49 protein-coding genes (1 of these 49 running past the window's edge) are annotated in these 57,671 nt (G+C 56.3%); 32 read left to right on the forward strand and 17 right to left on the reverse strand.

Going from position 1 to position 57,671, the window contains the following annotated elements; translation table 11 throughout:
• Positions 1 to 87: 87 nt before the first annotated feature.
• The 3 genes from BUC26_RS16455 to BUC26_RS16465 form a co-directional block, all read right to left on the reverse strand.
• Positions 88 to 1,068 carry a dicarboxylate/amino acid:cation symporter gene (locus BUC26_RS16455; protein ID WP_244155877.1) on the reverse strand — a complete coding sequence of 327 codons (981 nt, stop codon included), beginning with the start codon at positions 1,066 to 1,068 and terminating at the stop codon, positions 88 to 90.
• Between the two features lie 101 nt (positions 1,069 to 1,169).
• Positions 1,170 to 2,168: a D-cysteate sulfo-lyase gene (gene cuyA, locus BUC26_RS16460; RefSeq protein WP_073377730.1), complete on the reverse strand. Its 999-nt coding sequence runs from the start codon at positions 2,166 to 2,168 to the stop codon at positions 1,170 to 1,172.
• A 19-nt stretch (positions 2,169 to 2,187) separates the two neighbouring features.
• A complete protein-coding gene (locus tag BUC26_RS16465) occupies positions 2,188 to 2,574 on the reverse strand; it encodes a RidA family protein (protein WP_073377732.1) in 387 nt (128 codons plus the stop codon).
• Positions 2,575 to 3,339: 765 nt separating this feature from the next.
• Here BUC26_RS16465 and BUC26_RS16470 point away from each other — a divergent pair.
• The 7 genes from BUC26_RS16470 (at position 3,340) to BUC26_RS23080 (ending at position 13,116) form a co-directional block, all read left to right on the forward strand.
• Positions 3,340 to 4,344 carry an alpha/beta fold hydrolase gene (locus BUC26_RS16470; protein ID WP_073377734.1) on the forward strand — a complete coding sequence of 335 codons (1,005 nt, stop codon included), beginning with the start codon at positions 3,340 to 3,342 and terminating at the stop codon, positions 4,342 to 4,344.
• 296 nt (positions 4,345 to 4,640) lie between these two features.
• On the forward strand, positions 4,641 to 6,332 hold the full coding sequence (gene ilvB / locus BUC26_RS16475; RefSeq protein WP_073377736.1) for an acetolactate synthase large subunit: 1,692 nt from the start codon (positions 4,641 to 4,643) through the stop codon (positions 6,330 to 6,332).
• Positions 6,319 to 6,633 carry an acetolactate synthase small subunit gene (ilvN, locus tag BUC26_RS16480; protein WP_073377856.1) on the forward strand — a complete coding sequence of 105 codons (315 nt, stop codon included), beginning with the start codon at positions 6,319 to 6,321 and terminating at the stop codon, positions 6,631 to 6,633. Before ilvB ends, ilvN begins: the two co-directional genes overlap by 14 nt.
• Positions 6,634 to 7,184: 551 nt before the next feature.
• Positions 7,185 to 7,619: a hypothetical protein gene (locus tag BUC26_RS16485; RefSeq protein WP_073377737.1), complete on the forward strand. Its 435-nt coding sequence runs from the start codon at positions 7,185 to 7,187 to the stop codon at positions 7,617 to 7,619.
• Between the two features lie 33 nt (positions 7,620 to 7,652).
• Complete coding sequence (locus BUC26_RS16490; RefSeq protein WP_073377739.1) at positions 7,653 to 11,234, forward strand: RHS repeat-associated core domain-containing protein; 3,582 nt, start codon at positions 7,653 to 7,655, stop codon at positions 11,232 to 11,234.
• Between the two features lie 361 nt (positions 11,235 to 11,595).
• On the forward strand, positions 11,596 to 11,985 hold the full coding sequence (locus BUC26_RS16500) for a hypothetical protein (protein ID WP_073377743.1): 390 nt from the start codon (positions 11,596 to 11,598) through the stop codon (positions 11,983 to 11,985).
• Positions 11,986 to 12,561: 576 nt separating this feature from the next.
• Positions 12,562 to 13,116 carry a hypothetical protein gene (locus BUC26_RS23080; RefSeq protein ID WP_143166051.1) on the forward strand — a complete coding sequence of 185 codons (555 nt, stop codon included), beginning with the start codon at positions 12,562 to 12,564 and terminating at the stop codon, positions 13,114 to 13,116.
• A gap of 193 nt (positions 13,117 to 13,309) precedes the next feature.
• Here BUC26_RS23080 and BUC26_RS16510 read toward each other — a convergent pair whose 3' ends face one another.
• From BUC26_RS16510 to BUC26_RS16540, 7 genes are all read right to left on the reverse strand, one after another.
• A complete protein-coding gene (locus BUC26_RS16510) occupies positions 13,310 to 15,394 on the reverse strand; it encodes a TRAP transporter permease (protein ID WP_208609817.1) in 2,085 nt (694 codons plus the stop codon).
• 67 nt (positions 15,395 to 15,461) lie between these two features.
• The gene (locus BUC26_RS16515) at positions 15,462 to 16,484 is read right to left on the reverse strand and encodes a TAXI family TRAP transporter solute-binding subunit (RefSeq protein WP_073377749.1); all 1,023 of its coding nucleotides are present in this window, start codon (positions 16,482 to 16,484) and stop codon (positions 15,462 to 15,464) included.
• 194 nt (positions 16,485 to 16,678) lie between these two features.
• Positions 16,679 to 17,962 carry a lactate racemase domain-containing protein gene (locus BUC26_RS16520; RefSeq protein ID WP_073377751.1) on the reverse strand — a complete coding sequence of 428 codons (1,284 nt, stop codon included), beginning with the start codon at positions 17,960 to 17,962 and terminating at the stop codon, positions 16,679 to 16,681.
• Positions 17,937 to 18,809, reverse strand: a complete 873-nt coding sequence (locus BUC26_RS16525) for an isocitrate lyase/PEP mutase family protein (RefSeq protein WP_073377753.1) — start codon at positions 18,807 to 18,809, stop codon at positions 17,937 to 17,939. The genes BUC26_RS16520 and BUC26_RS16525 overlap by 26 nt, the downstream gene beginning before the upstream one ends.
• A 7-nt stretch (positions 18,810 to 18,816) precedes the next feature.
• On the reverse strand, positions 18,817 to 20,088 hold the full coding sequence (locus BUC26_RS16530) for a TRAP transporter large permease (RefSeq protein ID WP_073377858.1): 1,272 nt from the start codon (positions 20,086 to 20,088) through the stop codon (positions 18,817 to 18,819).
• 10 nt (positions 20,089 to 20,098) lie between these two features.
• On the reverse strand, positions 20,099 to 20,596 hold the full coding sequence (locus BUC26_RS16535; RefSeq protein ID WP_073377755.1) for a TRAP transporter small permease: 498 nt from the start codon (positions 20,594 to 20,596) through the stop codon (positions 20,099 to 20,101).
• A gap of 50 nt (positions 20,597 to 20,646) precedes the next feature.
• On the reverse strand, positions 20,647 to 21,639 hold the full coding sequence (locus tag BUC26_RS16540) for a TRAP transporter substrate-binding protein (protein WP_084540721.1): 993 nt from the start codon (positions 21,637 to 21,639) through the stop codon (positions 20,647 to 20,649).
• A gap of 397 nt (positions 21,640 to 22,036) precedes the next feature.
• Between BUC26_RS16540 and BUC26_RS16545 the strand changes: the two genes are divergently transcribed.
• The 8 genes from BUC26_RS16545 (at position 22,037) to BUC26_RS16580 (ending at position 32,548) form a co-directional block, all read left to right on the forward strand.
• A complete protein-coding gene (locus BUC26_RS16545) occupies positions 22,037 to 23,356 on the forward strand; it encodes an FAD-binding oxidoreductase (RefSeq protein ID WP_073377862.1) in 1,320 nt (439 codons plus the stop codon).
• A 15-nt stretch (positions 23,357 to 23,371) separates the two neighbouring features.
• The gene (locus BUC26_RS16550) at positions 23,372 to 24,661 is read left to right on the forward strand and encodes a (Fe-S)-binding protein (protein ID WP_073377756.1); all 1,290 of its coding nucleotides are present in this window, start codon (positions 23,372 to 23,374) and stop codon (positions 24,659 to 24,661) included.
• A 97-nt stretch (positions 24,662 to 24,758) separates the two neighbouring features.
• On the forward strand, positions 24,759 to 26,882 hold the full coding sequence (pta, locus tag BUC26_RS16555) for a phosphate acetyltransferase (protein ID WP_073377758.1): 2,124 nt from the start codon (positions 24,759 to 24,761) through the stop codon (positions 26,880 to 26,882).
• The gene (locus tag BUC26_RS16560; RefSeq protein WP_073377760.1) at positions 26,879 to 28,114 is read left to right on the forward strand and encodes an acetate kinase; all 1,236 of its coding nucleotides are present in this window, start codon (positions 26,879 to 26,881) and stop codon (positions 28,112 to 28,114) included. Before pta ends, BUC26_RS16560 begins: the two co-directional genes overlap by 4 nt.
• On the forward strand, positions 28,111 to 28,755 hold the full coding sequence (locus tag BUC26_RS16565; RefSeq protein ID WP_073377762.1) for a LutC/YkgG family protein: 645 nt from the start codon (positions 28,111 to 28,113) through the stop codon (positions 28,753 to 28,755). The genes BUC26_RS16560 and BUC26_RS16565 overlap by 4 nt, the downstream gene beginning before the upstream one ends.
• 2 nt (positions 28,756 to 28,757) lie before the next feature.
• Positions 28,758 to 30,917, forward strand: coding sequence for an L-lactate dehydrogenase (quinone) large subunit LdhH (gene ldhH / locus BUC26_RS16570; RefSeq protein ID WP_073377764.1), 2,160 nt, complete (start codon positions 28,758 to 28,760; stop codon positions 30,915 to 30,917).
• Between the two features lie 231 nt (positions 30,918 to 31,148).
• On the forward strand, positions 31,149 to 31,700 hold the full coding sequence (locus BUC26_RS16575) for a nitroreductase family protein (RefSeq protein ID WP_073377766.1): 552 nt from the start codon (positions 31,149 to 31,151) through the stop codon (positions 31,698 to 31,700).
• Positions 31,701 to 31,774: 74 nt separating this feature from the next.
• Positions 31,775 to 32,548 carry an alpha/beta hydrolase gene (locus tag BUC26_RS16580; protein ID WP_073377768.1) on the forward strand — a complete coding sequence of 258 codons (774 nt, stop codon included), beginning with the start codon at positions 31,775 to 31,777 and terminating at the stop codon, positions 32,546 to 32,548.
• A gap of 256 nt (positions 32,549 to 32,804) precedes the next feature.
• Here BUC26_RS16580 and BUC26_RS16585 read toward each other — a convergent pair whose 3' ends face one another.
• A complete protein-coding gene (locus tag BUC26_RS16585) occupies positions 32,805 to 34,238 on the reverse strand; it encodes a B12-binding domain-containing radical SAM protein (protein WP_073377770.1) in 1,434 nt (477 codons plus the stop codon).
• A 292-nt stretch (positions 34,239 to 34,530) separates the two neighbouring features.
• On the opposite strand from BUC26_RS16585, the gene BUC26_RS16590 reads away from it, so the two are divergent.
• Together BUC26_RS16590 and BUC26_RS16595 are read left to right on the forward strand one after the other, a co-directional pair.
• Positions 34,531 to 35,304: a glycosyltransferase family 25 protein gene (locus tag BUC26_RS16590; protein WP_084540722.1), complete on the forward strand. Its 774-nt coding sequence runs from the start codon at positions 34,531 to 34,533 to the stop codon at positions 35,302 to 35,304.
• A complete protein-coding gene (locus BUC26_RS16595; protein ID WP_073377772.1) occupies positions 35,301 to 36,164 on the forward strand; it encodes a polysaccharide deacetylase family protein in 864 nt (287 codons plus the stop codon). The genes BUC26_RS16590 and BUC26_RS16595 overlap by 4 nt, the downstream gene beginning before the upstream one ends.
• Before the next feature lie 18 nt (positions 36,165 to 36,182).
• On the opposite strand, the gene BUC26_RS16600 is transcribed toward BUC26_RS16595, so the two are convergent.
• On the reverse strand, positions 36,183 to 38,315 hold the full coding sequence (locus BUC26_RS16600) for a Tex family protein (protein WP_073377774.1): 2,133 nt from the start codon (positions 38,313 to 38,315) through the stop codon (positions 36,183 to 36,185).
• A 133-nt stretch (positions 38,316 to 38,448) separates the two neighbouring features.
• Here BUC26_RS16600 and BUC26_RS16605 point away from each other — a divergent pair, with 133 nt between their 5' ends.
• From BUC26_RS16605 to BUC26_RS16615, 3 genes are all read left to right on the forward strand, one after another.
• The gene (locus tag BUC26_RS16605; protein ID WP_073377776.1) at positions 38,449 to 38,643 is read left to right on the forward strand and encodes a hypothetical protein; all 195 of its coding nucleotides are present in this window, start codon (positions 38,449 to 38,451) and stop codon (positions 38,641 to 38,643) included.
• On the forward strand, positions 38,640 to 39,077 hold the full coding sequence (locus BUC26_RS16610; RefSeq protein WP_073377778.1) for a DUF3465 domain-containing protein: 438 nt from the start codon (positions 38,640 to 38,642) through the stop codon (positions 39,075 to 39,077). The genes BUC26_RS16605 and BUC26_RS16610 overlap by 4 nt, the downstream gene beginning before the upstream one ends.
• 135 nt (positions 39,078 to 39,212) lie before the next feature.
• Positions 39,213 to 40,037, forward strand: a complete 825-nt coding sequence (locus tag BUC26_RS16615; RefSeq protein ID WP_073377780.1) for a DUF169 domain-containing protein — start codon at positions 39,213 to 39,215, stop codon at positions 40,035 to 40,037.
• A gap of 17 nt (positions 40,038 to 40,054) precedes the next feature.
• Here BUC26_RS16615 and BUC26_RS16620 read toward each other — a convergent pair whose 3' ends face one another.
• Both BUC26_RS16620 and BUC26_RS16625 read right to left on the reverse strand, forming a co-directional pair.
• Positions 40,055 to 40,486 (reverse strand): gamma-glutamylcyclotransferase family protein, encoded by a 432-nt coding sequence (locus BUC26_RS16620; RefSeq protein ID WP_073377782.1) that lies wholly within the window; start codon positions 40,484 to 40,486, stop codon positions 40,055 to 40,057.
• Positions 40,487 to 40,555: 69 nt separating this feature from the next.
• Positions 40,556 to 40,957: a hypothetical protein gene (locus BUC26_RS16625; RefSeq protein WP_073377784.1), complete on the reverse strand. Its 402-nt coding sequence runs from the start codon at positions 40,955 to 40,957 to the stop codon at positions 40,556 to 40,558.
• 497 nt (positions 40,958 to 41,454) lie between these two features.
• Between BUC26_RS16625 and BUC26_RS16630 the strand changes: the two genes are divergently transcribed.
• The 4 genes from BUC26_RS16630 to BUC26_RS16645 all read left to right on the forward strand — a co-directional run bounded on the left by BUC26_RS16630 (position 41,455) and on the right by BUC26_RS16645 (position 45,581).
• Entirely contained in the window at positions 41,455 to 42,567 is a 1,113-nt protein-coding gene (locus tag BUC26_RS16630) for a homocitrate synthase/isopropylmalate synthase family protein (protein WP_073377786.1), read from the forward strand.
• Between the two features lie 335 nt (positions 42,568 to 42,902).
• Positions 42,903 to 43,745: an ABC transporter substrate-binding protein gene (locus tag BUC26_RS16635; RefSeq protein WP_073377788.1), complete on the forward strand. Its 843-nt coding sequence runs from the start codon at positions 42,903 to 42,905 to the stop codon at positions 43,743 to 43,745.
• Positions 43,746 to 43,857: 112 nt separating this feature from the next.
• Entirely contained in the window at positions 43,858 to 44,559 is a 702-nt protein-coding gene (locus BUC26_RS16640; protein WP_073377790.1) for an ABC transporter permease, read from the forward strand.
• Positions 44,556 to 45,581 carry an ABC transporter ATP-binding protein gene (locus BUC26_RS16645; protein WP_073377792.1) on the forward strand — a complete coding sequence of 342 codons (1,026 nt, stop codon included), beginning with the start codon at positions 44,556 to 44,558 and terminating at the stop codon, positions 45,579 to 45,581. The genes BUC26_RS16640 and BUC26_RS16645 overlap by 4 nt, the downstream gene beginning before the upstream one ends.
• Positions 45,582 to 45,660: 79 nt before the next feature.
• Here BUC26_RS16645 and BUC26_RS16650 read toward each other — a convergent pair whose 3' ends face one another.
• From BUC26_RS16650 to nifA, 3 genes are all read right to left on the reverse strand, one after another.
• Positions 45,661 to 45,999, reverse strand: a complete 339-nt coding sequence (locus BUC26_RS16650; protein ID WP_073377794.1) for a P-II family nitrogen regulator — start codon at positions 45,997 to 45,999, stop codon at positions 45,661 to 45,663.
• A gap of 26 nt (positions 46,000 to 46,025) precedes the next feature.
• Positions 46,026 to 47,369, reverse strand: a complete 1,344-nt coding sequence (locus tag BUC26_RS16655) for an ammonium transporter (RefSeq protein ID WP_244155878.1) — start codon at positions 47,367 to 47,369, stop codon at positions 46,026 to 46,028.
• Between the two features lie 326 nt (positions 47,370 to 47,695).
• Entirely contained in the window at positions 47,696 to 49,297 is a 1,602-nt protein-coding gene (gene nifA / locus BUC26_RS16660) for a nif-specific transcriptional activator NifA (RefSeq protein ID WP_073377796.1), read from the reverse strand.
• Positions 49,298 to 49,824: 527 nt separating this feature from the next.
• Here nifA and nifH point away from each other — a divergent pair.
• From nifH to nifE, 8 genes are all read left to right on the forward strand, one after another.
• A complete protein-coding gene (gene nifH, locus BUC26_RS16665; RefSeq protein ID WP_073377798.1) occupies positions 49,825 to 50,652 on the forward strand; it encodes a nitrogenase iron protein in 828 nt (275 codons plus the stop codon).
• 256 nt (positions 50,653 to 50,908) lie between these two features.
• A complete protein-coding gene (locus BUC26_RS16670) occupies positions 50,909 to 51,262 on the forward strand; it encodes a P-II family nitrogen regulator (protein ID WP_073377800.1) in 354 nt (117 codons plus the stop codon).
• Complete coding sequence (locus tag BUC26_RS16675; protein WP_073377802.1) at positions 51,259 to 51,633, forward strand: P-II family nitrogen regulator; 375 nt, start codon at positions 51,259 to 51,261, stop codon at positions 51,631 to 51,633. Before BUC26_RS16670 ends, BUC26_RS16675 begins: the two co-directional genes overlap by 4 nt.
• Before the next feature lie 22 nt (positions 51,634 to 51,655).
• Complete coding sequence (nifD, locus tag BUC26_RS16680; RefSeq protein ID WP_073377804.1) at positions 51,656 to 53,293, forward strand: nitrogenase molybdenum-iron protein alpha chain; 1,638 nt, start codon at positions 51,656 to 51,658, stop codon at positions 53,291 to 53,293.
• Positions 53,294 to 53,314: 21 nt separating this feature from the next.
• Entirely contained in the window at positions 53,315 to 54,688 is a 1,374-nt protein-coding gene (nifK, locus tag BUC26_RS16685; RefSeq protein WP_073377806.1) for a nitrogenase molybdenum-iron protein subunit beta, read from the forward strand.
• Positions 54,688 to 55,857 carry a NifB/NifX family molybdenum-iron cluster-binding protein gene (locus BUC26_RS16690; RefSeq protein ID WP_084540724.1) on the forward strand — a complete coding sequence of 390 codons (1,170 nt, stop codon included), beginning with the start codon at positions 54,688 to 54,690 and terminating at the stop codon, positions 55,855 to 55,857. The genes nifK and BUC26_RS16690 overlap by 1 nt, the downstream gene beginning before the upstream one ends.
• A gap of 87 nt (positions 55,858 to 55,944) precedes the next feature.
• The gene (locus tag BUC26_RS16695) at positions 55,945 to 56,250 is read left to right on the forward strand and encodes a (2Fe-2S) ferredoxin domain-containing protein (protein ID WP_073377808.1); all 306 of its coding nucleotides are present in this window, start codon (positions 55,945 to 55,947) and stop codon (positions 56,248 to 56,250) included.
• 259 nt (positions 56,251 to 56,509) lie between these two features.
• Positions 56,510 to 57,671: the 5' portion of a nitrogenase iron-molybdenum cofactor biosynthesis protein NifE gene (gene nifE / locus BUC26_RS16700; RefSeq protein WP_073377810.1), read on the forward strand. The gene runs 197 nt beyond the window's last position; only the first 1,162 of its 1,359 coding nucleotides appear in the window; it begins with the start codon at positions 56,510 to 56,512; the stop codon falls past the right edge of the window.

Raw genomic sequence — 57,671 nt, forward strand, 5'->3', positions numbered from 1 at the left:
GGAACTTTCTCTTCTTTCCTTCACTCATCTTTTCCTGTTCCTCGGGATTGCGTCTAGCTTAAACTACTGTCTTAAAACTGGGGTCCACTATACTAAAACAGCAGTTGCAACGATTGTTCCCTGCTGAGTAAGTGATAGATCAATGCCATAGGCATTGGCGACAAACATGGCAGCAACTGCCTGGTACAGGGCGGTTCCATCCATATTTATGGTCAGTGCCATAGGAAGGGTGAAACCTGAAACTTTGGGTGAGACGCCGAGGTGTTTTTGCGCCCGCATAGAAAAAGGGAATGCGGCAGCGGCGCTGCAGGTGGATAATCCAACCAATGCCGGTTCCAAGGTTTTCTTCAAGAAAACGAGCGGAGAAATGCGAGCGATAAATGTAACTATCAATGTGTAGGAAACGAAAATGTGAATCAGACTGGCGATCAGTGCGGCCACAATAAGTTTTGCCATTGGCATCAGGATATCCAATCCAAATTTTCCTGTTGTCCAAGCGATAAGAGCAAACACTCCATAAGGTGCGAAACTGATAACGATATCGGAAACCTTGAACATCACTTCCGCGAGACTCTGGAAGAAATTCGCTACCGGTTTGCCCTGATCTCCGGCCATGGACAGGCCTGCCCCGAAAAACAGTGCGAAAATGATGATCTGCAATACATTTCCATTTGCGAGTGCTTCCATTGGGTTCATCGGAAACATGCTGACAATCATCTCCGCTGGACCAACTGATTCTGGCGCCTGGAAGGTATTGAGTTCGCCCAATGAAAGTGACGTTCCGGGTTGGAGGATATTGGCAACGAGTAACCCTACGCACACTGCCAAGGTGGTTGTCACCATAAAATAGACAAGCGTACTTATACCTGTCATTCCCAGATTCTTGATATTCCCTGTGCTGACTACGCCTGTTATTAGTGTTGAGAGAATGAGAGGGACTACAATTAATCTGAGACAGCGAATGAAAATGTCACCAACAGGCTTCAAATACGCTGCTTTTTCCCCAAGGATTAGACCGGCTAGTACGCCAAGGACCAGACCTATCAGTATCTTGTGATAAAGCTTCACCGTGTATTACCTCCATTTTTGCAATGTGGTGATGAACGTGATTTCACTTTTTGCACTAATAAAACGATGGCACCGTAGTATGAACAACAGTGCCATCGTTGCTACCTAAACGTGTCGAGATATGCGTACAGAGCCGGAGAACCGCCTGTATGCAAAAACATTACGTTTGTTCCTGGCGAAAAATAATCATTGCGAACCAGGTCAATCATTCCTGCCATAGCTTTGCCTGAGTAAACAGGATCAAGCAGAATGGATTCGGTCCGGGCCAGCAATTTCACTGCCTCAATCATGCTGTCAGTAGGCAGCGAATAGCCGGCACCGACATAATTGTCGAAGCAGGTAATCTGATCCGCAGGTATCTTTTCCCTGACGCCGAGTCGCTTTGCTGTCTCTACAGCCAGATTGTGAACGATTTCCTCTTGTACTTGTTTCTTTCTGCTGACGTTGATGCCTGCAATTGGTATGTTCGCGTTGGATCCGTACATGCCTACCACCATACCTGCGTGTGTCCCAGCGCTGCCGCTTGGAACAACCAGGTGGTCGATGGAGAGATTTTGAGAAAAAAGCTGGTGTTGAATCTCCAGAGCACAGGCGGCATAACCGGTTGCTCCTATTGCATTTGATGCACCGCCAGGAATGATATACGGTTTTTTACCAGTAGATTTTACTTTTTCAGAGACCTGCTCCATTTCACCAAGCATATCTGAGCCACCTGGTACAACGGTAATGCTCTTGACTCCCATCAACTGAAACAGAAAATGGTTTCCGGAACCGTTTTCCTTGTAGCTGCCGGGGACACGTTCTTCCAGGACAAGGTGGCAATCCATCCCCTCTTTAACCGCCCATGCAAGGGTGAGGCGACAATGGTTTGACTGTACGGCACCGCAGGTGATTATGGTATCTGCCCCTTTTTCCAGGGCATCGGCGATGCAATAGTCGAGTTTCCTTGTCTTGTTGCCACCGGCACAGCCCGGGAGCAAGTCGTCACGTTTGATGAAGAGGTTTATTTTGCCTCCGAGAGCTTTTGAAAAAGTTGGTACGGCCTCGATTGGTGTGGGGTCCTGCACATAGTTTCTTCTGGGGAATTGGGTGAGATTCATTGTCAGTCCTCGCGTGGATTTAGTTGATAAATACGATCGCCTCAATTTCAATGTCTGCTGCCAAGGGCAAAGCCGCTACTTGAAACGCGCTTCGTGCCGGGAAGGGTCTTGCGAAATATTGCTCGTAAACTTTGTTGATTTCCTGGAAGTCACTAATATCGGTAAGGAATACTGTCGTTTTAACTACGTCTTCAAGTCCTGCCCCCGCTGCTTCTATAACCGCTGCAAGGTTCTTGATAGTTTGGTGGGCACGAACTGAAATGGTTCCTTGAGGTATTTGTCCTGTTGATGGATCGATAGGCAATTGCCCCGATGTGAAAAGCAGGTTGCCTACCTTGATTGCTTGAGAATATGGGCCGACCGCGTCCGGAGCACTGTCTGTTTTAATCGCTTTTTTATTCGTCATTTTACCTCCATGTCACTTGTAATAGCTTAATTTGCTGCAGCTATCTTCTGATTAAAAATCTGACGACTGTCGAATGTCGACATTTATTCCATTGTATGCCAGAAGGTGTTAGGGCTGTCAAGAAGAAAAGATATTTTATGCGGTATCGTAGAATATTAATGAATTATACTGGATATATAGATAGAAAAAATGTTGGGAACGGGATACTGTGCTTTGAAGAACTCTGATACTTCGGTAAGATAAACCTCGTTGCAGTTAAGAAACATTCTTCTCCAGAATTTCATTACGCGGGAAAGTGAGTTAAGCTGAGTAATTATGCCTTGTGACACCCAGCTACTGCCATGTGCTACGTTGGTTTGACCTATTTGGTTCATCAAGCTGGACCGATAGGCGGCGAACGTCCTGTCTGCCAACTGCGGGGTGACGGTGATCAGACCGAAAAGCAGCGTTTGCAAGCGATGCCCTTAGCCAGATCTTTGGCCTGAAACTCAAAAAAAGTACGCGCAATCCGGATAAGCCATATAAATCGAGCCATTAGCAAAACAATCTTTTCGCCCAAACTCTGCGTTATGCTCAAAATTTTATCCTCGGAATATCATGTATATGCCTGCGGTAAAATTTTTCGCATGCCTTGATTTTGAACGAAAATCTAAGTTTTGCAAAAGGCTCAAATCGTTTGATATTTCATGCGATACTTGAAAATCATTCTTTCAAAAGTAGCAATAACACTGCAATTGATGCTGGTTACCACAGAGAGGCGCATGCATGATAGATTTGCGGATGCAGGAGTTGTCTGAATGGTTTCAGGCAGCGTTTACCGTCGACTTTTTTTCCGGCGCCGCCGGGGGACGGGTCCGTTATGCGCTGCAGAACAGAGAAGTGGCTCTGGGAGTCGTTGTAGTCGTCACCGGTCGATCGGAATGGCTTGAAAAATATCTGGAAGTGGCGCGTGACCTGCAAAAAAGCGAGTTTGCCGTCTGTCTCTATGACCATTTCGGCCAGGGTGGTTCCGATCGGCCGCTGCCCGACCCGCAGAAGGGGCATATCGACGACTTTTCTTTCTATGTTTCTGATCTGATTACGCTCATTGAGCAGATGACTGCCCGTTATCCGGAGCGACCGGTTGTTGTGCTCGCCCACTCCATGGGCGGTGCCATTGCCATGCTTGCACTGGCCGAGCGGCCGGGGCTGGCCGACGGCCTGATCCTTGTCTCACCGATGCTGCAGATCAATACCGGCTGTCTGTTGCCGCCGCTGCTCGGTGAGGCGCTCGCGGCTCTTATCTGTCGGTTCGGTGGTGGGGGCAGCTACGTCTGGGGCGGCGGTTCGTTTCGGGCGGACCTGCCGTTTGCCGGCAACGATTTAACCGGTGATGCCGAGCGATTTGCCCGAAACCAACAGATGATCGTCGACAGGAGCGAGCTGGCCCTGGGCAGCCCGACGTTTGGCTGGCTGCGTCAGGCGTATCGAGGTATGCGCCGGGCCAGGAGCAGCCATGATAAATTGAATTGTCCGGTTCTGCTGCTTGCTGGTTTGGACGATACGGTGGTCAGAGTGCCGGCGATGTTGTCGTTTTCCCGCCGGCTGCCACGGTGCACAGTAAAACGTTTCGCAGGTGCCCGGCACGAGGTGCTTATGGAGCATGATGAAGTGCGCGGCACGGCGATAGCCGAGATCCTCGGATTTATCGACTCGTTTGGGCAGCCGGCAGACACCGCCAGTTCAGAAGGGACAGACGGGCGACTGAGCAAGAATGGAAAATCGTCTTGACACGTCCCGTGTCGTCTGTTAAGAGCTTGATTCAGCAACAACGATTTTTTTTACCCTTGACGGACTGTACTGCATGAACCACATCCCGACGACAGCCTTGCAGTTTACGATATCCGATGCCGGCACGAAGTGTGCTGTGCTCGTACTCGTGGTCGTGGTGATTGTGATGGTGTGCGGGGCGCCGTAACGGGTAAACGATCACGAGTATCGACCCCCGTCGGCGCCGGCCGGCGGGGGTTTTTTGTTTCTCCCGCCCCGTCTTCGACGAATTATTCAGCCAAGACAGGAGGAGAACCATGGCACATCTCACCGGCGCCCAGTTGACCATCAGACTGCTGGCCAAGCAGGGCATCACCACGATAACCGGCATCCCCGGCGGCTCGATCCTGCCGCTCTACGACGCGCTTTACCGCGAAGGATCAATCCGCCACATCCTCGCCCGCCACGAGCAGGGGGCCGGTTTTATCGCCCAGGGAATGGCTCGTTCCACCGGGCGTCCGGCGGTCTGTTTCGCCACGTCCGGGCCGGGTGCGACCAATATCATCACGGCCATGGCCGATGCCTATCTCGATTCGATACCGGTCGTCTTTATCACCGGTCAGGTGCCGTTGTCGATGATCGGTACGGACGCCTTCCAGGAAGTCGATGTCTACGGTTTGAGCATCCCGATCACCAAGCATAATTACCTGGTGCGCTCTGCAGCCGAACTGCTTGAAGTGATCCCCGAGGCTTTTCACCTGGCCGTCAGCGGCCGGCCGGGACCGATTTTGATCGATATTCCCAAGGATGTGCAGAATGAGTTGATCGAATGTGCTGAACCGTTGCCCGGGGTGTTACCGAAACCGGCTGTCGCACCGTTTGAGCAATGCACACTGGAACAGGCCGTCAGTATGATCGATGCGGCGCAGCGACCGATTCTCTATCTCGGCGGCGGGGTCACCCACGGCAACGCCGGCCAGGTGGCCAGGGAATTTGCCGAAAAAGGGGGACTGCCAACGACGATGACCCTGCTCGGTCTCGGTGTGATTCCGCCGGAGCACGACCTTTATCTCGGGATGCTCGGGATGCATGCGTCGCGCTCCACAAACCTGGCGATGAACGAGTGTGATCTGCTGATCGGCGTCGGTGTTCGCTTCGATGACCGGGCCACCGGCAAGATTGCCGAATTTTGCCCCAAGGCAAAGATCATCCACATCGATATCGATCCCTGCGAGATCAGTAAACTCCGTTCCACCAATCTTGGTTTTGTCGGCGATGTGAAAGATTCCCTGGAGGCACTGCTGCCCTTGATCAGCCACAACGAGCGGCGTGAGTGGGTGCGGCGGATCGGTCGGTTGCGAGCCCAATACCCGTATTTCTGTTCGGAGCAACTTGATTTCACGAGACCGTACGGGATCGTCATGCGCGTTGCCGAAATCATCGGCGATGAAGCGATCGTCACCACTGATGTCGGCAAGCACCAGATGTGGGCGGCCCAGGTCTACCCGCTCAGTCGTACCCGGCAATTGCTGACGTCCGGTGGCCTCGGGACCATGGGATTCGGCCTGCCGGCAGCGATCGGCGCCTCGCTTGCGCATCCGGAGCGGCCGGTGGTCTGTTTTACCGGTGATGGCTCCATCCTGATGAACATTCAGGAGCTGGCGACCGTCGTTGAGCAGCGGGCCACGGTCAAGATCATCCTGCTCAACAACAAATCCCTTGGTCTGGTGCGGCAACAGCAGGGGTTGTTTTACGGCGGTAATCTGATGGCTTCGGTGTTCGAACATAACGTCGACTATCCGGCCATTGCCCGCGGTTTCGGTCTTTCCGCCTATGACGTCACTGACCCTGCGGCCTTGGATGCTACCCTGGTCAGAGCCCTGCAGTCGCCGGGTTCCTGTCTGGTCAATATACCGATTGCCATGGATGAAGACGTTTACCCGATGGTTCCGCCCGGTGCCGCCAACTCAACGATGATAGGAGATCCCCATGTACATGAATGCGCCTAGCCAGGAGGCCTCTCCGGCGTTGACCGGTATCACGGTTCTCGAAATATTGGTCAAGAACCATCCCGGCGTCATGACCCATGTCTGCAGTCTGTTCTCCCGCCGGGCTTACAATCTGGAAGGCATTGCCGTCCTGCCGATCGGCGACGGCACGCTCAGCCGCATCTGGTTGAAGGTGGCGGCGGAAAATCGTCTCGATCAGGTTGTCAAACAACTGGAAAAGCTTCAAGACGTCAGACGGGTCGAGCGGCACGGTAGCTCGCACCCGGTCTTTACCGGCATGGCGGAGCACTTCGATGTTTAACAAAAGCGGGGTCTGGCGAGGCAAATACGCTGTTTAAAGCGAACTTTCCGCCGACATTTGGCCATTCAGGGGTACAGTACGAACAGCATCGCCTGGGAAAACATAAGCCGGCCTGGTCGTTCATTGAAGCCTCCTTCTCGTGACCTTGATAGGTTTCCGAGACAGGAGGCTTCTCTGTATCAGGAACCCGTAAATTTTCGCTCCCTCTCACAAAACCGCAAGGTTCTGCCAAAAATGAGTTTCCGTAGCCAATGATTTGTTCCTGCGCGCGGTCGACAAACCAAAGACAATTGCCCCATCATTGATCAAGCCTGCCGTTAGCAGGAGCATCTCTGTTGCCCATGACCTCGTGATTCCTCGCGAGTGCGCAACGGGCATCCTTTTTCATAAAAAAATCCACCTGTCAGAAAATTGTCAGAAAGTCCGGGTATGCTGTTGGACCGAATCATCAGTGGATTGATAATTTCTTTTGCCATTGATGATTGTTTTGAGCGTCGAACCGATCATGGTTCGCTGCTCGGTTATGTGAAGGGAAAAAAGGGCCTTTCAGAATGAAAAGATACCTGACGATAGTAATCTCGCTAACCCTGTTGTTTTATTCATCCCAATTTCTGTATGCCGGCCACGAGGGACAACTGTATTGGCTGGTCGGAGACGATCAGGAGAACTTCTTTCTCTACAACACGTTCGATCTTTATCAAGGTGCAGAAAATGCAATCGACCAGGCGTGTTTGCAGGCACCGGGCATCGGTACCTTTTCAGGGGAGATAAGAGTCCCATCCTCTCTCAATTTTCCCGCTGAAAAAGCAGGATATTGCCAGAATAACAGACCGCTTGTTCCGGGAACGTTTGACGGCAACCTCTACTACGCCTTCCTTTATTGCAACGGAGATAAAAGAGAGATGATGGACGATAGCAGTTGTGAGGTCCCTTCTGCAGTTTTGGATCTTGAATCAAATCAGGGGCCTCCTTGCCTGGTTGATTAACGGATGTCTTCCCCTGTTAACAGGAAGCCGATAATGAGAAAGTCGTGTCTGCTCCTTGGTTTTCGTGTACTGAAACGGTGTGTACCGGTTCTTGCCGTTCTCACCGTGACAGCCCTTTTCCCAGGACAGACCAAGGCCTCGAGTCAGCCGTATTTGCCCGATCATGGGGTGAATTTTGCTATCGGGAATAAATACGTCGTCGAGACATACCTTGTCATTCAAGGACCCACCGCTCTCTTTGATTTTCAGCGGACCTACAACAGCACCAGCACCGAGAACGGTATTCTTGGGTACGGCTGGTCCTGCTCGCTTACGGATCGACTGAAGATCGATGGCAGCACGATAACACGGGTGCTCTCGACAGGACGGCACATCGCTTATGAGAGCGATGGCGCCGGCGGCTGGGTCAACCAACTCGGAGAAACCAGTAGGATTGTCGGTATCTCGGGCGGCTATGAACTGCAGAAAGCGAACAGATCGCTGCATACCTATGACCAGCAAGGCCGTCTTCTGCAGGTACGGCAGAGAAACGGCCATACGCAGGAATTTCATTACTCCGGTATGCAACTGACGGCAATAACCGATACGTTCGGGAAATCTCTGGGGTTTGCCTACAATGCCGACGGCAAGCTGCACACCCTGACTGGCCCCACAGGCAGTTTTACCTACTCATACCTCGATGATAATCTGGTTGCCGTTGTCCGGCCGGATGGAACTACCAGACACTACCGCTACACCGATGCTAACGATCCGCACAACCTGACCACCATTGATGACGAAGCCGGTATACGCATTACCTCCGTCGGCTATGATAGCCAAGATCGGGTGATTTCTTCCTCGTTGGCCGGTCATCGACACGTTACCATCGGGTATCCGTCGGAACTGTCGCGCACCGTCACGGACGATGGCGGCAATCTGACGACCTACCAGCTGGAGATTATCAACGGTGTTGCCCGCGTTGCCTCCTCAAGTGGTCCCGGCTGTTCGTCCTGCGGCTCGTCGGGAGCCGACAGCAGCTACACCTACACCGGCCGCCAGCAGGTGGCAAGTGTCACCAACGGCAGAGGCTACACAACCACCTACTCCTATGACGGCAACGGCAACAAAGAGGTGGTGAGTGAAGCGGTCGGTACCCCGGAGCAGCGACTTACCACCACTACCTACGATCAAACGACCAACCTGCCGACAACGATAACCCGGGATTCCGTCGGCAACCCAGGTCAGCAGTACCGTATATCAATGACCTATGATACGGATGGTAATCTTCTCACCAGGAGTGAATCCGGTTATGACGGTCTCTCGCCAAGCACCAGGACAACCACTTTTACCTATACCAGTTACGGCCGGGTGGAGACCATAGACGGCCCTCGCACCGATGTTGTCGATGTCACCACGTTTGGCTACTATCCCAATACGGAAGCGTCCGGGCTGAACCGGGGACACCTGCAGACGGTGACAAACGCCCTCGGCCAGACGGTTACCTACGGTGATTACAACGCGTTGGGAAAACCGGAAAGCATTAGGGATGCAAACCAGGTGTCGACCACCCTCACGTACGATGCGTTCGGCCGGGTCACCAGCCGAACCATCGGGGCACGGACCACTGTCTACCACTATGACGCTGCCGGTCGTCTCGATCTTGTCAGCTTGCCGGGTGGCCGTGCCCTTGAGTATCACTACACGCCTGACGGCCTGCTGGACCGCATTGTCGATAGTGGTGGCAACTACCTGAAGTATGAATACGACCCGGTCAGCGGAAACATCGCCAAACGGACCATCCGTGCCGCGGACCATACACTGACCGCCGAGATCAGCTACCAGTACGACGAGTTCGGGCGTTTGCAAAAAGAGATCCATCCGGATGGTGATGGTTCGTTCACCGAGCGAAGCTATGATGAGGCCGGCAACCTCGTCAGTCTGATCAATGAGTTGGGCAGGGAAACGACCTCCGTCTATGACGGGCTGGATCGGCTGACCGCCCTGATCCGACCGGGAGCGGTAACCACCGGGTTTGCCTATGACGTCCATGATAATGAGCGGGAAGTGGTTGACGACAACGGTATCACAACCGTTTTCAGCTACAACGATTTCGGCCGGAAAGTCGAGGAGCAGAGCCCGGATCGGGGCACCATCCTCTTCAGCTACGACGAGGCCGACAATCTCATTGCCAGGACCGACGGCAATCAGGTCACCACCGTCTACGACTACGATGCTCTCAACCGGCTGGTAGCGAAAAGCTATCCCCATCCTCAAAACAATGTCACCTACCATTATGATCAGGGGGTAAACGGTATCGGCAAACTGACCGGCATGACCGACGGCACCGGAACGTCTTCCTATACCTACAACCACCATGGCGAACTGACCGAGGAGATCAGAACCACGCAGGGGTATTCGGCAGTCGTCGGCTACGGATACAACGACCATGGCGAGCTGACCTCACTGACCTACCCGGGAGGCCGGGTTGTGTCCTATATCCGGGATAACGACGGCGCCATCACCAGCGTTGTCGCAACCGATCGGGGAGACAGCGTAACCATTGCCGAAGCCATTGACCACACCCCCTTCGGGCCGTTGACCTCGATGGAGCTGGGAAACAGTTTGCACGTTTCCCGGGCCTATGATCTGCATTATCGGCTGAGCAGCGCTGCCGCCGGAGCAGTGATGCAGCGTAACTATTCCTATCTGGTGACCGGTGAAATCGAGACCATCACCGACACCATTTCCCCGGTCAGTTCTCAGACATTTGCCTACAACGACCTCGGCATGTTGGTGGCGGCCTCCGGCGGATATGGTGAACTTTCCTATACCCTTGACGGGATGGGCAACCGATTGACCAAAACATCCGATAGCGGTGCAGAGACATATAGCTACCGTGCCGGCAGCAATCAGCTTGAACAGATAGGTGGTATCGACCCCGTCCCGCTTTCCTACGACGATGCGGGCAACACGCTGACCAAAGGGAATCTGAACTTTACCTGGGATGACGAGAATCGGCTTGTTGCGGTTACCGATGGCGCTCTGCAGCTCGGTTCCTATGGTTTTGACGGTAACAATCTACGCACCGTGAAAAGCACTGCCAGCGGAACTGAACTCTTTATCTATGACATCGCCGGCAATGTGCTGGCAAAGTTGTCCTCTTCAGGCGCGATACGCGAGGAATACATCTACCTGAACGGTGAACGCTTGGCGGTCTTTGACCATTCGCCTGGCGAAGCAGATCTCCAGCAGGTGATTGCTGCATTGCAGATTGTAAGCGGAAAACCGAACTCGCTGGCGGTAGATGTTACTGGAAACACGATCATAGGTCTGGAAGATGCGATTCAACCGCTTGCCGAAAGTGTCGCCAATAGCGACGTTCAGCTGTACTATTACCTGACGGACCATCTGGGAACAGTGCAGCATGTCGTTGATGAGAATGGTCAGATCGTGTGGGCCGGCGAGTATCTTCCCTTTGGAGAAGTGGTGATCACTGCATCAACAAAGCATAACGATTTTCGGTTTCCCGGCCAGTCTTTTGATGTTGAAACCGGGTTGCATTATAACTGGCACAGATATTACGATCCCGAAACAGGCAGGTATATCTCTGCTGATCCTATTGGGCTTACTGGGTGAATTAATGTGTATGCTTATGTTGGGGGGGATCCGATTAACTGGGTGGATCTTGAGGGGCTTCTTGGATACGCAGACCCAAATTGGGATTATACAAAAGGTGAGAAACATAATTCTGGGCCGATTCTCGACTTCAAAATTCCCGAGAGAGGTCCGTTTGGTAACAGATGTGGAGCAGAAGGATCATATGGAGCGACATGGATTCCAGATATTACTCCCCGGGCGTGCCAAAAACACGATGACTGCTATGATCAATGTGCTAGAAATTGCTCCGGAATGTGGTGCAAGTCAGTGTGCGATTTAAAATTAGGAGTAAGCAATTCTCCATACGGAGGAGCAACCTTGTACTTTGGAAAAGATGCATATGAAAGCGCAAAAGAAAAATATGGTTGTAATGAATGCAAAAAATAAGCTGGATATCAATCTACTGAGAGCATTGTTGATCACCTTTGGTTTTGTGAGCGTTATCGGACTGATATGGTATTCTAACACGTTGAGCAAGGTAACATATATTTGCGGCATTACTTCGTGTATAGCTGCATTTTCTCTCGGTTTCATTAAATTCAGTACGAAAGGCTCTGCTATTCGCACGTTGATCATTATCGTTCTGTCCGCGATAGGAATTTTAGCATCTATGATCAGGATCTATCATGACTCAAACATGCTAAGAGACATTTGGGGTGCTATTCCCCATTTCTTATCACTTTTTCTTTTTGTAGCCGTTTTGGTAATTGTCTTAAGATCAAATAATTAGGTTTTACCTAGGAGACTTTGTTTTATTGTTGAAGGGAAAAGCACTAATCCATTGGCATTCTCTTGTTTTTATCTAACTAGCATCGCGCAGACTAAGGGCCATACTCGCCAGACCGAGAAGGCTGGAGTGTGTCAAGTGGAATATCGCATAAGGAATTTTGCGTTATAATTCCTCAGAAATGTAATCTTGACGTGATTTCTTATCAAAGGAAAACAAATTCTTAGGGAAAGATTGGGCATCGTGATATCTTGGCCTATTTTTTGTGATCTGGAGACTGGGTGGCATATTGCTGCTGATCCTATTGTTTTGGCAGTTGGAATAAACCTATATGCTGATATGGATAACGAACCGATCAACCAGTATGATCTATAAAGACTAAAAAAGTTCTGTGTTCCAATGATTCATTCTCCTACACAAGAAATAGCTTCTTTTTGATCCAAAGAAATTCATCAAATGTTCCTCAACTGGTTAAAGAATATGTGAATGACTATTTATGATCAAATGTTCCCAATGGCATGCATGGAACATCCATCGTTTCAGAAATGTCGGATCCGGTGACAGCAATAAAGATCAATCATGTATAAATACCTTTTATTAGTATCTTTATCGATTACTTTGATTTTCTCCTTTTTCCCTACAACGTGTTTCAGCAGGGGACATATTGGGGCGAGTGGAGCATGCTATGGGGATCATTATTTTTTTGAAACAATTGAGCCGGTTGCTAACCCAAGGATGTGCTACAATCTCACGATTGGAGGTTTTGTATCGGCAGAGTATTATTTTCTTAATCCGTTAAGCACGAAAAAAGGCTTATATCAGATCGTAGAGCTTGATGTCTATGAATGGATAGACGGTACGTGGGTTCATGAAAATTGGTGGCGTGCGTACACAGAGCAACCCTATATTGATGAGATGGTCGCTACGCTGGCACAATACGGTTTTTCACCCAACTCCCACCCCAATCAGGTTTTACCGGATGGTTGTCCTTGTATGGGACCTGATGAGGACAGATTGGAAGAGGCCATTGCCAAATGTGCTCCTGGTGAACTTGCATTTTATAGTGAAGAAGAATGCAAGGGAGTTTGCGCGGCCCAAAATCTGGGTCCGCCTGATGATTGCAGCGAAAAATGAAACCGGCAAAGGCGGCTTGATTTGGCGTTTGCCTAACATAAAAATTGCCTCTGTTATGTAAAGGAGCAGCGATAATTTGTATTGGCAAAGGCGATTTTTCGAGCAGGGCACGTTCGTATCTGCACTCGTAGCGTGCGCCAAACCGCGTACGGGTCAGCTAGACATGATCAGGGAACGATGATAATTGATCGTGTCAGCGCTCTCTTTCCCCCCGCCTTATATTGAAAACCAGGATGAGCAGCAGGCAGGCGGTGGCGCTGAGTTCAACGACGAGAGGTGCCGGAATGATCAGCAGGAAGGCAAGGATCAGCAGTATCGGGCGAAGCAGCCAGGAGATCCGGTTTTCCATGCATCCTTGCAGCGCGCAGGTAAAGGCGTACATGCCGAACAGCGCAAACAGCGATATCTTCAAAATTTCCGGCCAACTGCCGCCGATAATCGGGGTATAGGCAAAGAGCAGTGGGATGATGTAGAGTCCCTTGGCGATCTTCCAAGACTGCATACCCGTGGCCATTGGCGGAGTACCGGCGATGGCCGCCCCGGTAAAGGCGGCCAGGCAGACCGGCGGTGTAACGTTTGAGTCCTGGCTGAGCCAGAAAATGATCATGTGCGCGGACAGCAATGCAAACATTGCCGATTGCGGTGACAGGGCCATTTCCCTGACGGTGCCGAGCAGATCCAGCGGTACCAGGTCGAGCAGATGACGGGCCTGTTCCGCTGACATCGGCTGGCTGAGCAACGCGAGTTGGTCGGGAATGGCGATCATCAGCACGGCCTTGACTTCTTCGGACAGTGCGCCGGCGGCGATGATCTCGACAATCTTGGCATCGGCGATCAGGTTGAACAGGGCCGGTGCTGATAGGGTACCGAGTACGATATAGGCCGCCGTTACCGGCAGTCCCATGCCGAGGACCAGTGAGGCCAGGGCAATCAAGGCTATGGCGATGATCAGGCTGTTGCCCGACCAATTGGTGATCATCAGTGAGAAGGTGTTGCCGATGCCGGTAGTGGCGATCACGTTGACGACCAGCCCGACGCTGCAGAGCAGGATGGCCGTCATCACCATGTTGCGGGCGCCGAGGGCGAGTGCTTCGCAGATGCCGCGCGGTCCCATCCGATTCGGCGTGATCCACGAAGAGGCGATTACGGCGACGATGCTGATGCCAGCGGCATAGGTCGGCGTGAACCCGTAAATAAGCAGGCCGATCAAGACCGAGATCGGTACCAGGAACGGCAGGCCGCCGGTCTTGATGACCTCGAGCACCTTCAGGTCCTCATCCTGGGAAGCCTGAAGACCAATCCGTTTCGCTTCGACCCGGACGAAGAAGCCGACCGTGGCGAAATACAAGATAGCTGGCAGCGCGGCATAGAGCACGATGGTGGTGTAGGGAATCTGGGTATAGCTGGCCATAACAAACGCGCCGGCGCCCATGATCGGCGGCATCAGCTGGCCGCCGGTTGAGGCCGCTGCTTCGATGCCGGCGGCGAATTTGCCGTTGAACCCGGCCCGTTTCATGAGCGGGATGGTAATGACCCCCGTGGAGGCGGTATTGGCCACCGCCGAGCCGGAGATGGTTCCGGTCAGTCCCGAGGCGAAGACGGCCACCAGACCTGGTCCGCCAATCAATCGTCCGGCCGCAGCCCGCGCCAAGTTGATGACAAACTCACCGGCGCCGGAGCGCAGCAGGAAGGCGCCGAAGAGAATGAACATGAAGACGAACGATGAGGAAATACGCGCAATCCCGCCGAAGAGCCCGTCATCGCCGTAAACGGAGCGAAACAGGATGGTCTCCGGGGACAGACCGCTGAACTTGAAGACCCCGCCGATCATGCTGCCCCACCAGCCGACATAGGTCAGAGCGAGGACAATCAGGACCGGGATGATCCAGCCGGTGGTCCGCCGGGTGAACTCGATGGCCGTAAGGATCAATAACGTGCCGGCAATCCACTCAGCCCTACTCAGGTGGACTCCCCGGGCATAGATGGCATCTTCCATAGCGATCATGTAGACGGCACAGACGGCGGCCACGATACCGATCGTTACGTCGAGAATCAAGAACGGGATCCGTTTCGGTGCTGAGGCCGAGTCGGGACGGGCTGGATAGACCAGGGCACAGAGCAGGGCAAAGCCGGCGAAATGCAGGGCGTTCTGCCAGAGAGTCGGCAACAGCGCGAAGATGTTGAAATAGATATGGAGCAGCGAAACGAGGACGCCAAGGTAAAAGATGACCTGCTCCTTGTTTGTCACTGACCGCTGCAGTTCCTGCTCGCTCTGCACGTGCAACTCCACTCTCAAAGAAAAGAGGGTGCCCGCCGTCTAAGCAGGCGGGCACCGATTTTGAATATTACTGAGGTAACAAGCGCGGCGGGATAGTCAGCCCCGCTTCCTGGAAATAGCGGGCGGCGCCGGGGTGCAGGGGCATCGGCAGGCCGGCCAGTGCGCTTTCCAGCGACATTGCCTCGGTCGCCTTGTGAATGGCATTGAGAAAGGGCAGGTTTTCGTAAATGGTTTTGGTGATCTGGTAGACGGCATCTTCGTCTAAATCGGCCCGCACGGCAAGGAAGTTCGGCTGGGCGATGGTCTGCAGATCTTTCTCCTGGCCGGGGTAGGAGCCGGCTTTGATGATGTACGGCGTCCAGAGCTCCAGGCCACCGTCGGCTTTAAGCACCTGTTCGTCGGTGAACTCGAGTTGCTTGATATCGGTTCCCATGGCGGCGAAGGCCTGGGTCACGGCACCTGCCGGAACCCCGGCGGGAGTGCTCATGCCGGCGATCTGGCCATTCTGCAGTGCTTCGGCACTCGGGCTGTAGCCGACATAGACCAGCTCATAGTCCTTGTCGATATCAACGCCGAGATTCTGCAGCAACAACTTGTTGGAGCCGATGGTTCCGGAGTTCTTGGTGCCGAGGGCCATGCGCTCACCTTTCAGCGATACCATATCTTCGATGGTGCCGGTGGCCGCTTTGTCCGCTCGAACGACGAAGTGCTCGACGTTTTGCCAGAGCATGGTGACCGAGCGCAGCTCTTTCTGCGGGCCTTCTTTTTCGAAATCGCCTTTGCCGTTCCAGGCATAGTAGCCGTAAAGTCCCTGCAGGATGGCGAATTGGACTTCGTTGTCACGGAGCAGCTTGATGTTTTCTCCGGAGCCGGCTGAAGTAATGGCGGAAATGCCGATATTCTGCTTCGGTTGCAGTTTGACTTTGGTCAGTGTGGCGATAGCAACGCCTACCGGATAATAGGTCCCGCCGGTGCTGGCGGTAGCCATTAAGTAGCTACGTTCGTCGGCCGCCTGAACAGCGATTGCCGAGAAGACGCCGAGCGTCAGAGCGGCGACGGCAAGTCGACACAAGGATTTTTTCAGGTTCATGGCACGCTCCTTTGCAGAAGTAGTTTCGAGGAAGCGGGGTCAGGCGTGACTTGTAGACAAACGGCAGATTGTTCGTCTACAAGTCAGGACCTCGCTTTTCTCAAGAGGGTGAACGCCGCGAAGAAGCTGCGGCTTGGCTGTTTACTATGCTGCAATACGGACAGAATTTCAACAGGATTGTGAGGGGAGCGGCTTCAGGCGGCAGCCGGTCGAGCGTTGACCAGTAGGCTGGCATTCTCCAGCCAGGCAATATGATCATTCGGTTGGTGGAGGAGCTTTTCGATGTCGGTGATGTCCAACTTTTCCACACCGATCAGGCGGCAGGTCTGCTCGTCAAGCGCGGTGACCAGCGCGATGCGAATACGCCGAGTCTTGCTCTGCATGGCCAGTGCCGTACCGCCATTACCTTCGTAATGGGCAGATAACCGGTCAAAAGCGCCGGCGAAGCCGTCGGTGGTGAACCACGGCAGAAAGGTCTGCGAGCCGATACCGTCCCGACATTGGGCAAAGGCAACCAGGAGACCGCCGTCACGAACAAAGGCGGCACTGTTATGCAGGGCCTTGTGAGCCTGGATAAAGTTGATGTCCTTCGGAAACCCGCCGCAGGAGGCGATGACGATATCCTGTGGCGGGATGTCGACTTCAAAGGCACGGGCATGATGGCTGCAGGCTTGGTGGTAGAGATCTCTGCCCGGACCGATGAGAAAGTCACAGATGTTGCCGTGGCTGTCCTGCAGGCCATGGATGGCAAGTGCGGCCGGCAGATGGTCTTCGATGTTAAAGAGGTCGTCTGCGATCGGATTGCCCTCTATGATTCCGGGGTGACAGCGGGATGCGAGTTGTCGCTGCCGGTGATCGAGAAAGAGGCCGTGGTTGCGGTAAATGGCCGCTCGCTCGCCGCAACCGGGGAAGATCAGTTTCCGGCCGCCGCCGTAACCGGCGAAATAGTGGTGGCAGATCGGCCCCATGGTAATCACCGCCGATGCCTGCAGCAGATCGCTGCGCAACCGGATCGGCGTGCCCCGGCCGGTCGTGCCGCATTCGGTGAATAGGTCGATATCGTCGCAATCGTGATGGGTGAACTGCCAGTCTCGAAACAGGCTGCCGTAGCACTGCAGGCTTTCCTCGTCGTTTTGCCGGGAATGGGTGCCGTAGGCGATGACAATCGGAAAGGGCTTATTGAGGCCGCGGATCTCATTGATCACCGCGACGGTGATCGGTAGATAATTGGGATAGGCGCAGAGCCTTGTCCTATCGGTTACCACCAGTATCGGCTGGGACAGATCAAGGCCGGCCTGGTTAATGCCGTCGGTTAGTAGTCGGCGATAGCGGTCCGGAGTCATCAGCGGCTGCGGGTCGTCAGGCCGCAAGAGCATGGTGCCTGTCGGCAGGGTCAGCGTGAGACCGTCGCCGCCATAGGGTACTCGGACGGGAGTCGGTGCGGACAGGTGCTCAGTCGGTTTCGCATCGCTTGGCATACCGTGCTTCCTCCCGGTAGTATTCGGGGAAACCGAGAACGTCTTTGACATGTTCGAAATCGGCCAGGCCCGACGGATGACTGCCGCCGGCGAGATCGACCAGGGCCGCTTCAACCGCGCTGACCATGGCCTGAAGCAGCGTCAGAGGGTAGGCGGCGATGGCAAAGCCGAGTCGCTGCAATTCACCTTTAGGCAGCAGCGGGGTGAGACCGTGCTCGATCTGATTGGCCATTTTCAAGCCCGGAACGGTGTCGCAGAACAGCTGCATCTCCTCGATTGACTGCGGGGCCTCGAGAAAGAGCAGATCGGCCCCGAGATCGTGAAAGGTTCGCATCCGACGCAAGGCCTCGTCGAGGCCGGCCGGGCCGCGGGCATCGGTGCGGGCCATAATCAGGATGTCGGCCCCTTCATTGCGGGCATCGACCGCTGCCCGGATGCGCAGACAAGCTTCGTCGAAGGAGACGATCTGTTTGCCTTTCGTGTGACCGCATCGTTTCGGTGAAAGCTGATCTTCGATCATGATACAGGCCAGGCCGGCGGCTGCGTAGTCGCGGACCGTCCGCTTGATATTCAGCGCATTGCCGTACCCGGTGTCCCCATCGCCAAGTACCGGAATGGTCACCGCGTGGCAGATGGTTCGTGCCTGGTCGAGCATTTCGCCAAAGGAGATCAGACCGGTATCCGGCATCGCCAGACGGGCGGCGGACACCGCAAAACCGCTCATGAAGGTGGCCGGAAAGGCGGCACGTTCGATGAGCCGTGCGGACAGTGCGTCATGACAGCAGGGCATGACGAGCAATTCTCGGTTGGCGAGCAGGGTGCGTAGCGCGGCGGCAGGAGATGTCATGGTCGCCTCAGAGCTTGAACGGGATATAGAGAACGATATCGGGGATCAGGTAAAGCGCGACGACCGTACCGAACATGATCAGCATGAACGGCCAGACTCCTCTGAGCACTTCGGCCAGCGGAACCTGGGCGACCGCCTGGATAATGAAGAGATTCATGCCGACCGGCGGGGTAATCAGCGCACATTCGATCATCACTACAAAGAGGATGCCGAACCAGATCGGATCGATCATCATCGCGTTCAGGGCCGGAAAGAGGACCGGAACCATGATCAGCAGCATGGAAATCGACTCGAGAAAGAAACCGATGACCAACAGCACCAGGCAGACCACCAGGATGAACAGGGCAGGTTCATTGATATTGGTGGTGATCGCCGTCGAGATCTCCTGCGGAATGCGGTAGAGGGTGATGGCCTTGCCGAAAAGCTTGGCCCCGGCGATGATCAAAAAGATGGTAACCGTGGTGACCATCGATTCCGAGACGGCCAGCTTTAGTTTCTGCCAGGTCATGGTGCGCAGCGCGAAGACGATGACCAATGCCAGCGCAAAGCCGACGCCGGCGGATTCGGTCGGAGTAAAAACACCGAGGTAGATGCCGCCGATGACGACGACTGCCAGCAGCAGCGTCGGCAGCGCGCGAAAACTGGTTTGCCAGCGCTGCGACCAGGTAGCCTTGGGACTCGGCTGATAGTTTTTGTCAAACAGCGAGTAGCCGATGCTGAACAGAATGAACAGTGCGGTTAGCAGCAGGCCGGGCCCGACTCCGGCCATGAACAATTTAACGATCGATTCCTCGGTGATGACTCCATAGAGGATCAGCGGTATGGACGGTGGGATGAGAATGCCGAGGGTGCCGCCGGCAGCGAGCAGACCGAGGACGAACGGCCGGCTGTAGCCGCGTTGAATCATTTCCGGAATGGCCACCGTGGCAATCGTTGCCGCCGTGGCCACCGATGAGCCGGAGATGGCGGAGAACAGCGCGCAGCTGAGAATCGTCGCAATACCGAGTCCGCCCGGTAAATGACCGACCCAGGACTGGACGGCGTTGAACAGGTCTTTGCCGACACCCCCCTTGAGCAGGATATTTGACATCAGCAGGAAGAGCGGTACGGCCAGCAGCACGAAACTGTCGGCCGCACTGTACAGGGCCTGCGGTACCATGACGACGCTGATGTCTTTGAGCCAGAGCAGCAGCAGACCGAGACCGCCGAGGGCAAAGGCCACCGGCACCCGGATAAACAGGAGCAGCAGCAGGGAAAGAAGAATCAGTGCGGCAGTCATGTGCGGGTAATCAGTGATGAGAAGCAGAAATATCGGTGCTGCCACCGAGCGTCCTGATCAATTCGGTCACGGCCTGCAGGAGCAGGAGGCCGAATCCGATCGGGATGGCAAGTTCGGTCAGCCAGGACGGCACGGCCAGCATGGACGAACTGGCCCGACCGATGCGGATCGAATCGATGGCGATCCCGGCGCCGAAATAGACGGCAACCAGGCAGAAGATAATGATCACCAGCAGGGCCAGTGATTCGCACCAGCGCCGCAGCCTCGGCCCGCTGGCGCGAACGATGATATCAATGGCGATCAGCTGTCGTCTTCTCAGGACATGGGCGGCGGCCAGATAGGTCGCCCAGATCTGAAGGAAACGTGACAGTTCCTCGCTCCAGACGGTCGGCGAGAGAAAGACATAGCGGGCGACCACTTCATATACGATGAAGATGCCGATCACAAAAAACATCCAGCCAGCTAATCGGCCGGCTGCATCACTGATCTTATCGATTGGTGCGAGCATTGATCTGCGAGGCGGGACAGGAGACGATCGGTCCCCCGTCCCGGTGGCGATTAAAGCTGACGGGCCGCGTCAACGAGTTGCCGGCCAAGCGGTCCGGCGTTCTTGATATAGTCGGCAATTACCGGTTCGGCTAGTTTCTGCCATTCCTGCAATTCCTCGTCGGTCAGCTCGACGATATTCATTTTATCGCTGACAAAGGCAAAGGCATCGGCTTCCAGTTGGTTCATCTGGTCGCGCAACTGTTGTTCCACTTTGGCTGCCGCGGTTTCCACGACCTGACGATGCTCGTCGGACAGTCCCTGCCAGGTCTTTTCGTTGATCAACACGACGAATTCGATGTCGACCATGCTTTTGGTAGCGGTCAGGGAACTCATGACTTCGAACATCTTGCGCTCTTTGACCGCGGTAACGCCGGTCAGGCCGACATCGACAGTACCGCGCTGGTAGGCGAGGAATTGTTCGGAGCCGGAAATGGCGGTCGGGGCACCACCGGCAGCCTCGACCAGAGAGCCGAGAGTCTTGCTGAAGATCCGGACTTTTTTGCCGGTCAGGTCGGAAGGCAGGCGGATCGGGTCGTCATTGTTGATGATGACCGCCCCGCCGTAGGCTTGCCACCAGAGGATCCGGGCGCCGGTCTGCAGGACTGCGTCGTCGATCGGCTGTCGCACCGGGCTGCCTTTCTGCACCGCCTTCTGCAGCGCTTTCTCGCTGGCGAAGAGAAACGGCACATAAAACAGTTCAACGGCAGGGATCGTGCCGGCAAACTGGGTCAGCGGCACGACGCCCATTTCGACGGCGCCGGAAGCTACCGCCTGCGGTACTTCTTTATCTTTGTACAGTTGGGCGGACGGGTAGATCTCCACTTTGATCTCGCCGTCGGTCGCCTGCGCTACTTCGTCGGCGAAGGCGGCAACGTTTTTGCCGAGGTGGTGACTTTCCGGCAACTGCAAGGTCAAGCGCAGAACTTTTTCGGCTGAACAGGGCTGCGTGCCGAACATGAGCAGCAGCGCGGCGCAGCAGAAGGTGAAGGTGATCCTATGCATGTCTCTCTCCTTTTCCGATACGATTGTTGTTTAAGCCAGAGAAGCGGTAGCACGATTGAGATATAAGCATCTCAGGCAACGTGCAGTCAAGAGTATTCGACGCTCTTGCCAGACACCGGCGGGACAAGATCAGGCCAGGTTCTGATTCCGGTTGAATCCCCGTGACATTTATCTATTCGATTCGGCTAATTGTCTGCAAACGGCAGAAAATATCGCGGCAGATAGTGAATTTTCGACATAATGATCGGTCTCAAAATTGATATTTTGTGGTACAATGTCAGATTGATGTTTTCGGTTGCTCAACCACCATCTGCGAGAAAAGGAGCATCACGTGGCGCACGAAACGAAACAAAATTTGGCCCGGGAGTTTGCTGCAATCGTCGGTGATGACGAAGTGATGACCGGTGAAACCGACCTGCACGCCTACTCCTATGATGCGGCGGTGCTCGATCCGGTGGTTCCCTCCTACGTCGTGCGGCCGCAGACCACGGAGGCTCTCGGCCAGATCGTGCGACTGTGCAACGAGAACGGGTTGCCGCTGACGGTACGCGGTGCCGGCACCAACCTGTCCGGCGGCACCATTCCCCATCCCGGCGGTGTGGTGGTTCTTACTAACAGACTCAATCGCATCCTGGAGATCAATGAAGAGGATCTCTACGCCGTCGTGGAACCGGGCGTGATCACGTCCCGATTGGCTGCCGAGGTGGCATCTCGCGGGCTGTTCTATCCCCCCGATCCCGGCAGTCAGACCGTCTCTACCCTCGGCGGCAACGTCGCCGAGAATGCCGGCGGTCTGCGCGGTCTCAAGTATGGTGTTACCAAAGACTATGTGATGGGAATCGAGTTTTTCGATGTGGACGGCACCCTGGTCAAAGGCGGATCGAGAACGGTCAAGTGCGTGACCGGTCTCAATCTGCCCGGTCTTATGGTCGGCTCCGAGGGGACGCTTGGGGTGTTCAGCAAGATTATCCTGAAGCTGATCCCGCCGCCTCGGGCAGCCCGCTCGATGATGGCCGTTTTCGGGACGATCAAGGCCGCCTCGGAGACGGTGGCGGCGATTATCGCCGCCAAGATCGTACCGGCCACATTGGAGCTGATGGATAATTTTACGATTCGCACCGTCGAGAGTTTCCGCAAGGCCGGCCTGCCCACCGAAGCAGCCGCCCTGTTGCTCATCGAGGTGGACGGTCACCCCGCCCAGGTTGAAGATGAAGCCGTCCAGGTCGAACGGATTTGCCGGGAAAACGGGGCGGAAGATCTGACCGTGGCGCGCGACAGCGCCGAGCGGGACATCATCTGGCAGGCCCGACGTGATGCGCTGCCGGCTCTGGCCAAGCTCAAGCCGTCCTGTGTTCTTGAGGATGCCACCGTGCCGCGGTCCAAGATTCCGGCGATGATCGAGGCGCTGACCGAGATCAGTAAAGAGTATAACCTGCCGATCGGCACCTTCGGGCATGCCGGTGACGGCAACCTGCACCCGACCATTCTGACGGACCGCCGTGACAAGGTGGAATGGCAGCGGGTCGAGCAGGCCATCACCGCCATTTTCGAACGAGCCGTGCAATTGGACGGCACCCTGTCCGGCGAACACGGCATCGGCATTGCCAAGGCCCGCTTCATGGAACGGGAAGTCGGTGCTGGCACGCTGGCCTACAGCCGCCGGTTGAAGATGGCTGTCGATCCGAAGAATATTCTTAATCCCGGTAAAATGGTCTAAGGCGAGGACCAGGCGATGGCCGATATTCACCAATTAGCTCAGCAATTCAAGGAACTCGACGACCAATTGGTCAACTGCATGCGTTGCGGCATGTGCCAGGCGGTCTGCCCAGTGTTCAGCGAAACCGGCCGGGAGGTCGATGTAACCCGGGGCAAGCTGGCCCTGCTCGACTGTCTGGCCGATGAGTTGCTCCGCGATGCCGACGGAGTCAACGCCACGCTCAGCCGTTGCCTGCTCTGCGGCACTTGTGAGGCCAATTGCCCGAGCGGGGTCAAGGTGCTCGATATTTTTCTGAAGGCCCGCGCGATTATGACCGGCTATTATGGCCTGCACCCGGCCAAGCGGGCGATTTTTCGCGGCATGCTGGCCAATCCGCGACTGTTCAATGCACTGACCGCGATTGGTTCGCGTTTTCAGGGGCTGTTCACGAAAAAGGTTGACGACCTGCTCGGCTCTTCCTGTGCCCGATTCAATGCACCGTTGATTGCTGACCGGCACTTCAATTCACTGGCCACGACGCCGTTTCGTAAACATGTTGCCAGCCTGGACACGGCAGCGGGATCGAGCGGCCTGCGCGTTGCCTTTTTTCCGGGCTGCGTGGTCGACAAGATGTATCCTGCCATCGGTGATGCCACCCTGAAAGTGCTCAAGCATCACGGCGTCGGCGTTTTTCTGCCGGAAAACCAGGCCTGCTGCGGCATCCCGGTGTTGTCAAGCGGCGATCGTCAGGGCTTCAACCGACTTGTTGAGATCAATATCGACCGGTTTGCCGGGGCCGCCTTTGATGCACTCGTTACTCCATGCGCCTCCTGTACCTCAACCATCAAAGAACTCTGGCCGCGGCTCTACGACGGTGGGAAGGTCAACACTGAGGCTATCCGGCTAATTGGTGACAAGACGATGGATATCAGCCAGTTTCTCGTCGATCACTGCGGCGTTGCAGCAAGCGGCGAACAGCCGGACAGGGGAACGGCCGCAGTTACCTACCATGATCCCTGTCACCTGAAGAACAGCCTCGGTATTACCGCTCAGCCGAGAACGGTTATCAAAGCCTCGAACGTGCCGCTAATCGAGATGCAGGAGGCTGGTGTCTGCTGCGGCTGCGGTGGAACCTTCAACCTTTTTCACTACGAAATGTCCAGGAAGATCGGTGGCCGTAAAGCCGATCATATCGAATCCTCGACAGCCAAAACCGTGGCCACCAGCTGCCCGGCCTGCATGATGCAGATCACCGATCTGCTGTCCCATCGAAAGAGCGGCATCAAAGTCCGGCATGTCATCGAACTATACGCTGACAGTTTATGAATTTATGACTATCCTCTTACGTTGGAACTGCTTTTGCCGGTGGACCGCTGCTCCAGACCGGCCGTTTTCAGATAGCCAATTATAGGAAACAACTGCCATGCCAAATAATCTGTATATCACCGCCACCGAAGAGCGTAGCGGTAAATCGGTCGTCGTGCTCGGCATCATGCAGATGCTCAAAAAAGAGGTGCATCGGGTCGCTTTCTTTCGGCCGATTATCAGCGATCCGACCGGGAAACAGGATGATCCGGATATCTCGCTGGTGAGCGGGTACTTCAAGCTGCAGATCAACTACGAAGACAGTTTCGGCTGTACACTTCGCGATGCCTACCATTTGATCAATACCGGCCGGGAAGACGACCTTCACGACCTGATCCTGAAAAAATACAAAAAACTCGAAGATAACTATGATTTCGTGCTCATCGAGGGGACTGACTATCGGGGGAACGATACCACATTCGAGCTTGAGATCAACGCTGACATCGCCGCTAACCTCGGGGCGCCGGTAATCCTGATCTCGTCGGGCCGTAAGAAAACCGCGGATGAAATGATCCGCCAGGTGCAGGCCTCGATCGATGCCCATAAGGAAAAGGGGCTGACCCTGGTCGCCTCGATCATCAACCGGGCTCCGGAAGGCGTTACCGCCGAGACCATCAGTGAAATCAGAAAGCAGGTCCACCCGGATGAAGGGTTGCCGTTCTATGTGATGCCGGAGAACAGCGACCTGGCCAACCCGACCATCGGCGACGTCAAGCGTTGGCTCAATGCCAGCATCATGTATGGGGCGTCCGGCATGAATGCGAAGATCGGCGACTATATCGTGGCGGCGATGCGGGTCGAGCATTTTCTGGAGTACATGAAGCCCGGCTGCCTGGTGATAACGCCCGGAGATCGGTCCGATATCATTCTTGCCTGCCTGTCGGCACGTTCTTCCACGTCTTATCCAGAGGTGTCCGGGCTCGTGCTCACCGGCGGGTTGGTGCCGTACGAGAGCGTCAGGAAACTGATTGAAGGCTGGTCCGGGGCGCCAATCCCTATCCTCTGCGTGCAGGGGCATACGTATCTGGTCGTCCAGCAGTTGAATGAACTCTACGCCCATATCGAGCCGAACGATTCGCAACGGATCGCGACAGCACTCGGTTTTTTCTCCAAGTATGTCAAAATTCAGGAGCTCAGTGAGCACGTGATCTCGTCCAAGCCGAACCGGATTACTCCGAAAATGTTCGAGTATGCGATGATGGAACGGGCCGCCGAAGACCGACAGCGTATCGTATTGCCGGAAGGGACATGTGAGAGAATCCTGCGGGCAGCCGATATTTTGCTGCGCCGCGGTGTTGCCGATCTGACCATACTCGGTCGCGAACAGCAGGTGCGAGCTCTGGCGGCGGCCAACGGCCTGGATCTGACCTTTGTCGAAGTTATCGATCCGCAGGTCAGCCCGATGCTCGAACCGTTTGTCAAGGAGTACCTGCACTTGCGCCAGCATAAAGGTGTGATCGAGGATATGGCACGGGACCGGATGTCGGACCCGACCTATTTCGGCACGATGATGGTCTACAAAGGGTATGCCGACGGCATGGTGTCCGGGGCATTAAACACCACGGCCCACACGGTGCGGCCGGCCTTCGAATTCATCAAGGCGAAACCCGGGTTCACTATCGTTTCCTCGGTTTTTTTGATGTGTCTGCGCGATCGCATCCTGGTTTACGGGGATTGCGCGGTCAATCCCAACCCAAATGCTTCCCAGCTGGCCGAGATCGCACTCAGCTCGGCGGAGACGGCCAAGATTTTCGGTATCGAACCGCGGGTGGCCATGCTCAGCTATTCCACCGGACGATCAGGCAAGGGCGAGGATGTCGACAAGGTTGCCGAAGCGACGGAAATTGCGCAGAGGCTGATTGAGGAGCGCAATCTTGACTTCATTCTCGAGGGGCCGCTGCAATACGATGCGGCCATCGACCCGGAGGTGGCCCGGGCCAAGCTGCCCGGCTCGAAGGTGGCCGGCCGGGCGACTGTCTTTATTTTCCCTGACCTGAATACCGGCAACAATACCTATAAGGCGGTACAACGCTCCGCCAGCGCGGTGGCCATCGGTCCGGTCCTGCAGGGGCTGAACAAGCCGGTCAACGATCTGTCGCGCGGTTGTACCGTCGACGATATCGTCAACACCGTGGCGATTACCGCAGTGCAGGCACAAGCTGAAAAACGGATGCGCCAATGAAGGTACTGGTTATCAACTCCGGCAGCTCGTCGATAAAATTTCAGCTGCTCGACATGGCCGACGAGACGGTACTCGCGTCCGGTCTGGTCGAGCGGATCGGCGAGCCGGTCTCCCTGGTGAAATGTGCGATGCACCCCGGTCGAGACGGCGAGGTGCTGCTCAAACGTGAGATGCAAATTGAGGATCATCAGTCCGGCATGCACCAGGCCGTTGAACTGCTTACCGATGAGCAACGCGGCGTTGTCCGCTCGCGCATCGATATCGGAGCGATTGGCCACCGGGTCGTACATGGCGGCGAAGATTTTCACCAGCCGACGATGATCGATGCAGCGGTGGTGGCGGCGATCGAAAAAAATATTCCGCTAGCTCCGTTGCACAATCCGGCAAACCTCGACGGTATCCATGTGGCCTTGGGGCTGTTTCCGGGAATTGCCCAGGTGGCGGTATTCGATACGGCGTTTCACCAGACCATTCCGCCGCGAGCCCATATCTACGCCTTGCCGTATGAACTCTATGAACGGTATCGGATCCGGCGCTACGGATTCCATGGCACGTCGCATAAATACGTTGCCGGCGAATGTGCGCGCCTGCTCGACAAACCACTGAGCGCCTGCAATCTGATTACCATCCATCTCGGCAACGGCTGCTCGATGACCGCGATCGAAAACGGCCGGAGTATTGACACGACCCTCGGCATGACACCGCTTGAAGGCTTGGTGATGGGCACCCGCAGCGGTGACATCGATCCGGCCCTGCTTGTCTTCCTGCATCGCAACGCCGGTCTGGGCATTGAAGAGATTGACAGATTGCTGAACACGGAGTCCGGTCTGAAAGGAATCTGCGGGCATAACGACATGCGCGACATTCATGCCGCAATCGCAGACGGTGATCGCCGAGCCGCTTTGGCCCTGGACATACAGACCTATCGTAATCGAAAATATATCGGGGCGTTCATGGCGGTGCTTGGCCGGGTGGACAGCCTTGTCTTTACCGCCGGTATCGGCGAAAACGACGCCGTCGTCCGCAGCCGCTCCGTCGAGGGGCTTGAGTGCTTCGGGATACAAATCGATCCGCAGCGCAATCAGCAGCGTATTGACGGGCCGCTGCGTATCAGCAGCCAATTAAGCAGCATAGCGGTCTGGGTGATTCCAACCAATGAAGAACTGGCCATTGCCCGTGAGACGATCGGCGTGGTGGAAGCAGGAAACAACAAGGAGATGAAACGTCGATGAGCAGCAGTCAAGTACCCCAACAACAACAGAGTGTCCTGGAGCGTTTCGTCGATAAGGCGCGACTCGCCGCCGCTCAGGTCAGCAACGTCGCCGATATTGAGGCGGCCATCGAATATACCCTCGACCTCTGCGGCAGTCGCGGGGCCTGCCGGATCAAAGTCTCCGGCTGCGATGAGCCGTTGTCCGATTCGGCCGAAGGGCTCTGTCTGGCCAAGGAAGAAAAGATCATTGCCGCTCCGACGCTGCCGGCCGAGACATACGACCTGCTTAGCAGCCGCAGTCGGGAGAGCGGTTTTTCCTGTATCGACTCGGGGCTGCGCTCGCAACTGGCCGGAGTCGATATCGGCTTCACCTTTGCCGATCTCGGTATCGCCGAAACCGGTACGATCGTGTTGAATTGCCCTAACGAGGAGCTGCGGCTGGCGACGATGATCTGCGAGTATCATGTCTGTGTGGTGCCGACATCGAGAATCGTTGCCGATGCGTTTGTCGCCGAAGAGCAGTTGCTGCGTTATATGGGGCATGGCCCGAATTATACGGCCTTTATTACCGGGCCGAGCAGGACCGCCGATATCGAACGGGTATTGGCCATCGGCGTGCATGGTCCGCTTGAGCTTCACCTTTTGCTGTTGGAGGACTGATCATGCAGGATGCCAAAAACCTAGCCGGCTACCGGAAACAATGCCGTGAATCACTCGATAACGACTTTCTCAGAACCGCTCTCGATACCTTTGCCGTCGCTTACCGGACCAGCCGGGCCAATGCCTTCGCCGAGTTTGATATTCAGGCATTGATCGACGAAGTTGCCGTGATGAAAGACGATGTGCTGACGCGTCTCGACGAGCTCTACGAACAGTTCAAGGCGGTGTCAGAAGCGGCCGGAGTGAAAGTGCATCTGGCCAGGGACGCCGCCGAGGCGAACGAGATCATCGTCCGTATCGCCCAGGAGACCGGGTCAAGAAAACTGCTTAAGACCAAATCGATGACCGCCGAGGAGACGCTGCTCAGCCATGCGCTGGAAGAACATGGCCTGGAAGTGGTTGAATCGGATCTCGGTGAGTGGATTATTCAGCTCCGCCACGAGGGCCCGTCCCACATGGTCATGCCGGCTATCCATCTGTCGCGCTACCAGGTGCGGGACCTGTTTACCGAGGTGACCGGCGCCCAGCAAGAGGGCGATATCGAAAAGCTGGTCAAGGTGGCCCGACGTGAATTGCGCCAGAAATTCGTCGAGGCCGACATGGCCGTTACCGGAGCCAATTTTGCGGTGGCTCAGACCGGCACCATCGGTACCGTCACCAACGAGGGCAACGCGCGCCTCTGCACGACACTGCCGCGGGTACACGTGGCGCTCTTCGGGATCGACAAACTGGTACCGACCATCGGCGATGCTCTGAAGATCCTGCGGGTGCTACCGAGGAACGCCACCGGCCAACAGATCACCTCCTATATCACCTGGGTGACCGGGGCCAACGAGTGCGCCGCCAGTCCGGACGGCAAAAAGGAAATCCACTTCGTCGTGCTCGACAACGGGCGACGCGAATTGGCCAAAGACCCGCTTTTCTCTCAAGTCTTCCGTTGCGTACGCTGCGGCGCCTGCGCCAATGTCTGTCCGGTTTACCGGCTGGTCGGCGGACACAAGATGGGGCATATCTATATCGGCGCCATCGGCCTGATTCTCACCTATTTCTTCCATGGTCGGGACAAGGCCCGAAATCTGGTGCAGAACTGTATCAATTGTGAAGCCTGCAAGGATATTTGCGCCGGCGGCATCGACCTACCCCGCCTGATCAAGGCGGTGCATGCCCGGATCCAGGACGAGGAGGGACACCCGCTGCCCAGTCTGCTGCTCGGTCAGGTCTTGAAAAACCGTAAGCTGTTCCACACGTTATTGCGCACCGCCAAGTGGGCTCAGAAACCGGTGGCCGGCGGCGACGGCTTCATGCGCCACCTGCCGATGGTCTTTTTTAAATCCCATGATTTCAAATCGTTACCAACCATTGCCGAGAAGCCGTTTCGCGATTTGTGGCCGAAGATCAAACCGGAGGTGGCCAATCCGCGCCATCGGGTCGGTCTGTTTTCCGGTTGTGTGCAGGATTTCGTCTACCCTGAGCAAATGGTTGCCGCCGTCGAGTTGTTTGCTGATCATGGTGTCGCTATGAGTTTTCCGATGCAGCAATCCTGTTGTGGATTGCCGGTGCAGATGATGGGCGAGATGAAGGCGTCTCGTGAAGTGGCGTTGCAGAATATCAGCGCTTTTGCCGGTACCGATGTCGACTATATTGTCACCCTCTGCGCCTCCTGCGCTTCTCACTTGAAGCATAACTATCCGGAACTGCTCAAGGACGATCCGTCCCTGAACGAGAAAGTGCAGGCCTTTACCGCCAAGGTGATCGATCTGTCCTCCTTCGTGCATGACGTCCTCCAGGTGACGCCCGATGACTTTGACGGCGACGGTCGCATTACCACCTATCACGCCCCGTGCCATCTCTGCCGCGGGCTTGGCGTCCATGAGGCGCCACGCAACCTGATGCGCAGCGCCGGGCTCGATTATCGTGAGGCGTTCGAGGAAGAGGTCTGTTGCGGCTTTGGCGGTACGTATTCCGCCAAATTTCCGGAGCTTTCCGAACAGCTGCTGAAGCGAAAACTCGATCATGTCGAGGCGACCGGGGCCGATTTGTTGCTGACCGATTGTCCCGGCTGCGTCATGCAGCTGCGCGGCGGCCTGCGTAAACGCGGCTCGTCCGTCGAGGTGCAGCATACGGTGGAGGCCTTGACAGCGCGCCGGATCAAAAAAAGCTGACGTGGTGATCGGCAACTGTTGCGCAGCGCCAATACGGCGGTGCTCGATTTCTATCACCATCTTGGGTTTAGCCCGGACGAGGTGCTCAGACTTGGTAAACGGTTGATTGTCGACTGAAGGGGTAATGCGGCAGTAGCAGCTGCAGCAAATTCAGTGAAACAGTGTCGGCGGTCGAGCCGGTAGTATGGTTCGGCTGGGCGATACGTCCACAGAGACCGGAAGGGAGGCGTTATGGAAGCAGTTCTCGAACTCGTCAAAGCAAGAAGAAGCATCAGGCGTTTTACGACCCAGTCAGTGGAGCAGGAAACCCTGGAGACGATTCTGGAAGCGGCTCGCTGGACGCCGTCTTGGGCCAACACCCAGTGCTGGGAAATCATCGTCGTCAAGGATCCGGAACTGCAAATCGGTCTGTCGAAGCTCTTGTCCCCGAAGAACCCGGCGACCCTGGCCGTGGCCAATGCCCCGGTAACGTTGGCGCTCTGTGCCGAGGAGAAGAAATCCGGATTCTATAAAGGGGAGCAGTCCACCCGACTAGGCGATTGGCTGATGTACGACCTTGGGCTGCTGACGCAGACCATCTGTCTGACGGCACATAGCCTTGGTTTGGGGACGGTTGTCGTCGGTCTGTTCGATCATCTTCAGGTCAAGGCTATGCTGCAGCTACCGGATGGTTTCGAAGTCGTCTCGTTGCTGCCTATGGGGTATCCCGATCACGCCCCGTCGCCGCCAAAACGGCGGGAAATCAGGGAGTTCGTCCATTACGACAGATTCGGCAATCGCTAGCCGATATCCGTTGGTGACGGACGTCCTTTCGTGTCTGTCGCTGTCGTGCAAATCTTGCGATCCACAGCAAAGAGATGAAACTGATCGGTTCCGTCTTCCTGATCGCGGCGATCGGCTATGGCCTTGTTTGCCTGCTGCTCTTCCTGCGTCAACGCGATATGCTCTTTTACCCGACGCCGGCCCGTTCCCCTGCCTCGGTAGATGCGCACCTGCTGCGCTTGCAGAGCGATGGTGAGACTTTGCGAGTCTGGCGGGTCGGTGAAAGCGGTGAACGGGCCCTGATCTATTTCGGCGGTAACGCCGAGGACGTGGCCCTCAACTGCGCGTCGTTCAAGCAGCTGTTTCCCGGTTGGACCGTCTATTTGCCGAATTACCGCGGCTACGGCGGCAGCAGCGGTACCCCGGGCGAACGGGGGCTCTTTGCCGACGCCCTGGCGCTCTACGATCATGTACGGCAACACCATGCTGCCGTTGCCGTCATGGGCAGGAGCCTGGGCAGCGGCGTCGCCGTTTTCCTGGCTGCACAAAGAGAGGTGGACCGGCTGGTTCTGGTGACTCCGTTTGACAGCATGGCCCACCTCGCCGCCACCTACTATCCGTGGGTGCCGGTGAAGCTCCTGCTCCGGGATCGGTTCGACTCCCGGTCCCGAGCCGGGACTCTGACGATGCCGACCCTGGTGCTGATTGCCGAGCAGGACGAAGTGGTTCCCGCTGCGGTCAGCGCGTCGCTCGTTACGGCATTGCCCGCGGAGAAGACGAGCGTTGAAACCATCGAAGGAGCGGGCCACAACACCATCGGTTCTTCGCCGCACTATGAACGTGCGCTGGCGCGCTTTCTGGTTCCGTGAAAATGGCTTGAACTGAGAACGGAGGACAATCGCCTTGTTTGAACGTCAATCTCACTGGGCTGGCCGGTCCTGCCTCCGGCTGCTGCGCTGCGGCCTGATCGGCTGGCCTTCGAGGCCGGCAGACAGGCCATCCATGGCCTGGCCGCCGGCGGCGGATGTCCTGTCCGCCGCCCTACGGGCCTGATTCTCCGGCCCGCCGGGCCTTCGCGATGCAGCCTCCGGCAGGACCGGCCAGCCCTTCCGGCCACGACGCCAATCAGTGGCCTTGCCCCGGCTCAAAGGTTCGCATCGCCGACAGGAAATCGGGCAGGTCGCGGACCAGGCGGTACAGGCTGTGACGGTGCTGCCACAAGCGGGAGCGAAACCGCTTGCGCCAGCCGGGATCTGAATAAAAACGTTTGACGTGGGTGTTGTAGAGATAGTCGAGCCGCTCCCAGGATTCGATATCCCGCGGCAGGAAAACGAAGTTGAGGCAGTTCATTTTCCGCCAGTCCTCAGCGACCTGTCCCTGCCCGGATATGGTCTGCCAGACGGGAGCGCCGTGAAACGGTGTGAATTTAGCCATATTCATGTCATCAAGGTCGAGGGAGACGACGAAGTCGCTGGTCGTCTTGATCGATTCCTCGGTTTCGCCGGGTAGCCCCATCATGAACAACCCCTTGACTCGCAGGCCGACATCGTGGATTCGCCTGACGGTCGTCCGCACTTCCTCCAGGTAGACACCCGGCTTATGCGTCTCCAGCAGATCTGGGTCACCACTTTCAATACCGACGGAAACCATCAGACAGCCGGCCCTCTTGAGTAGCTTGAGCAGCTCCTCATCGGCATGACCGACCCGCACTGCGCAGTTGAAGTGTAGTCCCAACGGTTTGTCGATCAGCAGTCGGCACAGCGATTCGACACGCTGGCGCTGCAGTGTGAACAGATCGTCGTAAATGTTGATGTGCCGTATACCGAAGCGACGGCGCAGGTAGCTCATGTGCTCGTAGATATACGGTGCCGAGTTGTAACGGTAACCGCGCTTGAATACCGATCGATCGCAATAGGAGCATTGATACGGACACCCCCGGCTGGTGACCATTGTCGCGCCGGGTGGCTCGATGTAGCTGAACAGCGGCAGATGATACTGTTTTGGAAAACCGGCCAGCTTTTCGTAGGCCGGGAAGGGCAGGCTGTCCAGATCTCCGATCGGCTCCCGTTTCTCATTGACCCGTACCGCGCCGTTGTCCCGCCAGGCCAGGCCGGTAATTTCGGCAGGCGCCACGCCGGCCGCCAGCTCTGCGAGGGTCTGTTCTCCTTCACCGAGACAGAGATAATCGATCGGTGCGAATCTCTCGAGCAGCACGCCCCCCAGGGCCGAGACGTGTACCCCGCCGAATACGGTGCTGATGTCCGGATGGTCTTGCTTGATCAGTGCGGCGAGGTCGCAGGCGTCGAGAAAACCCGAGGTGGTGGTGGAGAACCCGACCAGATCGGGCCGGTGGGCAAGGATCCGTCGTACCGTTTCTTCCGGGGTGGCGGCCGGCCGCGGGCCGAGGCAGTCTTCGATAGCCACCGCATATCCCTGCCGTTCCAGATAGGCGGCGATGCAGAGCAGACCGAGCGGAGCCATGCGATTGGCGGTGGCGCTGACGTCCTTTTTCCCCGGCACCCAGTTTGAGCCGGCGGGGTGAACGAGAACGATTCGCATGCTGGCACTCCTTGTCTAACGTATTAATCCGCTTGAATTTTGCGCTGTGGGAAGGTAAATAACAAGGCTGTTTGCCAGGTTAGTGTTCCGGTCTGTCGCTGTTTCCGCCGCTTTAGGGGAGCTTGAAAAATTCGGAATTTCGTTCAAGATCGAGGCGCGCAAGAAAATTTTACCGCAGGCATATACAACACGATATTCCGAGGATAAATTTGCTTGCGCAACGATGAGATTGGGCGAAATGACAATTTTTCAGGGTTCCCTTAAGGTTTTTCCGCCCGTGCATACTAGCAAAATGGATTGGAACTCCGCAACAACCAAAGGTGAAGATCATAGTGTCACGGCCGCCACCACCGGGGCGTGGTCCTTTTTTGACCGTATCTATTGCATCTCATTGAAAAACAGAACGGACCGAAGAGCGACCGCCCAGGCCCATTTTTCCCGCGTCGGTCTGGCCGATGCAGTTCAATTCGTGCTGGTTGACAAAGATCTCGGCGATAGTGAACGGGGAATTTATGAATCGCACCGGTTGTGCATGAAAATGGGTCTGGCCGCGGGTGCGCGACGAATGCTTATCTTCGAGGACGATGCCGTCTTTCACCGCGTTTCGCCGGCCCTCATCGAGGACATGATCAGCTTCTTGGAGGCCAACGACGACTGGCAATTCTTTTTTCTCGGCTGTCTGGTGAATCGGAGCGAAAAGACCGCGTTCCAGTCAGTGGTCAGAATCGAGTATCGCAGCCTTGCTCATGCCTATGCCGTAACCGCCGCATGTGCCCGCGAACTGGTCGAGCATCACCCGTGGAGCGGCATTGCCTTCGATGCGATGCTGCGGGATATGCAGAGCAAGCAGATGTATGCGCTCTACCCGTCCGTTGCCTTCCAAAGCAACGCCGCTTCCGACAATGACCGCTATCTGCCGCTCGATCGGTTTCGCCGGTTCTGCGGCGGACTGAAACAGATCCAGCGCGCCAATGAATTTTATCAGCGGCACAAACGAACGATCATCGCCGCTCATCTGCTCGCCCTGCTGGTGATCGGTCTGGCTTGCTTCCAGGCGATTCTATGATACGTCGACAGCCACCTGGAGAATCGGGGTCCGGACTGCGATACTGGTCGCCGGCCGAGCGGCTCGGTATCGCCGTGTTTGCACTGAGCGTTCCGCTGGCCTTCATTTCATCCCAACTTGTCATTGGTGTTCTGGCTATTTTTGTGCTGGTATGTGCCATAATTCCGTTTTTCCCCGGGGTCTCCTTTTTTTTTCCGGTAATCGGCCGGGGACCGGACGCCTCGGCCGGTATCTGCCTGAGCTTTGACGACGGCCCCGATCCCGTCGCGACGCCTGCCGTCTTGGCACTGCTTCGGCAGCACCGGTTGCAGGCTGTTTTTTTTGTTACCGGCGAGCGGGCTGAGCGTTATCCGCACCTGATCGATGCGTTGTTGGCCGATGGGCACAGCATCGGCAATCACTCTTACAGCCATGACAACTTCATCATGTTTCGCAGCGAAGCCAGGCTGAGCGCCGAGATCGAGTTGACACAGCGGGTGCTTGGCGCACACGGTATTCGCCCGCATTTTTTTCGGCCACCGGTGGGCATCAATACACCCCGGTATGTCGAACCGTTGCGGCAAAGCGGGTTGACGGCCGTGACCTTCAGTCGGCGAGCCGGTGACAGGGGAAATCGAAAGATTCATGGTCTGTCCGGACGGATTTTGCGGCGACTCCGGCCGGGAGATATCGTGCTGCTCCACGATACGGCTCCAAGACGGGTCGTCGATCTGTCGCTCCTGCTGGCCGAGATTGAACGACTTATCAGCGGGATCGAACAGCGAGGACTGGCTATTATACCCGTGGCGACACTGCTCGGTCGGCCGGCGATGTCCGTCTTGACCAAAACCGCCGAGCAGGCTGATCGCAATTGCAGCTGATCAAGCCCGCCGTTTTGATCAGGCCAGTCCTTTCATAGACAGGCTGATGCGTTGTCTGTCGAGGTCCACTTCCAGGACCCGCACCTGTACCTGCTGACGAACCCTGACCACGGCGGCCGGGTCCGACACGAAGGTATCGGCGAGTTGGCTGATATGGATCAGGCCGTCGCGATGCACGCCGATATCGGCAAAGGCCCCGAACGTGGTGACGTTGGTGATGATCGCCGGTACGATCATGCCCGGTTGCAGGTCGGCAGGCTGGTTGATACCCTCGGCAAAGCGAAAGGACTGAAATTGTTGGCGCGGATCGCGTCCCGGTCGAGCCAACTCTTCCATGATATCGGTCAGCGTCGGCAGGCCGATCGATTCGCTGCAATAGGCGGAGACATCGATTGATTCGCGGAGGGATGGTGAGGCGAGTACGTCCGCAACCGTGGCGCCGAGGTCGGCGGCCATCTGCTCCACGAGTCCGTATCGTTCCGGGTGAACCGCACTGGCGTCGAGCGGGTGGCTGCCGTCGGAGATCCTGAGAAAGCCGGCGGCCTGTTCAAAGACCTTGGCCCCGAGTCGTGGCACCTTGAGGAGTTCCCGGCGCGAGCGAAACGGTCCGTGTTGATCGCGATAGTGGACGATCGCTACGGCCAGCGCCTCGCCGATGCCCGACACATGGGTGAGCAGTTCACCGCTGGCGGAATTCACCTCGACGCCGACGCTGTTCACGCAACTGGCAACGACCTCCGCCAGGCTCGCTTTCAACAGCGCCTGGTTGACATCGTGCTGGTATTGTCCGACCCCGATCGATTTCGGGTCGATCTTGACGAGTTCTGCGAGTGGGTCCTGCAACCGTCTGCCGATGGACACCGCGCCACGAACGGTAAGATCCAGGTCGGGGAATTCGCGTCGGGCGATCTCCGAAGCGGAATATATGGAAGCACCGTCCTCGTTGACCATGGTGATCATGATTCGCTGGTCGAGCCCCACTTCTCTGATGAAGGTTTCAGTCTCCCGGCCGGCCGTGCCGCTGCCGACGGCGATGGCTTCGATTCGGTAGGTGTCGGCCAGTTCTTTGACCGTCTGTGCTGCCGCCGACCGCTGTTTCTCCCCTTGGGTCGGGTAAATGGTGGTGGTATGCAAGAGGCGTCCCTGGCCGTCGAGACAGACCAGCTTGGCGCCGGTGCGAAAGCCCGGGTCAAGTGCCATGACACGTTTCTGGCCGAGCGGCGGGGCGAGCAGCAGGTGGCGCAGGTTGTCGGCAAAAACGGTGATGGCCTCGCGGTCGGCCTTGTCCTTGAACTCCTGCCTGATCTCATTTTCCAGCGATGGAGCGAGCAGTCGTTTGTAACCGTCTTCGATGGCGGCGAGCACCTGATCGCGGTGTGGGGAAGGTTTGAGCCAGCGCTTGGTCAACTCGGCGAGGGCCGCCTGTTCATCGGGCCTGATCGATACAGACAGCATTTTTTCCGTCTCGCCGCGTAGCAGGGCCAGCAGCCGATGTCCGGCGATCCGGGTGATCGGTTCCTGCCACTGGAAATAGTCGCGGTACTTCGCAGCGGCCTCGCGGTTTTTCTCGACCACTCGCGAGACGACGCTCGCCCGGCGGCGAAAAAACTCTCGCATGGCGCTTCTCGTGGCCGGATCTTCGGTAACCCGTTCGGCGATGATGTCTCGCGCTCCGGCAAGGGCCGCCGCCGCGTCCGGTACCTGTTGGTCGGGATTGATGAACCTGGAGAGTACCAGTTCCTCCTGACCCTGCTCCAGTAACAGCTTGGCCAGCGGTTCCAGCCCTCGTTCCCGGGCGATGGCGGCTCGGGTCCTGCGTTTTGGGCGAAACGGCAGGTAGATATCCTCGAGTTCGGTCAGGGTGGTGGCCCCGTTCAGATTGGCAGCCAGCTGCTCGGTGAGCAATTGGCGCTCTTGCAGGGAAGAAATGACGGCGGCCCGGCGCTTGACCAGCTCATGATGCCGACTGAGTTGATCCTTGATGGTGGTCAAGGCGACTTCGTCAAGGCATCCGGTAACCTCCTTGCGGTAGCGAGCGATAAACGGGACGGTGGCGCCACCGTCAAACAGTTCGGCGGCGGCCGCAACCTGTCGGCCGGTTATGCCGAGCCATGCAGCGATAGTCAGATGATGGGTTGCCGGGACGGTCATTTTCAAACGTGAAAGCAGGCATGTTTATGGTATGGTTCGCAGGTCATTCCGGTGAACCGGGATGGCGCCATCATAGTAACGAAGTGATGGCAACGCAAGAGAGATTGGCGGGGATATCCGCGGGAGGAGATCAATGGCCCGGCACCGTTGTGACAGTTGTTCGTTCCGGAAAAAAAATGAAACCAACCCGAGCTCATTGCTCGGCCGGCTCTGGTTGTTTCATACCAGATTTTGTCCCGGTTGGCGCCGCTATCTAGCCGAATTGCCGGAAAACGAGCGGCGCGAGGTGATCCGGCGCAGCACGAATAAGCGGGAAAAACGGGCATGAGACAGCGGATTGTCCTGGTTCTGCTGCTGCTGCTCGGGCTGGTCGTGCTGCAGCAGCGTTATCACTGGTTTTTCGACGAGCCGTCCGGCGAGATCGTCTCCTCCGCAGAGCAACTGCAGCAGGCCTTTCGTGATCGGCGCAGTTCGATTCAGGTCGAAGGGCGGGGAACCATTATCAAGGTTCTCAAAGACGATCGTCAGGGGAGTCGGCATCAGCGTTTTATTCTCGAGTTGCCGACCGGACAGACACTGCTCGTCAGCCACAATATCGATCTGGCGCCACGGATCGATACGCTGCGTATCGGTGACCAGGTCGAGTTCTTCGGGATCTATGAATATAACGATCAGGGCGGTGTGATCCACTGGACCCATCATGATCCGGCGGGCAGACATGTGGATGGTTGGATCAGGCATAACGGACGTCTGTATCGCTAGGGGCGACCACCGGACCTTCGCGATAAAGCATCCGGTAGAACCGACCAGCCCTGGGATTGATTTCATCGCATGGCAACAAGGACAGTTGCCGGTAATAACCGGATAGGGAAACGATTATCGAATGGGAGGTGAGCCATGTACAGCAGTGTTGCCGATGCCATCGGTCTGAAATACGAGCCGCTGGTCGTGCTGTTTGCCGACAGCAAACCCGAACAGGCCAGGCAGTTTAAAGAAGGCAAGTGGGGCTGCGTGATGTTCATGGTGGCGGCGGTCTTGAAAGGGGAGACCGCGGTGTTTGATCGTTCCAGCTTTGGCTGCTTTGGCGGCGGGACCGGTCTCGGTTTCGGCGATCAGTACGAAAATTTTCCCGGCGGCAAGGGCTGCTTTCAGTATTTCTTGTCGGTCGGCAACGACCAGTGGTCCCATGGCCGGGAGGCGGCCGAGCAGGTCAAGCCGTTCATGCGGCCGGCGGCGTTCAAACATTTCACCCATGGAGAGCGGTACTTCAAGTCGCCGGAGCTGGTCGGCCAATTTATCCAGAGCCTGCCGATCACCACGGTACCCGCTCCCTATGTGGTATTCAAACCGCTCGTCGAGGTGATCGAGGAAGAGGAACAACCGGAGGTCATCGTCTTCTTCGGGAACATGGACCAGATTGCCGCGCTGACCGTGTTGGTCAATTATGGTCGCGGCCATAATGAAAATGTGATTTTTCCGTATGCCGCCGGCTGTCAGTCGATCGGCATTTATCCGCTGGCCGAGGCGCGGCGTGATCTGCCGCGGGCAGTGCTGGGTCTTAACGATCTGTCCGCCCGGGTATACCTGAAGCGGCTGCTTCGCGACGACGTCCTCAGTTTTGCGGTACCGCTGAAACTGTTTCGGGAAATGGAGAACAATCTCGAAGAGAGTTTTCTCTCGGGTGACACCTGGCGGGAACTGCGCACGATGGGGTCGTTTTGAGCACCATGTAGCGACGGTTATTGCTCACCGATTGACGCCCCCCTGTGAAAACCGAGATACGAGCTGAGAAAATACGGCAAGCTGCTCCGCCGAAACAGCTCTGCATCCCAATCCTCTTCTGCGACGATGGAGCGATGGTCCGGGTTGAGTACGTAGACGCCGGCCTTGGTCGTTGTGTCGGCAGAGATTGACACCACTTCGATCCGGCGACGGTAATAGTCCCCTTCAAAGGTATCGAGTCTGTCGATATCGTCAGCTGCGATATCGAGATAGACCATACCGTCTATCCGATCTTCCGGAAGAGCGTTCAGCGCCACCGGATACACTTCTCCCTTGACGGCCTTGCGTCGATAGCCGGGCAGCGTCGCCGGTCGGCAGCGGTAATTACCGTGGACAACGCGGGACCAGACCTCCCGGAACATCAGTGAACCGTACGTGAAGATGTGCATGGTGATTGAAGCCAGGGTAGAATCAGAGAAACGGACCGCAGAAACGTATCGTTTCAGGAGCCCCTTCTATCATCCTTTAGGTTCTCTTTCGGGAAGAGAAATATCCAGCCACCCCAGGGCATCAGCTTTGCTCTTGAAGCTGCTCATCGCCACTGGCGAGCCCTCGATTTCCAGCTGTGCGTCGATCATCCGGCCGAGACCGAAGTCAAGATCCTTGGCGAATACCAGGGCGGATTTGCCGCCGCGGCGATTGGCGATTTGTGGCCTTATATAGTGGGCCAGCGAGGAGATATCGTCGCTTGAGATGGAGGTCACGTCTGCTGTGGAAAAGTCCCAGAGAGAATGCAGGGTTGGTTGACCACCGTAGTAATCGTGCAATTCCTCGAGGATGGTGTCGGCGCTGATCACTCCATGGGCGGTGAAGATCGTCAGCTCACTGTCGGGGTAGCTCTGTCTGTCTATGGATTTCATCGGGAAACCTTTGCCGCGGTGGCGGCCATTGCTGACAAAGCAAGCGTTAGGCGGGATCTGGTGGACCGTATTTCACTTTTTCGTCGGCAGAAGATCTTCGCCGTTATCAGGTAATCATTATAGACGATCAGACAGCCTTTACCAAAGTTCCATACACATCGTGATTTTTTTTATATGAAAATCGGCGGGACAGGTTTTAACCTGTCCACCGCTCAATTTCAAAAACCAACCAGCAATTCCGACCACGGCGCTGATTTTCATCGTTCGTTGTGACGTCCCGTCATGGGGGTTATACGAAAATCATTTCCCCGGGCTGGCCGGGAAAATGATTGGCGCCTCGATATTGAACGAAATTCCGAATTTTCAAGATCCCCAGAGCTATAAAGCTATCCCCTGCTGTGTGGCTATGCGATTGATTTTTGCAGCCCGGCAGGACACCGTTGTTTAGTGGCACGGTTCTTGCTCAATTAAGGAAAACCATCATTAACGGAGCAGCCATGAATACACGTTATCAGATTATCGACACTACCCTGCGAGAAGGCGAACAGGCTCCCGGTGTGGTCTTTACCTCCGAACAGAAACGTCTCATTATCGGATGGTTGTCCGGGATCGGAATCAGTGAGGTTGAGCTTGGCTTTGCCGCCCCGCTGGCGCCATGTCAAGCATCGCTGGTACGTTTTTGTCGTGAGCGCTATCCTTCCTTGCAACTTTCGTTGTGGAGCCGATGCCTTGCCGAAGACATCGAGCAGGCTGCCGTAGCCGGAGTCGATACGGTTTCGTTGTCCATTCCGGTCTCCGATCTATTGCTGGCAACCAAGCTCGGCAGAAATCGCCGGTGGGCGGAACGAACGGCCTGTGACGCGATCCATCGGGTTCGAGAACTGGGCTTGTCCGCCGCCATCGGTTTTGAGGACGCTACCCGCGCCGATCGGACTTTTCTGTTGGAATTGTCGTCCCGGGTTGAGGAGGCAGGTGCCTGGCGGATACGTCTGGCTGATACGGTTGGCATTGTCTCGCCCCTGGCGATGGCCGGCTTGGTCGGTGAATTAGGACGAGCGTTGCATAGCGCGCAAATTGCCGTTCACACCCATAACGATTTCGGGATGGCGACCGCTAATGCCCTGGCGGCACTCGATGCCGGCGCCACCTGGGTGGATGCAACGGTGCTTGGGCTCGGGGAGCGATGCGGCTGCGCACGACTCGAAGAAGTAGTCGGTTATCTGACGCTGGTACGCGATGTCCCCGAACTGTCTATCTCCTGTCTGGTCGAGTTGGCACATGAAGTCGCTGCAATGACGCGCCGACCGGTCTCTCCATGGGCCCCGGTGACCGGAGCGTCAATTTTCACCTGTGAAAGCGGGCTGCATTTACAGGGATTGCTCGTTGATTCCCGCACCTACGAACCGTATCCTCCGGAGCTGGTTGGCGCTCGTCGCATGCTGCAGGTCGGCGCAAAGAGCGGCAGGGCGGCGATGCGGCAGATGCTGGCCGGAGAGGGAGGAGATGAGCGTTGTCTTTCGGCAGAACAGGCCGGCAGAGTCCGTGATCGAGCACGCTCCCTGGGACGGGGGATGACCAGGGAAGAGCTGACCGCCTTGCTTGCAAAGTAAAATTGTCGAGGGAAGGATATGGTAGATGCCGTTGTTCTGGGTTGCTCCTGGTCATTATGGGTTAGAAAATCGAATTTGTTTGAAGAAGGCCCCTTGTCTACTTAATAATAATTCATCTTTGCTGAGTAATCTTTACTCAGGATTGGAGAGCTTGAAAAATTCGGAATTTCGTTCAAGATTGAGGCGTGCATGAAAATTTTACCGCAGGCATATATATGATATTCCGAGGATAAACTTTGATTGCGCAACGATGAGATTGAGCGAAATGACAATTTTTCAAGGTTTCCTATTGTTTTCGGCACGATCCCCCAACCTCAATAAAAGGAATGATCATTATGAAGAAAACGTTTTTATGTACTATCGCCTTACTTCTCTCCTGCTTTGTCGCTATGGCTGTAGCCGAAGACAAAGTTATCACCATGAGCACGACAACCAGTACCGAGGCCTCCGGGTTGCTCGATTATCTGCTGCCCGAATTCCAAAAGGATACCGGTATAACCGTACGAGTGATGGCTAAGGGGACCGGGGCGGCATTGAAAGACGGCATGGACGGTAATGCCGATGTGGTCTTTGTGCACGACCAGAAACGAGAGAAGACGTTCGTTGCCGAGGGGTACGGCACGAAACGCTACTACGTGATGTACAACGATTTCATCCTTGTCGGCCCGCCGGCGGATCCGGCCAAACTGAAGTCTGCTCCGGGCGTTGTCGATGCGATGAAGCAGATTGCCGCAGCCGAGGCACCGTTTGTCTCGCGCGGAGACAACAGTGGCACCCATTCCCGGGAAAAGCAGCTCTGGGCTGCCACCGGGTTGCCGGTCACCGATGCCGGCGCGCCGCAGGATAGTGACGGATGGTATTTCTCCATTGGCCAAGGGATGGGCGAAGCGCTCATTTTCGCCCAGGAAAAAATGGGATATGTCCTTGCCGATCGGGGCACCTACCTGAATTACAAGTTTGGCCGTGAGGAACCGCTCGAACTGGAAATCGTCTACGAGGGTGACGACCTGTTGAAAAACCCGTATGGCGTGATCCCGGTCAATCCGGACAAGCATCCCCATGTAAAATTCGAATTGGCCGATCAGTTTGCCAAATGGCTTGTTTCCCCGCGCGGTCAAGAAGTCATCGGCAGCTACAAATTGCTCGGCAAACCACTGTTTTACCCGGACGCCAACTAGCAGAAGGAGTCGATATAAGCAGGAAGCCCCTGCATCAGAACGGGAGATACCCTGGTTCCGGGAGGTTGCCTCGTGCGCCTTCCGGAATTTTATATAGTGAGCGCACCATGTTATGGATTTCCTGAGCCAAAGTCTCGCTGCCGCTCTAGAGATGATCTGGTCTCTGGACGACGAGATGTATTTCATCGTTTATATCTCGCTTTCCGTCAGCTTCTTTTCGACGCTGATTGCCTCACTATTCGGGGTTCCGCTCGGTTTTTTGATAGCTGTCAACCACTTTTCCGGTAAGCGAGTTCTGATAACCATCCTCAATACGCTGCTGGCCCTGCCGACCGTGGTTATCGGTTTGTTCGTCTATGCTTTCCTGTCCCGCCGGGGCGTGCTTGGTTTCCTGGGTATGCTGTATACTCCGGAGGCCATTGTCGTTGGCCAGGTAATTCTGATCCTACCCTGGGTGGCTGTGTTTACTATGGCCGCGGTCAGTCGTATTGACGAACGGTATCGTTATACCGCTTTGACGCTGGGAGCCACCCGCCTGCATGCGGCGCTGGTTGTTGCAAGGGAGGCGAGATTCGGTATCATCGCCGCCATTATTGCCGCATTTGGCAGGGTTATCGCGGAAATCGGCATAGCTATGATGCTTGGCGGCAATATCAAAGGGTTCACTAGGACGATGACCACCGCCATGGCGCTGGAACATAACAAGGGCGAGTTCGTGCTGGCCGTCGCTCTGGGCATCGTCCTCTTGTCGGTCAGTCTTGTGATGAATATCGTTTTCCAGTTGATTCAAGGACGATACGGAGTCCAGCGATGACGCTTTTCTCGCTGACCGGCGTACGCCAGGTATTCGAAGGTAGGACTGTTCTCGATATCGAGCATCTGGAATTGTCCGCCGCAAGCAGTTATTCGTTGCAGGGGCCAAACGGCAGCGGTAAATCGACGCTGCTAAACATCCTCGCCTTCCTCGAGCCACCGACTGCCGGCGAGATTCGTTTCCAAGGGCGGGTTGTCGACTGGCGGGAAAAAACGCTGCACCTGTTGCGGAGAAAGGTTGTGCTGGTCGACCAGCATCCGATCATGTTCTCGACGACGGTCATCAAAAATGTCGAATATGGGCTGCGTATGCGAGGGATTCCGTCCCGCAAACGCCGGGCGGCGGCCGAAGCAGCGCTCGAGCGTGTCGGTCTGCACGCCTTCGCCGATCGGCAGGCCCATCGGTTGTCGGGAGGCGAGACGCAGCGAGTGGCTATCGCCCGGGCGCTTGCCTGTGAACCGGACGTCATGCTCTTCGACGAACCAACGGCCAGTGTTGACGTGGAGAACCAGGCGCTGATCGAAGCGGTTATTCAGGATATTCGCCGGCAGCAGCGGGTCTCGGTAATTTTCGCCACACACAAGCGCCTCGAAGCCGCCCGGCTGGCAGAACGACGGATTTTTCTGTTTGCCGGCAAGGTGACCGGGCCCGGCGGAGAAAACGTGCTGTCGGGCATTATCGCACATCGGCCGGATCGTTCGGTCTGCACCCTTGGCCCGACCGTTGAACTGGAAGTGAGACAACGGTTACCGTCGGGACCTGTAAGGATCGCGGTGAAACCGGAAGGGATTCGCGTCTACTCTGCCGCCGAACGCCAAAACGTCGCTTTTACTTCTGTCCTGCACAGCGGTAGAGTGCTGCAGATGACATTGGAAGGAGATGCCGTCAAACTCCATGTGGATATCGGCATTCCGCTCAAGACGGTGCTGTCACGGGATGAGGCTGTCGATTCCGGAATCATGGTCGGCGACACTGTTCGGGTGGCGATCGATCCGGACGCCATTCAGGCGGTTCAGGGTTGAGCCGGTGATGGAACGAGAGCCGTTCCCCCGTCGCTAAGCGTCGGGGGAACGGGAGAGGAGTGTGCGGTTCTGCCGGTATCTATATGGCGTCTTTTCCCTGCTCTCCGGTGCGGATTCGCACCACGTTTTCCACCGGCAGAACAAAGATTTTGCCATCTCCAATCTTGCCGGTATTGGCCGCCTTGCGCACTGCCTCGACGGCCTTGTCGACAAGCGGTGAGTCGATGATCAATTCGATTTTGATTTTCGGATTGAACTCCACCTTGTATTCAGCGCCCCGATAGACCTCGGTATGGCCCTTCTGCCGGCCGTAACCCTTGATTTCGGAAATGGTCATACCGGTGATGCCGATCTCTGTCAGTGCTTCTTTGACTTCCTCAAGCTTGAATGGCTTGATAATCGCCTCGATTTTCTTCATGGGGGTCTCCTCTGGTTAGTAGATGATCAATCTTTGGTGAATTCCGGGTAGGCGTCGAGGCCACACTCCGAGATATCGCAACCGACCATCTCTTCTTCCTCGCTGACCCGGATACCGAGGATCGCTTTGATGATGAGCCAGGTGACGAAACTGGTTCCGAATACCCAGGAAAAAATGGTCACCACGCCGATCAACTGGGCGATAAGCGACCCGTCGGGGTTGGTGAAGGAGACGGCAATCAGGCCCCAGATGCCGACGACCCCATGGACCGAGATGGCGCCGACCGGGTCGTCGATTTTTGCTTTGTCAATGAATATGATCGAGGTAACAACGATCAGGCCGCCGATGGCGCCGACGATGGTAGCGAGCAACGGACTGGGAGTCAACGGTTCGGCGGTAATGGCCACCAGGCCGGCAAGGGCGCCGTTGAGTGCCATGGTCAGGTCGGCCTTGCCGAACCAAGCACGGGACAGCAGCAAGGCCGCAACCAGGCCGCCGGCCGCGGCGGTATTGGTGTTGACAAAGACCATGGAGACGGCGTTTGCTTCTTCGATATTGCTTATTTTCAGTTCGGAGCCGCCGTTGAACCCGAACCAGCCGAGCCACAGGATAAAGGTTCCCAGGGTCGCCAGCGGCAGGTTGGCGCCGGGGATGGCGTTGATACGACCGCCACTGTACTTGCCTTTCCGTGGGCCGAGCAGCAGGACACCGGCGATAGCTGCTGAGGCGCCGCACAGGTGAACAACGCCCGAGCCGGCAAAATCGAGAAAGCCAAGCCCGTCAAGAAAGCCGCCGCCCCATTTCCAATAGCCCTGCACCGGGTAAATAAAACCGGTCATGACCACAGCAAAGAGCAGAAAGGCCCATAATTTCATCCGTTCGGCGACGGCGCCGGAAACAATCGACATCGCGGTCGCCACGAAGACCACCTGGAAGAAGAAATCTGCCATGCTCGAGTAATAGGTTTCTCCGCCGCTGGCCAGGACATCGCCGGCGGCATGGTCGGGGCCAAGGAAAAAGCTCAACCCGGGGATGACCCCGTTCGGTCCGCCGCCGTACATGATATTGTAACCTACAATCAGGTACATGATCGAGGCGATGGAGTAGAGGGCAACGTTCTTGGTGAGAATCTCCACGGTGTTCTTACCGCGGACGAGTCCGGCTTCAAGCATCGCAAAACCGGCACCCATCCACATGACCAGTGCTCCCGACATCAGAAAATAGAACGTATCGACCGCATAAGCGAGTTCGATTACCGTATTGCCGAGTTGCACCTCATCGGCCAGAGCGGGAAACGCCACTGCCAGCGCGGCGAGGCAGATCGCGCCGCCCCAATAGGTTTTGGGTTTCAGCTTCATTCTTTTGTTCACGTTCGGTCCTCCTTGTTGAGTTGATTCGTCTTGAAGCGGTGCTTAAAACGAGTGTTTGTTGGTTGCCGGGTTTAACGCAAAGGTTGTGCCAGATTTGTAGATGAAATAGATAAGTGCGTAGTAACAGCAATTTGAAGCGTTCTGGCGTGATTCTCCAGGCAAGCACCGAGCAATAAAATGACAATAATGGAACACAAAAAATGCGTAAAATACAAATATGTAACATGCGTCGGTGTTTCGAGTTGTATCGGTTGCTCGAACGTATAGCGTTGCCGGCAGCATGCACCGGATGGCCGGCACGAGGGGTACGCGGGAACCGTTTGCTTTCAAGATCGAAAAGAGTCGAAGCGACTCAGGCGGTATTTTTTTATGCGGTAGCCGATTTGGCGTTGGGTCAGGCCGAGTTCCCGGGCGGCGCGTACCTGCACCCAGCCGTTCCGCCGCAGGGCCGCCTCGACTTCCGCACGTTCAATTTCTTGCAGTGATTTGCCGGCCGGCGACGATGGGGACGGAGGCGACGCCGGTGCCGCCGGCCGTGCCGTGGGCGGCAATCTTGTGTCGGGAGAAGTAAGGGTGGACGGCAGGTCGGCGGTAGTGAGCCGGTCGTCTTCGGTGAGAATAACCATCCGTTCGACCAGGTTCTGCATTTCGCGAACGTTCCCGGGCCACGGGTAGTCAATGAGAAAGTCGAGCAGGTCGGCGGTCATCCTGATCTGCCGGTTGTTACGCTCGTTGCTCTTGTTGAGGAAGTGGTTGAAGAGCAGCGGGATGTCCTCTTTTCGCTCGCGCAGAGAGGGGAGCATGATTGGCACCACGTTCAGTCGGTAGTAAAGATCGGCGCGGAAACGGCCGCGATTGACTTCACGTTCAAGGCTGGCGTTGGTTGCGGCGACGATACGTACGTCGACGCTGAAGGTCTTGGTGCCGCCGACCCGCTCAAATTGCTTTTCCTGGAGAACTCGCAGCATTTTCACCTGCAGGGTGAGCGGCATCTCGCCGATTTCGTCGAGAAAAATCGTGCCCCCGTCGGCGAGTTCGAACCTGCCCGGCCGGGTCGCGTGGGCATTGGTAAAGGCGCCGCGCTCATGGCCGAACAGTTCACTCTCCAGCAGCGCCTCCGGCAAGGCCGCGCAATTGACCTTGATGAACGCTTTGTGCCGGCGGTCCCCGCTTTCGTGGATAGCTCGTGCGACCAGTTCCTTGCCGGTGCCCGATTCACCGAGCAACAGAACCGTGGCGGAACTGGCGGCGATCTTGTTGATGATTCCGAAGACTTCCTGTATCGGCTTGGAGTGGCCGATAATCGAATGGCGACCATGCGGTGCGTGCAGGCGTGCCTTGAGCGTCTCGTTTTCCTTGATCAGCTTTTTCTCCTTTTTCTCAATGGCGCGGTGCAGGGTCAGGAATTGACCGATCAGCGTTGCCAGAATGGTCAGGAAGTGAATGTCTTCCTCGAACGAGACGTCTTCGTCAAAAAGGCGATCGACGGTGAGAACTCCTTCGGGGTGATCATGGACAATGACCGGCACACCAAGAAAGGAGATAGTGCTGCGAGTCAGGCCGAGTCGGGCGCCGGTACGATTGAGAAAGAGTGGTTCGCTGCTGATGTCCGGCACGACAAAGGGTGAGCGCGTCTGGAAAATCTGACCACAGACCCCTTCGTCAGGTCGATAGACGCCACGTTGCTCTTCTTCGTTTGACAGACCGCATGATGCCTTGATGGTCAGCCGTTCGGATAATCGATCGTAGAGCAGCAGCGTAGCCCGTTCCATCTTCAGAGTATCGTTGAGCACGGCGAGGATGCTGTCGAGCGTCGTGTCCAAATCCACCGCATTGCCGATCAGTTTGGTGATATTGTAGAGAGCCAGTAACTCGAGGTGTTGAATCCCGTGTGTTCCCGGTGCCGCTCCCTTTGGGTTTGACTGCATTGCCTGTTCCTTTACTGGACATGGATAGGTGAGTTCGGATGCCGGCAGATGTGTACGGAACGCTACCATGCGTTGGACAGAGCGCCGTATGGCTGCTGTGAATACTGCAGGTCCTTATACAAATGGTGTTCCATCATGGTGATTACCTGTCAACAAGCTGAAAACATGTAAGATGTGGTGATCGAAGGAATGGGCGCGAGGCAGAAAAATTACAATAGCGGTAAATATTTATAAATAAAAATTACATAAATGTGACACAAGTCGAGTCGTCATAATGTTTCATTGCTGTGTCAGATGGGCGACAAAATTGTTGGAAATGTCGGAATCGCTGATGGGCTTGGGAAACGCGCATGTTTCTCTGAAAGGCTTCTTAACGCATTACAAATAAGCAATAAAAATGAAACTGTAGTCGTTGGCACAGGGCTTGCTGTAAGGGAGGGCAACAACCAGTAGCCACCCTGCCGGTTGTGTCCAGAGTGGTATGAGAATGTTTCAGGCGAACTAATTCCCAGCAAGAGGAGGGAGCGATGAGGAAAGTGGCAATTTACGGTAAAGGCGGCATCGGTAAATCAACGACAACCCAGAATACCGTTGCCGGTTTGGCGGAGATGGGCAGGAAAGTGATGGTCGTCGGCTGCGACCCGAAAGCCGACTCAACCCGGCTCCTGCTCGGCGGCCTGGCCCAGAAATCGGTACTGGACACCCTTCGGGAGGAAGGTGAGGACGTCGAACTCGATGACATCCGCAAACCTAGTTTCGGCGGTTCCTGGTCGGTGGAATCGGGTGGGCCTGAACCCGGGGTCGGCTGTGCCGGACGGGGCATCATCACCTCGATCAACATGCTCGAGGCGCTCGGTGCGTACGATGAACGAGAGGGCCTCGATTATGCCTTTTATGACGTACTTGGCGACGTGGTCTGCGGTGGATTTGCGATGCCGATTCGCGACGGTAAGGCCGAAGAGATCTATATCGTCTGTTCCGGAGAAATGATGGCCATGTATGCCGCCAACAACATTTGTAAAGGGATCATGAAGTACGCGCAGTCCGGCAGTGTCCGGCTTGGCGGCTTGATCTGCAATTCGCGCAACGTGGATAACGAACGAGAAATGATCATCGAGTTGGCCAAGCGGCTCGGTACCCAGATGATCTATTTCGTGCCACGCCATAATGACGTGCAGCGAGCCGAGATCAACCGAAAAACAGTTATTGAGTGGCAACCTGATTGCTCGCAGGCTGATGAATATCGGGGGCTGGCCAAGGCGATTGATGACAACAAGATGTTTGTCGTTCCCAAACCTCTGGCCATCGAAGAACTCGAACAATTGCTGCTCGATTACGGCTTGCTGGCCGCCTAATCAAATTTTCCCCCATGACGGGGTGCACAACGAACACTGAAAATCATCGCCGTGGTCGATACAGGGTGGGTCGGCCTCCTTTCGGTTGCGGATCTTTCCGCCATTTTCGGACCTGATTCTGCGCTTCGCCGAACCTTGGCGATGCAGCCTCCGGAAGAACCGACCAGCCGGGCAAAGCCGATTGTTACCGTCAGCGGGAAACAGGTCACAACCTGTTGTGCCGTTGCTTGAGATTCAACTACAGGAGGGAAGAACAATGATGATCATGATCAGAGCCATTATCCGACCGGAAAAGGCCGACGATGTACTGGCCGCCCTGATGGATGCGGGATTCCCGGCGGTAACCAAATATTCGGTGGCCGGCCGCGGTAAACAGCGCGGCATCAAGATCGGCGAGATCACCTACGACGAAATTCCTAAAACCATGCTGCTCAGCGTCGTCCACGTGGAGGACAAGGAATTTGTCATTAAGACCATCATGGATGAAGCCCGATCCGGGGCAAAAGGTGCCTTTGGCGACGGCAAGATCTTTGTCTCCGAGGTCGAGGAGGTCTTCACCATCAGCTCCGGTATCCGGGAAGGGATGGTCACCGAGGAGGCGCCGGCATGAAAGAAGTGATCGCCATTATTCGCATGGACATGATGAACAAGACCAAGCGGGCCCTGACCGGTGCCGGCATCGATGCCTTCTTCGCCCACGAAGCGCAGGGGCGGGGAGTCGGTTTTGTCAATCGCCGGCTCATCGAAGGAACTCAGCACGGCTACGAGGAAGCGGCGTCATTGCTCGGTGAGAAAGGCAAGCTCTACCCGAAACGGATGGTCACCGTGGTCGTTAGGGATACCGACGTGGCCGACGTGGTTGAAGCGATCGTCGGCGTTAACCAGACGGGAAAACCGGGTGACGGAAAGATTTTCGTGCTGCCGGTCGCCGATTCGGTCCGTGTCAGAACCGGCGAGAAGGGTCTCAAATCAATCAGTTGAATACCGGCAAGGAGTTTTTACCATGGGAAAAGCCCAAAGAACAAAACAGTGGGACCCGGTCCAGGTCAAGGAGCAGCTGCTGGCGAAATACCCGGCAAAGGTGGCGCGCAAGCGGGCCAAGCAGATCCTGATCAACGAGGCCCGGGAAAATACGACGCCGGAAATCACCGCCAATGTTCGCACTATCCCCGGTATCATCACCATGCGCGGCTGTACATATGCCGGCTGTAAGGGCGTCATTCTCGGCCCGACCAGCGATATCGTCAACCTGGTCCACGGTCCGATCGGTTGCAGTTTCTACGCCTGGCTGACCCGGCGCAACCAGACCAGCGCTTCAGGGGAACACGGCGAGAATTTCATGACCTACGCCTTGTCGACCGACATGCAGGAGTCCGACATTATCTTCGGCGGCGAAAAGAAGCTGGCGGCGGCTATCCAGGAAGCCTACGACCTGTTTCATCCGAAAAGTATCGCGGTATTTGCCACCTGTCCGGTGGGGTTGATTGGCGATGATATTCATGCCGTCGCCCGGACCATGAAGGAGAAGTTCGGCGACTGCAATGTTTTTGCCTTCAGCTGTGAGGGCTACAAAGGGGTATCGCAGTCTGCCGGCCATCATATCGCCAACAACCAGATCTTCAGGCATGTGGTCGGTACCGGCAAGAAACAGCGGAGCGAGCAGTTCAGGATCAACCTGCTCGGCGAGTACAACATCGGTGGGGACGGGTTCGAGATCGACCGTATCCTGACGAAATGCGGGATCACCAATATCGCCACGTTTTCCGGTAATTCGACGTACGACCAGTTTGCCACCGCCAACCAGGCCGATCTGAGTTGTGTCATGTGCCATCGTTCGATCAATTACGTCGCCGATATGTTGGAGACCAAATATGGCATCCCCTGGATCAAAGTGAACTTCATTGGCGCGGCGGCAACGGCCAAATCACTGCGCAAGATCGGCGACTATTTCCAGGACGCCGAGCTGAGTGCCCGGATCGAGTCGGTTGTTGCCGAAGAACTGCCATCAGTCGAGGTGCAGCGACAGCAGGTCCTGCCGCGGACTACGGGGAAGACGGCGATGCTCTTTGTCGGCGGCTCGCGGGCCCATCACTATCAGGAACTGTTTAAAGAACTCGGCATGAAAACCATCTCTGCCGGCTATGAATTCGCCCATCGCGACGACTATGAGGGCCGCCATGTCATTCCCGGCCTCAAGGTCGATGCCGACAGCAGAAATATCGAGGAGATCGAGGTGCAGCCCGACCCCCACCTCTACCATCCGAGAAAATCGCCGGAACAATTGGCGCAACTGCAGCAAGACGGCATGGCCTTCAAGGAATATGACGGTTTGATTGCCGATATGGACGAGAGGACGCTGGTGATCGATGACCTCAACCAATACGAGGCGGAAAAACTGGTGGAACTGCTCAAGCCCGATCTGTTTTGTGCCGGTATCAAGGAGAAATATTCCATTCAGAAACTCGGTGTACCGATGAAGCAGTTGCACAGCTACGATTCGGGAGGACCCTATGCCGGCTTCCACGGCGCTGTCAACTTTTACCGGGAGATCGACCGCCTGGTCAACAGCCGGGTCTGGGGCTATTTGAAAGCGCCCTGGCAGGAGCATCCGGAACTATCGGCCACCTATGTGTGGGAATAACCGCAGACCAAGGAGCAGCCAATGTTATTGAAACACACACCAGAGATGATCAGCGAGCGGTCGGCGCTGATGATCAACCCGGCCAAGACCTGCCAACCGATCGGGGCCATGTACGCAGCCCTCGGGATCAAGGGATGCTTGCCGCACAGCCACGGTTCGCAGGGGTGTTGCGCCTATCATCGGAGTACTCTGACCAGGCACTACAAGGAGCCGGTTGCGGCGGCCACCAGCTCGTTTACCGAAGGGGCCTCGGTTTTTGGCGGCCAGGCGAATTTAATCCAGGCAATCGACAATATTTTTACCGTCTATGAACCGGATGTTATCGCAGTGCATACCACCTGTCTGTCTGAAACCATTGGTGACGACCTGCCGCAGATCTTCGACAAGGCGATCAAGGAAAACAAGGTGCCTGCCGGCAAGACTCTGATCGGCGCATCGACGCCGAGCTATGCCGGCTCACACGTGACCGGTTTTGCCAATATGGTCAAGGCGATGGCGGCCTTGGCCCAGCCAGGTGGCGAAAAAACAGGAAAAGTCAATATCATACCTGGTTGGGTGGAGCCCGCTGACATGGAGGAAGTGAAACGTATCGCGTCTCTGGTTGGTGTGCCGATCACGTTGTTCCCTGATACCTCCGGGGTGCTGAACGGACCGCTGACCGGCGTCTACTCGATGTTTCCGGAGGCAGGGGCTTCCATAGACGATATCAAGGCCAGCGGCGGCGCGATCGGCACCCTGGCACTCGGGGAATGGTGTTCGGCCGAGGCGGCCCGCCTGCTCGACAGTCGCTGCAAAGTCCCCTGTTCGGTCCTTGATCTGCCGATCGGATTGCAGGCAACTGATCGGTTTGTCGATACGCTGCGCATCATTGCCGGCCAGAGTGTCCCGGACGAAATCGTCCGCGAGCGGGGGCGGCTGGTGGATCTGATTTCCGATATGCACCAGTATTTTTACGGCAGGAAAGTCGCGCTGGTCGGCGATCCCGATCAGCTCATCGCGATGACCGAGTTTCTCGTGACCATCGACATGGTGCCGGTGCATGTGGTGACCGGCACACCCGGGAAGAAATTCGAGAAGCGGATAACCGACCTGGTCGCCGGCACCGACCATACGGTCAATGTCCGGGCCGCCGGGGATATGTTTCTGCTCCATCAATGGATCAAGAACGAACCGGTTGATCTGATCATCGGCAACAGCTACTGCAAGTATATCGCCCGGGACGAGGATCTGCCCTTGGTCCGGTGGGGCTTCCCGATTCTCGATCGACAGGGGCACCAGCATTTTCCAACGGTCGGCTATATCGGCGGCTTACGCTTGCTGGAAAAAATACTTGACGCGCTGCTCGACCGCCAGGATCGAGACGCCTCCGAAGCCTCGTTCGAACTGGTTCTGTGATGCCCCCGTTGCACCAATCACCGCCGGGGCTGCACACGATTCTGCGGCCTGATGATACGTTGATCGTGCAGTTGCCGGTAGCGCCGCAGGTGACTGCAAAAACGCGGTTTTCATCAATATCACCGCACCGTCTTTCGTTTCTGGCGCCCGAGGAAGCACTGGCTATGCTGGTCGATGCGATCGGTAAGCGGCCGGAAGAGACGGTGCGGGTTGCGATCACCGGTCCCGGCGATCCGCTCGCGGTGCCAGATACCCTGCTGCAGACTATCAACCTGGTGCGTGACCGCTACCCGCGGTTACGAATTAGCCTGAAGACCCTTGGCTGCGGCGCCCGGCGCTTTGCGGCGGACCTGGCGCGAGCCGGTGTCGATTATGTCGAGATGGTGGTCAACGGGGTTACCGGAGAAATCCTCGAGAAAATTTATGCCTGGATCAGACCGGGGTTGAAGACCATGACGCTGCAGGAAGCCGCGTACGTGTTGATTACCGAGCAGAAACACGGGATTCCGGCCCTGAAATACCAGGGAATCGGGGTTGTTGTCGTAACCACGCTCTATCCGGGCTGCAATGTGCATCATGTCAACCGGATTGCTGCGGCGGTGCAGGAACTCGGCGCTGACGCGCTTGCTTTGGTCCCGTATCGGGCCGAGCCCGACGGTGAGGTGGTCCTGGAACCGGGGGAAGTCGATCCGCTGGAACACGCACGGTGGTCGGTTCCGCCGGCGATGCCGATTGTTTCCCCGCTGCTCGCCGATGACGACGGGTATGCCGGGAATTACCGGCAGGGTGCTGCGCGGCTGCCCCGGCCGAGTCTCCTCCGGCCGTTGGTGGCAGTGGCCAGCAGCGGCGGCCTCGATGTCGATCTCCATCTGGGACGGGCAGAGCGGCTGCTGATCTACGGCTGCCGGGAGGACGGGCTGGTGTGCCTGCGTGAGACCAGGCCGGCGCCGCAACCGGGGAGCGGTCGGCAGCGATGGCAGGACCTGTCCGACCTGTTGTCCGATTGTTGCGCTCTACTAACTGTTCAGGCCGGTGAGACGCCGCGGCGGGTTTTGCAAGAAAACGGGGTACGAGTCATGCTGACCGACGGACAGATCGAACCACTGGTTGAACAGATCTTCGGCGGCGACAAGGGCGGCAGGAGCGCAGGCGGGAAACCGCCTCGCTGAACGAACCGTAGCTCTGCAGCCTCAGGGATAACCGGTCAGCCCGAGCGAACTCAACGTTCAGATACCATAAACAAACAGGGAGGAAGTATGGCATTACCACAACAGCAGCTGCTGCTCTGCCAGAGTTTCCGTGTCAACGGCGAACCCAAAGGGCTCTGCCATAAACAAACCAACGGTTTTTTATCCTATATCGAGGAAGAAATCATCGATCGCGGCCTCGATATTCAGGTTACGGCCACCGGTTGCCTGAAGCAGTGCGAAGCGGGGCCGATCATGGTGCTTCAGCCGGATAACCGCTGGTTCAAGACGATCAACACCACTGCTGCCATTGACCGGGTTCTCGACGGCATTGAAACCGGTGTACCGCCGGATGAACTCTTGCTGAACCCTTGACTGCAAGATGCGGTGATGCGGCTCAGACCTGCACAACATCGTGATATCGACACACGGGGAGAGCTGCTCTAGGTGTTATTTGCCGTGGGAATCGACTATCCGGTTGATCGACAGCGTCAATGACGGGGCTTCGAGTTATTGCCTGAATGCGCAGCCGCCATGGTCATCGCGGCCGAGGCGCAGGATCGGGTGGTCGCTACGCGCCTTACACTTCCGAGATAAGCGGAAGAATCAATCATTCAATACTGGACGTGAAACCATGAGCAGTGGTCATTTTCTCGAAGAGCGAGCCGGACAGGTTCAGCGAACCGGCGCGGCACCGCTTGCTATCGATTGCAACAAAGACAGCCTGGCCGGTGCCGTCAGCCAACGGGCCTGTGTTTTCTGCGGTTCGCGGGTCGTCCTCTATCCAATTGCCGATGCTCTGCACCTGGTCCACGGTCCGATCGGCTGCGCCGTGTATACCTGGGATATCAGAGGCGCCCTGTCGTCGGGGCCGGAATTGCACCGTTTGTCCTTTTCCACCGATCTGCGGGAGCTCGATGTGATTTTCGGGGGTGAGAAGAAACTCGAGCAGGCCCTGAGGGAGCTGATCGAACGGCATCGTCCGGCGGCCGCCTTCGTCTATTCCACCTGTATCGTCGGCATCATCGGTGACGACCTGGAGGCGGTCTGCCGCAGGGTGGCAGCGGATACCAAGATCCCGGTGCTGCCGGTGCAATCGGAGGGGTTCAAGGGCAACAAGCGGGCCGGCTACGAGGCGGCCTGCCGGGCACTGGGGCGACTTATCGGCACCGGTGACAGCAGTGGTATCGAGCGGCATTCCATCAACATCCTCGGCGATTTCAACCTGGCCGGCGAGATCTGGACGATCTGCGACTATTACCGGCGCATCGGTATCAAAGTCGTCGCCACTATTACCGGAGACGGGCGGGTTGCCGATATTTGCCGGGCACATGGTGCCGCGCTCAACGTCGTACAGTGTTCCGGGGCGACCATGGATCTTGCCGTGATGATGGAGGAGCGCTATGGAATTCCCTCCCTGCGAGTCTCCTATTTCGGGATCGAGGACATGGCTGAGGCGCTCTATGCGGTGGCTCGCCATTTTGATGACCAGCAGCTGATGGAGCGGGCCAAGCGACTCGTTCGAGAGGAGTTGCAGCGATTGATGCCGGAACTGCTGGAGTATCGTCGTGTCCTTGCCGGAAAACGTGCCGCCATCTATGTCGGCGGCGCGTTCAAGGCATTTTCTCTGATCAAGGCCTTTCGTCTGCTCGATATGCAGGTGGTGATGGTTGGCTCCCAGACCGGCACAAAAGAAGATTACCAGGAACTTGCGGAAATTACCGACGAGGGAACAGTTATCGTCGATGACGCCAACCCGCTTGAATTATCGGCATTTATCCGCGAACAGGGCGTTG

This window comes from Desulfofustis glycolicus DSM 9705, assembly GCF_900130015.1.
GTDB lineage: Bacteria > Desulfobacterota > Desulfobulbia > Desulfobulbales > Desulfocapsaceae > Desulfofustis > Desulfofustis glycolicus.

Excerpts from the sequence above, each read along its gene's own strand:
- cuyA (WP_073377730.1), bottom strand. The coding sequence starts at position 2,168 with ATGAATCTCACCCAATTCCCCAGAAGAAACTATGTGCAGGACCCCACA.
- BUC26_RS16465 (WP_073377732.1), bottom strand. The coding sequence starts at position 2,574 with ATGACGAATAAAAAAGCGATTAAAACAGACAGTGCTCCGGACGCGGTC.
- BUC26_RS16470 (WP_073377734.1), top strand. The coding sequence starts at position 3,340 with ATGATAGATTTGCGGATGCAGGAGTTGTCTGAATGGTTTCAGGCAGCG.
- ilvB (WP_073377736.1), top strand. The coding sequence starts at position 4,641 with ATGGCACATCTCACCGGCGCCCAGTTGACCATCAGACTGCTGGCCAAG.
- ilvN (WP_073377856.1), top strand. The coding sequence starts at position 6,319 with ATGAATGCGCCTAGCCAGGAGGCCTCTCCGGCGTTGACCGGTATCACG.
- BUC26_RS16485 (WP_073377737.1), top strand. The coding sequence starts at position 7,185 with ATGAAAAGATACCTGACGATAGTAATCTCGCTAACCCTGTTGTTTTAT.
- BUC26_RS16490 (WP_073377739.1), top strand. The coding sequence starts at position 7,653 with ATGAGAAAGTCGTGTCTGCTCCTTGGTTTTCGTGTACTGAAACGGTGT.
- BUC26_RS16500 (WP_073377743.1), top strand. The coding sequence starts at position 11,596 with ATGAAAGCGCAAAAGAAAAATATGGTTGTAATGAATGCAAAAAATAAG.
- BUC26_RS23080 (WP_143166051.1), top strand. The coding sequence starts at position 12,562 with ATGTATAAATACCTTTTATTAGTATCTTTATCGATTACTTTGATTTTC.
- BUC26_RS16515 (WP_073377749.1), bottom strand. The coding sequence starts at position 16,484 with ATGAACCTGAAAAAATCCTTGTGTCGACTTGCCGTCGCCGCTCTGACG.
- BUC26_RS16520 (WP_073377751.1), bottom strand. The coding sequence starts at position 17,962 with ATGCCAAGCGATGCGAAACCGACTGAGCACCTGTCCGCACCGACTCCC.
- BUC26_RS16525 (WP_073377753.1), bottom strand. The coding sequence starts at position 18,809 with ATGACATCTCCTGCCGCCGCGCTACGCACCCTGCTCGCCAACCGAGAA.
- BUC26_RS16530 (WP_073377858.1), bottom strand. The coding sequence starts at position 20,088 with ATGACTGCCGCACTGATTCTTCTTTCCCTGCTGCTGCTCCTGTTTATC.
- BUC26_RS16535 (WP_073377755.1), bottom strand. The coding sequence starts at position 20,596 with ATGCTCGCACCAATCGATAAGATCAGTGATGCAGCCGGCCGATTAGCT.
- BUC26_RS16540 (WP_084540721.1), bottom strand. The coding sequence starts at position 21,639 with ATGCATAGGATCACCTTCACCTTCTGCTGCGCCGCGCTGCTGCTCATG.
- BUC26_RS16545 (WP_073377862.1), top strand. The coding sequence starts at position 22,037 with ATGACCGGTGAAACCGACCTGCACGCCTACTCCTATGATGCGGCGGTG.
- BUC26_RS16550 (WP_073377756.1), top strand. The coding sequence starts at position 23,372 with ATGGCCGATATTCACCAATTAGCTCAGCAATTCAAGGAACTCGACGAC.
- pta (WP_073377758.1), top strand. The coding sequence starts at position 24,759 with ATGCCAAATAATCTGTATATCACCGCCACCGAAGAGCGTAGCGGTAAA.
- BUC26_RS16560 (WP_073377760.1), top strand. The coding sequence starts at position 26,879 with ATGAAGGTACTGGTTATCAACTCCGGCAGCTCGTCGATAAAATTTCAG.
- BUC26_RS16565 (WP_073377762.1), top strand. The coding sequence starts at position 28,111 with ATGAGCAGCAGTCAAGTACCCCAACAACAACAGAGTGTCCTGGAGCGT.
- ldhH (WP_073377764.1), top strand. The coding sequence starts at position 28,758 with ATGCAGGATGCCAAAAACCTAGCCGGCTACCGGAAACAATGCCGTGAA.
- BUC26_RS16575 (WP_073377766.1), top strand. The coding sequence starts at position 31,149 with ATGGAAGCAGTTCTCGAACTCGTCAAAGCAAGAAGAAGCATCAGGCGT.
- BUC26_RS16580 (WP_073377768.1), top strand. The coding sequence starts at position 31,775 with ATGAAACTGATCGGTTCCGTCTTCCTGATCGCGGCGATCGGCTATGGC.
- BUC26_RS16585 (WP_073377770.1), bottom strand. The coding sequence starts at position 34,238 with ATGCGAATCGTTCTCGTTCACCCCGCCGGCTCAAACTGGGTGCCGGGG.
- BUC26_RS16590 (WP_084540722.1), top strand. The coding sequence starts at position 34,531 with ATGGATTGGAACTCCGCAACAACCAAAGGTGAAGATCATAGTGTCACG.
- BUC26_RS16595 (WP_073377772.1), top strand. The coding sequence starts at position 35,301 with ATGATACGTCGACAGCCACCTGGAGAATCGGGGTCCGGACTGCGATAC.
- BUC26_RS16600 (WP_073377774.1), bottom strand. The coding sequence starts at position 38,315 with ATGACCGTCCCGGCAACCCATCATCTGACTATCGCTGCATGGCTCGGC.
- BUC26_RS16605 (WP_073377776.1), top strand. The coding sequence starts at position 38,449 with ATGGCCCGGCACCGTTGTGACAGTTGTTCGTTCCGGAAAAAAAATGAA.
- BUC26_RS16610 (WP_073377778.1), top strand. The coding sequence starts at position 38,640 with ATGAGACAGCGGATTGTCCTGGTTCTGCTGCTGCTGCTCGGGCTGGTC.
- BUC26_RS16615 (WP_073377780.1), top strand. The coding sequence starts at position 39,213 with ATGTACAGCAGTGTTGCCGATGCCATCGGTCTGAAATACGAGCCGCTG.
- BUC26_RS16620 (WP_073377782.1), bottom strand. The coding sequence starts at position 40,486 with ATGCACATCTTCACGTACGGTTCACTGATGTTCCGGGAGGTCTGGTCC.
- BUC26_RS16625 (WP_073377784.1), bottom strand. The coding sequence starts at position 40,957 with ATGAAATCCATAGACAGACAGAGCTACCCCGACAGTGAGCTGACGATC.
- BUC26_RS16630 (WP_073377786.1), top strand. The coding sequence starts at position 41,455 with ATGAATACACGTTATCAGATTATCGACACTACCCTGCGAGAAGGCGAA.
- BUC26_RS16635 (WP_073377788.1), top strand. The coding sequence starts at position 42,903 with ATGAAGAAAACGTTTTTATGTACTATCGCCTTACTTCTCTCCTGCTTT.
- BUC26_RS16640 (WP_073377790.1), top strand. The coding sequence starts at position 43,858 with ATGGATTTCCTGAGCCAAAGTCTCGCTGCCGCTCTAGAGATGATCTGG.
- BUC26_RS16645 (WP_073377792.1), top strand. The coding sequence starts at position 44,556 with ATGACGCTTTTCTCGCTGACCGGCGTACGCCAGGTATTCGAAGGTAGG.
- BUC26_RS16650 (WP_073377794.1), bottom strand. The coding sequence starts at position 45,999 with ATGAAGAAAATCGAGGCGATTATCAAGCCATTCAAGCTTGAGGAAGTC.
- nifA (WP_073377796.1), bottom strand. The coding sequence starts at position 49,297 with ATGCAGTCAAACCCAAAGGGAGCGGCACCGGGAACACACGGGATTCAA.
- nifH (WP_073377798.1), top strand. The coding sequence starts at position 49,825 with ATGAGGAAAGTGGCAATTTACGGTAAAGGCGGCATCGGTAAATCAACG.
- BUC26_RS16670 (WP_073377800.1), top strand. The coding sequence starts at position 50,909 with ATGATGATCATGATCAGAGCCATTATCCGACCGGAAAAGGCCGACGAT.
- BUC26_RS16675 (WP_073377802.1), top strand. The coding sequence starts at position 51,259 with ATGAAAGAAGTGATCGCCATTATTCGCATGGACATGATGAACAAGACC.
- nifD (WP_073377804.1), top strand. The coding sequence starts at position 51,656 with ATGGGAAAAGCCCAAAGAACAAAACAGTGGGACCCGGTCCAGGTCAAG.
- nifK (WP_073377806.1), top strand. The coding sequence starts at position 53,315 with ATGTTATTGAAACACACACCAGAGATGATCAGCGAGCGGTCGGCGCTG.
- BUC26_RS16690 (WP_084540724.1), top strand. The coding sequence starts at position 54,688 with ATGCCCCCGTTGCACCAATCACCGCCGGGGCTGCACACGATTCTGCGG.
- BUC26_RS16695 (WP_073377808.1), top strand. The coding sequence starts at position 55,945 with ATGGCATTACCACAACAGCAGCTGCTGCTCTGCCAGAGTTTCCGTGTC.